Origin of the sequence: Dyadobacter psychrotolerans (assembly GCF_004349265.1) — a bacterium.
Classification (GTDB): domain Bacteria; phylum Bacteroidota; class Bacteroidia; order Cytophagales; family Spirosomataceae; genus Dyadobacter; species Dyadobacter psychrotolerans.
Genome location: NZ_SMFL01000018.1, coordinates 57672 through 111977, shown reverse-complemented (window position 1 = coordinate 111977; position 54306 = coordinate 57672). Strand labels below are relative to the sequence as shown.

Genomic DNA, 54306 nt, shown 5'->3' with positions numbered 1-54306 from the left:
AGGCTTGGCCTTTCCACATAAACCAAAAAAATGGAAAATCACCACGGGCACCATCACATGCCAAAAGAGGTTCCAATGCCTGAAGATCATCATCCAACGAAGCAAATGGATGAGCACCAGGGCCACGACAAACATGCCGGGCATCACACAGAAGATTTTCTAAAACGCTTCTGGATATGCATGGTACTTACTATTCCTGTGCTGCTGCTCTCGCATATGATCCAGCAAATGGCCGGATTTGACCTGACATTTGCCGGCGACAAATATGTACTCTTAATCCTTAGCAGCATTATCTATTTTTATGGTGGCTGGCCTTTTCTGACAGGCTTTGTCAGTGAAATCAGGAGTAAAAACCTGGGGATGATGACACTTGTGGCCGTAGCGATTACAACTGCCTATGTCTACAGTGTGGCGGTTGTCTTCGGGCTGGAAGGCATGGATTTCTTTTGGGAGCTTGCAACGCTGATCGATATCATGCTGGTGGGGCATTGGCTGGAAATGAAATCCCAGATGGCTGCATCACGGGCGTTGGAATCACTGGTGGCTTTGCTGCCGGCTGTAGTGCATGTTCAAAGAGGTAACCAAATCACTGATACCCCACTAAAAGAGCTGCGCTCCGGTGATGTATTGCTTGTAAAACCAGGCGAAAAAATACCGGCTGACGGTATGATCCTGGAAGGCAGCTCCTATGTGAATGAAAGTATGCTGACTGGTGAAAGTGTACCAGTGCAGAAAAAGAAGGATGATAAAGTCATAGCAGGTGCTATTAACAGTGACGGGGTGCTTAAGATCCATGTTACCAGCGCAGGAAATGATACTTACCTGCAAAAGGTAATTGACATGGTCAAAACGGCACAGAGTGCCAAATCCAATACCCAGAATCTGGCTGATAATGTTGCCAAATGGCTGACACTGGTTTCTATTTCTGTCGGCGTAGTAACATTTATTGTCTGGTTTTCCAGTGGACAGAGTTTGTCTTTTGCTTTGGAAAGAATGGTGACCGTGATGGTAACTTCCTGTCCCCATGCTTTGGGCGTGGCCATTCCGCTGGTGATTGCCATTTCAACTACGCTTTCGGCAACACACGGACTTTTGATCCGTAACCGCACCGCATTCGAGAATGCACGTAATCTGACTACGATTATCTTCGATAAAACAGGTACACTTACCACAGGTTCCCATGAAATCCAGCAGATTATCATTGAAGACAAACAGTTTTCAGCCGATCAGATCCTTCAATATGCGGCCGCTGTTCAGCAGAACTCTGAACACCATATCGCGCATGGGGTTATCCGGAAATTAAAAGAGAAAAAATTGGAGCTATGGGCATCTGCTGATTTTAACTACATGCCTGGTATTGGCGTGAGGGGAACTGTGGACGGTAAAAAAGTGGTTGCCGCCGGCCCCAATTACTTTAAACAGGAAAACATTCCCCTGCCTGCAATTCCCGCTCAGGTTGACCAGGCTACCGATACGGTAAATTTTATACTGATAGATGGAAAGCTTGCCGGCATGATCACCTTTGCGGATTCAATAAGAGAAAACGCATCTGAGGCGATTGCGGCATTAAAAAAGATGAATATCAAAACCTTTCTTCTGACCGGCGACAACGAAAGAATTGCAGAAGCTGTAAGCAAAAAGCTGAACATGGATGGCTATCTGGCAAATGTACTTCCCCACCAGAAGCAGGATAAGGTCAAAGAATTTCAAAGTAAAGGAGAAATCGTTGCCATGACCGGCGATGGTGTCAATGATGCACCGGCTTTGGCACAGGCCGATGTAGGCATTGCCATTGGTTCGGGTACTGATGTTGCAGCAGAAACGGCTGATATTATCCTGGTCAACAGCGATCCGATGGACGTCGTGCAGATGATCACTTTCGGAAGGGCCACGTACCGGAAAATGGTTCAAAATCTGGTATGGGCAGTTGGCTATAATGTGATAGCGATCCCATTGGCAGCCGGGGTATTATATCCGGGTTTTATGCTTAGTCCGGCCATGGGCGCAGTTTTAATGAGTGCATCCACTGTTGTTGTTGCGGTAAATGCGAAGCTGCTCAGGGTGAAATAGAATTTGCCGAATACCCAAGTTTATTATTTTTAACATACTAAAATCAAACACAATGAAGACTACTTTCAAAACATTAGCGCTTATTGCCTTACTTGGTTTTACAACTGCATGCTCTGATGAAGATGATGATGATGCGGTTAAAATTCAGGCCCATGACCAGAATCAGATGATGACTGTCATGCATGAAATGATGGCTGAAATGCAGACAATGAAAATGACCCAGGATCCCGACATTGACTACGCTGAAATGATGAAAATGCACCATATGGGTGCGATTGAAATGGCCGAACTGGAACTCAGGTCCGGCAATAACAGTGAAATGAAAGCAATGGCACAGGCTATTGTGGATGCACAGAAAAAAGAAATTACCCAGCTTGATTCCTTTTTGGCCAGCAGTACCCCAACAACGATGAATATGGAGTTTCACATGCAAATGATGGAAGGAATGGAACGGATGGGAAAACAGGCAGACTTACAGATCATCAACGGTAAGATTGATCAGGATTTTGCGACGCTTATGATTGGCCACCATCAGAGCGCTACCGAAATGGCGCAGATGCAGCTGCTGATGGGGAAAAATACGCAGCTTAAATCACTGTCATCGATGATCATTGAAGAGCAGAACAAAGAAATAACCCAATTTCAGACTTGGCTACTGGCAAACAGAAGTAAATAAATTCATCTTTTAATACTTAACTCATGGAAAATCAAAAATTTAAAGACTGTATTGATGCCTGTGTAGCCTGTGCGCTTGCCTGCAGCCAATGTGCTACCGCATGCTTAAGTGAAGAAAACGTAGGCCATTTGGCCAAATGTATCCAGCTTGACCTGGAATGTGCTGCGATCTGCCGTAGTGCGTCCGAAGTAATGAGTTTGGGAAGCAGTTTTAGTGCTCACTTGTGCCGGGTTTGTGCGGATGCTTGTAACGCCTGTGCTGACGAATGCGAAAAACATGCAGCCATGGGAATGGATCACTGCCGCCAGTGTGCAGAAGCATGCCGGACGTGTGCCAAAGCCTGTGAGCAAATGGCTACACCGGTGTGATAGAAAAGGGCCAGAGTAAATAGTGAAGACGTACCGATATGGAGTTACTTAAGTTTTCGGTATGTCTTCACAAGCAGGCCCAGGTCATTTAAGATGCTGATCAAAGTCACATTTTGCTGATTATCAAAAACTTAAATTTGACTAATTATTTAATTAACAAAAATTCACCAATGAAAAAGATAATATTTTTATTCGTCCTGGCTATTGTATCTTTAACAGTTGCCCAAAACGGCTACGCCCAAAATTACAAACAGCCGGTTCCTTCAATTGATGCAAAAGGAAAAATTACTGATGCTAAAGGAAAACACATTGGCTGGATCACAAGTGAGGGGATCATCAAAGATGCTACCGGGGTAAAAGTCGCCCACATTGACAATTCCGGAAATGCAGTTGATGCTGCAACCGGGAAAAATCTAGGCAAAGCTTCAAAAAACGGCACCTATTTATATCATGTTAAAAGCGGGGAGAATGACAGTTTAACAGTATCTGTCCCTATGAACGGGGTCTGTGAAGTCAAAGACAAAAATGGTAAAACGGTTCTTTTAGTCCATGAAAATTACAAGCAGTACGGAGCCTGTGCGATGCACTGTCTACAGATGAAAAACGAGCATAAGGATATGAAGATGAAGTAACTTTAAATGTAAGCCATTTAAAAATGGCTTACATTATTAAGATCCATGCTGCCTGAAAACACTTTATTTTTGCCTGCGCAATAATTAAATTACTTCAAATACTGCTATGGCTTTAATTGTACTGTAAGATTATACCACGGTCCAGTCCCGGCACGTCGTATTGCATGTGATTAACTAAAAATTTAACAACCTTGAACATTAGCCGCGTCTGGAAAATATCCGAGCCATATTTTCTACAACGGTTAGGGATAACAAAAAGCCTTCCTGTAGCAAGCAAGGGTACTGTCTAAACTTTTTTCAATCGGCATATGTGCCATCGCTCGCTAATTTTAGGTGAATGTGAATTGATTTTACAAACAACCTTTTATCCCTACTCATTCTGGTCAATATTGCGTTCTATAGCAGGCTCCTGTTCTATGGTTTGTAGTAACATAAAAGGGTATCGGGCCCCTTGCAAGTACTGTTATATTACAGCAGGTTAGATTTTTTTCCGTTGGATACGGAAAGCATTTAAGATTGCCAGTAGCGCTACGCCAACATCGGCGAAAACGGCTTCCCACAAAGTGGCGATCCCGCCTGCACCTAAAAGCAGTACGATTGCCTTTACAGACATGGCAAGGATAATGTTTTGCCAAACAATGGAGCGCGTGATCTTACCAGCCCGGATGGCAGAAACAATCCTGGACGGCTGGTCATTCTGGATAACCACATCCGCTGTTTCAATGGTCGCATCAGATCCCAGCCCCCCCATCGCAATGCCTGCATCAGCAAGCGCGACAACCGGGGCGTCATTGACACCATCCCCGACAAAGGCCAACCGTTTACCAGCATCCTTGAAGGCCTGTACTTTCTCCACTTTACCTTCCGGCAACAAATCCCCATAGGCTTCATCGATGCCCAGCTCTTTTGCCACTTTCTGGGCAACAGCATTCTTGTCCCCCGAAAGCATCACCGTCTTGATGCCCAGCGCATGCAAATCCTTGATGGCCTGGGTTGCATCTTCTTTAATTTCATCGGCAATGGTAATATAACCTGAATATTGACCGTCAACAGCCACAACGACAATTGTTTCCTGGATTTGCTTGATTTCCTGGGGGTATGAAACCGAAAACTTATCCAGTAATTTCAAATTACCGGCAAGTAGCTCCTTACCTGCAACCTTGCCCTTTAAGCCATGCCCTGATATTTCTTCTACATCCGTGGGATCTTCCAATTTTTTACCTTGCTGGTATTCGATTACCGCCCTTGCCACCGGGTGCGTGGATACATTCTCCAAGGATGCGGTCAATCTTAGGAATTCTTCCTTGTCCATATCGCTGACAACCTGCTGCACTTTAAAAACCCCTTTGGTAAGCGTACCCGTCTTGTCCATGACAATGGTATCCACCTTGGTCATCACATCCAGGAAGTTAGACCCTTTGAACAAGATCCCGTTACGGGAAGCCAGTCCGATACCGCCAAAGTAGCCCAGGGGAATAGAAATCGTCAGTGCGCACGGACAGGAAATTACCAGGAAAACCATCCCGCGGTAAAGCCATTGATTGAATACATAATCATCTACAAAAAAGTAGGGCAGCACTGTAATGGCCAGGGCTAAAAAGAAAACGATAGGTGTATAAATTTTGGCAAACTTGCTGATAAAAAGCTGCGTCGGAGCTTTTCTGGCCGTTGCATCCTGCACCATTTCCAGAATCCTGGAAAGCTTTGAATCTTTAAAAGCAGTCGTCACTTTTAGCTCGATCGGCCTTTCCAGGTTGATCATGCCGGCCAGTACCGCGCTTCCCTTTTCTTTGGTATCCGGCTTGGACTCACCCGTTAAAGCGGCGGTATTAAAACTGGCGGATTCTGTTAGTAATTCACTGTCCAGGGCGACTTTCTCACCAGGCTTGACCATGATGATATCGCCTATCGCAGCATCAGATGGGTTAATGACCTTATTACCATCACTTCTCTTGACTGTCACCTTATCGGGACGCACGTCCAGCAGCGCTTTAATAGAACGTTTAGAGCGGTTAACAGCCAGCTCCTGAAAGAGCTCGCCAAGCTCGTAAAAGATCATTACAGCAACACCTTCGGCAAACTCGCCAATATAGAACGCCCCGAGCGTGGCAGTTGTCATTAAGGTGAACTCGTTAAAAAAATCTCCCCGGATGACCCTTCTGAATGCAATTTGTATTGTCTTATGACCAGCTAGCACATAGGCAATGACCATTAGCCAAATCTCGATTGGTTTTGCCACCGGGATTTCAAAGACTTTGCTCACCAGCAAAAATCCAAGCAATATTATAAGGCTAAGCCATAATGCCCACCGGCTTTTAATCAGGCTTTCGCTTCCAGCTTGAGCTCCATGATCGTGCCCGTCGCCTTCACTATGGCCGTGATCATCATCTTCTTCTTCATCATGATCCTGCCCTTCCGCATGGTCATGGCCCTGGTGACGCTGTTTGTTTGCCAATTCTGTATCAATTGGTTCCTGCTTTTCAGGCTCGTTATTCTGATCTTTTTCCATGATATAGTCCCTTTTAGATTTCTACAATAAAGTTTAATATGGCAAGGCCAATAAGCGTAAGCCCGGTAATGAGCTGCTCATAGTGCTCGAGCCAATGGATATTTATGCTTTTAATACCTTTGCTTCCCAGGCTTACCATCAGCATCATGCCTGACAGGGTCAAAACATTATAAATCACTACAATTGTCAAAACCGCATACCACCCGATGGCCCCCGCGTTTAAGAAATAGGCATTGATTTCAAAACAAGGTGACAAGAACATCATCAGCATCAGTGATAACAGGATCCTTCGGTGGCTGCCATATTTCAATAATTTTTCATCGATATGGCTATGTGCCTGATGCCGGTAATGCTGCATGACAAACCAGGTCCCCAAAAGCAGTAAAAACAAGGGTACAATCTTGCTTGCAATAATGCTTTGGTTCTCTGAAAGCTGAAAGCCTGCAAAGCTGACCATCAAACCAAAGACGGTGGTACTTAATGTATGCGCAGCACCGGCCAAAAAGGTGGTATTCAGGACTTGCCGTCTGTTCCACCTCATAGACCTGCCGATCGTGACAAAAGGAAGCCAGTGGCTGGGGATCAGCGCATGGATCAGGCTGAGTGCTATACTGCCAAGGATAATCTGGTTCATAATTATTCGCCTTCTTCTTCCTCAGAATTTTTAAGTTTTGACAGCAGCGCATAAGCCCCTTTGAGCACGATCTTTTGCTTGTCAAAGCACTGCGGGGATTTGATCTGTGTATACCCGTTTTCTGATATGCCCTTGGTTACCTGGACCATCTCAAAAGTCATTCCCTCAGGCTCAGACTCCTTTGAAGTACCCTCACTGCCAGCAGCTTCCGGGCGCTGTATGAAAACATAGGATGCGCCTTCAAAATCAACAATGGCCTGGTCGGCAAGCGCAAGCACAGGATTTGCACCTATCTCGATCACTGCCTTCACAAAGTTCTGTGGCAGCAGGCCTGGTTCGTCTTTCACAAGGTGGCAATGCACGCGCACGGTCCGGTCTTCATTGATTTTCTGGTTGATCAGGTAAACTTTTGCCAGGTATTCTTTGCCAGCATTGTTGCTGACCGTAAAGCGCACCAGCTGGCCCAACTTGATTTTAGGGATATCCTGCTCAAAAATGGAAAGCTCTACATGCAAGTGGTCAGTATCAACAATTTCAAACATGACATCAGTTGGGTTGACATATTTACCCAGGTTCACATTCACCGTCGTGACAGATCCGCTAATGGGCGAATGTATCGGAGCGCTATTGACAATGGTGCCTTTTTGTAAAGTATTCAGGTTTATACCCGCCAAAACAAGCCTTTCTTTTAACCCTGCCAGTCGTGCTTTCTGGGTCTTTACCTCCGAGGCTGCTTGCTGCAACACTTTCTGTGCATTGATATTTTCCTTGCTCAATTCCAGCTGACGGCTGTACTCCTGCTGCGCGTATTCAAGTTTACTTTCCGTTTCCAGAAAGTCTTGTTGGATCTGAATAAAGTCAGCGTTTTCGATTGTGGCCAGCACCTGGCCTTTCCTGACATGCATACCCTGTAACAATTCGGTTTTTCTGACAAATCCGCCCAAAGGCGCCGATATGCTTACCAGGTTTTGTGGCGGGATATCGATCACACCATTGGCCAAGACAACATCACTTAAATTACGGATACTGGCCGGCCCCAGCTCGACGGCTGCCGATTCATACTGCGCTTTTGTTAGCTCAACTACATTACCTTTTTCTTCTTCATGCTGCTCTTTATCCTCATGGGCTGGCTGCTGTTTTTCTTCCTGTTTTTTATCACAGGCCCAAATCCCTGTAAGCAAAAACATGACAATAAATATATTTTTCATCGTATGGATCATTAGAATGATTGATAATTTAAAGTGGGTCATTGCTGCCTGGCGAGCAGAAATTCAATTTCAATGACTGATTGGTTATAGCTGTCAAGTAAGTCCAGGTAAGTAGACCTGATGTTCAAAGCCCTGGTGAGTGCCTGTGAAAATTCAACATAACTAATCTCGCCTGCTTCATAAGCCTTTGTGGCATTTCCTGCAATGACACCCGCTAAAACCAATGTTTTTTGTTCATATAAAACCAGGCTTTGACTGGCGCTCTGGTAAGCGTGCACAGCCTGATGAAAACTGCCCATTAGCTGCGCGCGGGCAAGTTCTACCTGATTCTGCGCCACCTTTTCATTGAGCTCGGATGCTTTGATGCGTGCCTTGGAAGCGCCGTTAAAAACCGGTATGGACAGGCCCATCTGAAACCCCTGGAAACGTTTTCCGGCACCATAAAAAATTTCCGTCCCATTGATATTTTCTCCTCCAATCAACGACTGGTTGAAATATCCTATGCTGAAATCAGGTAGCAAGCTGGTGCGCGCAACGGCGGTTGCCTGTTTTTCGATGGAAATCTGCTGGCTTAGGTACTGCAAATAGGGATTTGAACCAATACCCGAAGTATCTGTCAGTATTTGACTAAATTCACGTCTTACCAGCGTGTCAGTTTGGGCTTCCACCGGCGTTGCACCGTTGATCAGTGTCTGAAGCTGCCGCTGTAAGACCAGCAGATTACCCCGGTTTTGAATAATCTGTGCCTGGATTTCACCCTGCTCACTTTCGGCTACCGAATATTCAAGCTGACTTGTTTCGCCGGTCTTAAAGCGCAGGGCAGCTGCCCTGACAAACCGTTCTGCCCGCACTCCTTCGGCAATCAATAGCTGCTGCTGCTGCTTAAAGCGTACCTGCTGATAATAGTTGCTTTTAATTTGCCGGATCAACTCGGCCCTGGTTACTTCAAGCCTTGCTTGTGCGCCGTTAACCTGAGCGGACAATAGCGCTCTTCTTTTCTTGCCGACCTTTGGGTGGGGCAAACTCTGGGAAATGTTGAACTGATTATCAAACTTGTTGCTGTTGTATTGCCCGCCCATCCAGGAAATATCCGTTTTTGCGATCTCGACAGAAGTACCAATCAATGAACGCTGGTAATCGATCTGGTAAATACCCGCTTTCACTTCCAGGTTTTTGCCGGTCGCTTCATTAATGGCTGTTTCGAGTGAAATTTTCCGGCTTGCATGTGTAGAATCCTGCGCCTTGGCAGCGGGGGCGAAAAAGGTAATTGCGGCAAAAACAAGCAGAAGGGCCCCGGCCTGTTTCATTGCAGCACCACCAAAACGCTTCTCAACAATCAGGTATAGTACCGGTAGCACCAGCAGCGTCAAAAGTGTCGCAGACACAAGGCCCCCGATTACCACGGTCGCCAGCGGCCGCTGGACTTCCGCGCCCGCGCTGTTGGATAGGGCCATTGGTAAAAATCCAAGTGATGCCACAAGGGCTGTCATCAATACCGGCCGCAGACGAGTTTCTGTACCTTGAAAAATGACCTGCTTTAAATCGGTCATCCCCTCTTTGCGCAGCGAGTTAAACTCTGCGATCAGCACAATGCCATTTAATACGGCCACGCCAAAAAGGGCAATAAAGCCAATGCCCGCTGAAATACTGAAAGGCATTCCCCGAAGTGAAAGGGCAATAATACCACCAATTGCTGAGAGTGGGATCGCCGAAAGGATCAATAGGCTTTGACGCAGCGAGTTGAATGTAAAATAAAGCAGCACAAAGATCAAAAGCAGTGCGATCGGCACTGCTATGCCCAAACGTGTGTTGGCTTCCTGCAAGTTTTGGAACTGGCCCCCATAAGTTGTATAGTAACCTGTAGGCAGCTTTACCTGACTATCGATTTTGGTTTGGAGCTCCTTGACAATGCTCTCCACGTCCCTGCCACGGACATTGAATGCCACTGTGATCCGGCGTTTTGCATCCTCCCTTTGAATCTGATTAGCGCCTGTTTTCATCTGTACGGTAGCGATCTGGTTCAGCGGGACCTGCTCCCCATGTGGCGTAGTCACAAACAATCCCTGCACATCTTCAAGGGCTTGCCGGTTCTCGCTTTTAAGCCTGACTACCAGATCATATCTTTTTTCACCTTCATAAACCAGGCCTGCACTACTTCCTGCGAAGCCCGTATTGATGGTGCGGTTGGCATCCTCAATACTGATGCCAAACTGCGACATGCGGGCACGGTCAAAAGTAACAACGATTTGTGGCAGGCCGCTTACTTCTTCCACATACAAATCCTCGGCCCCTTCAACAGAGGCGACCAGCTTGCCTATCTTTTTTGCCTGCTGGGCCAGTACATCCAGGTCTTCGCCAAAAATCTTGATGGCAACATCCTGTTTTACACCTGAAATCAGCTCATTGAACCGCATCTGGATAGGCTGTTGAAAACCAAAAGTAACGCCGGGGATGATTTCGTTAAGGGTAACCTGCATCTTTTCTGCAAGCTCTTCCCTTCCCTGGGCTTTTGTCCACATGGATTTTTCGTTTAATATAATCATCACATCTGCGGCTTCGACGGGCATGGGGTCTGTGGGTATCTCGGAAGCGCCGACTTTTCCTACCACTTCCACGACCTCATCCGGAAAGTTTTTTCGCAGCACGCCTGCCGCTTTCTGCACGGCATCCACGGTCTCGGAAAGCGAACTACCCGTCAGCACGCGCATTTCAACGGCGAAATTTCCTTCGTCGAGCTGTGGGATAAACTCGCCCCCCATATTCAAAAACATCCAAAGGCTGATACCAAAAAGTGCCAAAGCACTCACGACCACAATCACTCTTCTGCGGAGTGCAAAGCCCAATGCAGGCTGGTAAAGCCGATGGAAAAAGGAAATGATGCGGTCTGAAACGTTGGGTTTATGCTCATTTTGCTTACTTAAAAACAAAGCCGACACCATCGGCACGTAAGTCAGTGAAAGGATAAAAGCGCCCAATATGGCAAAGCTGACCGTTTGGGCCATGGGCCGGAACATCTTTCCTTCAATGCCTACCAGGGCAAGGATCGGCAGGTAAACGATCAGGATAATGATTTCACCAAAGGCAGCCGAGTTCCGGATCTTGGATGCGGATTCATAGACCTCATTATCCATTTCCTGCTGGGAAAGCCGGTGGGTATATTTTTTGCCCATGATGTGGTGCAGCGTGGCTTCAACAATGATAACGGCACCATCTACAATCAATCCAAAATCAATTGCACCCAGACTCATCAGGTTGCCTGAAACACCAAAAAGGTTCATCATACTGACGGCAAACAGCATCGCCAGCGGGATCACCGAAGCAACCACAAGCCCGGCGCGCAGGTTGCCCAACAGCAGGATCAGCACGAAAATGACAATGAGCGCCCCTTCGATCAGGTTTCTGGAAACGGTGCCAATCGCATTATTGACCAGTTTGGTACGGTCCAGGAAAGGCTCGATGACCACACCTTCCGGCAGCGTTTTACTAATCTGCTGGATCCTTTCCTTTACATTACCGATCACCTTGGCAGCATTCGCGCCTTTGAGCATCAGTACCATCCCACCTACTACTTCCCCTTCATCGTTACGTGTCATCGCACCATACCGTACAGCGGTGCCATACTGTACCGTTGCAATATCACGGATCAGTATGGGAAGACCGCTTGAAGTTTCTTTGACCTGGATACTTTCAATGTCTTTCAGGTTTGTGATCAGCCCTTCGCTCCTGATAAAATAGGCATTGGGCTTTTTGTCAATGTAAGCCCCGCCTGTATTCTGATTGTTGCGTTCAAGTGCCGAGAATATCTCTGCCATCGAGATCTGGGCACTTCTTAATTTGAAAGGGTCGATTGCAATTTCGTACTGTTTTAAAAACCCGCCAAAGCTGCTTACGTCAGCAATGCCTTCGGTGCCCAAAAGCTGCCTTCTTACAATCCAGTCCTGGATGCTTCGCAGCTCCATGGGCGGGTACTTCTTCTCATACCCTTTTTTGGTATGCAGCACATACTGGTATATTTCCCCAAGTCCAGTCGTTACTGGCGCAAGTTCGGGCGAGCCTGCGCCGGCCGGTATCTGCTCCACGGCACTTTGCAGGCGCTCTGAGACCTGCTGCCGTGCCCAGTAAATATCAATATTATCTTTAAAAACAATGGTTACCACTGACAAACCAAACCTTGAAATGGAACGGATTTCCTCTGTGCTCGGGATGGTTGCCATGGCTGTTTCAACAGGAAACGTAACCAGGCGCTCTACTTCCTGTGCCGCCAGCGAAGGGCTGCTTGTAATGATTTGTACCTGGTTGTTGGTAATATCCGGCACGGCATCAATCGGCAGCTGTGTTAGCGAATAAATGCCCCAGGCGACAAGCGCAAGGGTAAATATGCCGATAACAAGCTTATTATGAATTGAAAAATGAATGACTTTATCTAACATCTGGACTTAGAATTTGTGTAGAATGAGCCTATAACCGTGACTTTTAAAGTCACAGCAATAAGCAAACCATAAAGGAATGGGTTACACTAAATCCTGGGGGGTTGCCAGATAGATGTCAGCTCGCCGCCATCATTGCGGGCGGTATAGGTAAAAGCCTGATCACTAAAAAAAGCAGTAGATGCTACTTCCGGCAAAGATATTACGGGCTCTTGGAGCGTTGTGCCAGTGCAACATGCACAAATACAAAAAGGGGAGCAAAGATCGGCAATACCCTGTTGCTGATCGGCATTGGTATTGAGGATAGTTGTAGTTTGCTCATATGAGACACGCAATACTTCCTCCTGGCATGGAATGCAGGAAAGTACCACCGTGTAAAAAGATAATATGTAAAAAGCTAATCTCATAATACTGCAAAGGTAGCTCAATTAAAGTGCAACAGGTAGGCAAAAACAAAATTAGTTCTCAACCTTATTTGCAGGCCTAACATTTGACCACCCAAGCCGCAGAATGAATTTCTGTTATATGTCAAATGAAAAGCAAAAAGACTTATCCCAACCCATCTGACCATAGCAAACCAGCAAAGCTTCTGTACCGCTCATTCATGAAGGTTTCAAAGCGTTCCAGGCCATCTGTTTTAATCATAATTTTTACTGCATAATTGGATCTTTGGTGTTAGATGCAATAATTTTGAAACTAAGACACTATTTTATTGCCAATAAGATAGTGTGTAGTCAGTGGCTCAAAGCGTACATTCACTTTTACTTAAAATTAGGCCCTTCATCAGTCTTGGTTTTTCTCCTCTGAGCCTGAATATTAAAGTACAGTTTATCCTACCATTTCCTGAAATTACCACGACACAAGGTGTTGTAATTTAGTTAATTAAAAGATATTTATTTAAAAACCAAATTTCATTTTAACCACCGTTTCCGCGTACTCCATAACATCCGATTTCTGCACGATGGCAAAGAACAATTGGGAAGAAATAAATCCACATGCGAATGTCGATCAGCTGCTACCGCAGCAAATCGGTTAACTTTCCAAAAACCTTACATGTAGTATTCTCGACAACCCAAAGTGCTTATCAAGCCTAGGTATTCAATTAATCACACATAGAAGACAATTTTTGAATAAAAAGTATCTAAACAGGCGAAGATTATTAATCATTGGGAGTCAAATTAGAAAGTCACCATCACGTAAGCAAAACAGATTATCAAATAGTTACATTTTAACTGATTTTAAGTACATTAGGAAAAATGTACTACCATTCAAACAAATTGATGTTATGCATGCACCTATGTTGCTTCGTCTAAGATTTTAATTATCAAACACTTATAAGAATAAATGCAAAAAGAACTACATAAATGGCTAATAGATGTTGGAGAAAAAGATTCTGCTCGAATTATCTCTGACTGTAGCATTGATTTGTTATATGTTGACACACTTTTTGAAATGAGTAGTGATAGAACGACGGACTTGATGGATGCTCAAATTGGAGTTCCTGGAAAATATTACCCTAAGCTTTCAACTCATTTTCAAAAAGAAACAGAAGTAATTGAAAGTCAGCTGATGGAAGTTGCAACTGCATTAGGTATGCATATTCGCGGCATTTCATGGAACCCAAAAATTGACAATGAAAATGACTCTAAATTAAAAATATCTATTGTTGCTCGACAAGCAATATTTGATGAGATTACCTTGAATAAAATTTCATGGTCTGGTAGACTGGAAGAACCCAACTTCTTAAATCGCATATTTGATCTTTCAAAAATGCCTTCGAATGATTCAAGATATGACAATGCTTTTGATGACATTCATAAACATCGAATTATGAATTATGATTGGGAAGATGATTGGGTGTTTACAGATAGACGATTCAATTTACTTCATTGTGAAGAAGAAATCTTCCTTAAATTTTTATCCTTGATAGTAAATCCAGTTGCACGAACGGATGATGAAAGTGTAAATCAATTGATAGAGATATATAATAGAAACCTTGAAGCAAGTGACATTGAATATTACGAAAAGTCAAAAATAGCTGGGAAAACAATTTATGGATATAGAGAAACCCATATTGAAGAAGCTTCTTCCATAAATAATGAGGTCAAGCAACGAAAACTTGCATTAGTTGTGGGGTGTAATCAATATGAATTTGGAGGGAGCTTGCAAAATCCACTGAATGATGCAATAGCAGTTAAACAAAATCTTGAATCATTAGGATTTGATGTGATGTCAGCAGAAAATGCGACTCTTAAAGAGCTAAAAATAATAATTGATGACTTCGGAGTTGAACTTGAAAAATATGATGTGGGATTATTCTATTTTGCCGGGCACGGAGTTCAAGTTAAAGGTTTGAATTATTTGATACCCGTTGACGCAAATCTAAAAAACGAAAGAACCGTTGAATACGACTGTGTACAAGTAGATCGAATATTAAGCCATATGGAGAATGCTAAAACTTCAGTGAATGTGCTAATTCTGGATGCATGTCGTGATAATCCTTTTGAACGGAATTGGGGACGAAGTTTAACACAAAGAGGATTTGCCGTTATGGATGCTCCGAAAGGTTCATTAATTGCATATTCAACATCTCCCGGGAAAACCGCATCGGACGGCGAGGGCCAAAATGGACTCTACACCGGAGAGCTTATTTCAGAAATTAAAACAGCCAATCTGACGGTAACCCAGCTATTTCAAAAAGTGAGAAAAGCGGTCATGGAGAAATCGAATGAGGCACAAATACCTTGGGAATCGACATCATTGACAGCGGACTTTTACTTTAACCATACGGCTCGAAGTATTTTTTAAGTATTGACGACGACATATATGCATAAAAATTGTTATTAAAGAAATTATTGAAGCTAACATATATCTGAATACAACACATTAAGTTGGTATAATCCTTTATAAAAATGAAAAGAATAAAGCCATTTATTTTAAATTTTGGGACAGAAGTTTTAAGTGAGGGTCTGGATTATTCCACGATCGAATATTCCTATACTAAAAATCTAAATGTTATTAAGGCTACTGGCATGCCCGCTATTGGTATGGCTGGCTTGGATACTGAGACTTTGACTAAAACTGGTTTCGAGTCTTCTGACTCTGACAAAGATTTTAACGTGAAACAATTATTGGATACTTCAACAGGGACTCGATCCTTTGGGGAGGTGTCTGATTCTGATCAAGATAGAAATACCCGAGTTGATATTTTGTCTTTATTAGATACAGCAACTCTAACAGAAAGTGGTACAGAGGTTACGGATACGGATCAAGATCTATGATCCTTGTCGTTACCCATAAATTTGACTTTACGGCCGACTTTCTTATCCAGAAGCTCAACGAAAGAGATATTCCTTATTATAGACTTAACTGTGAAGATATCAGCATACATACTGAGATTAGTTTATCAAGTAAGTCAAACTTTGCACCAGTAATTGATGGGCAAGATAAGTTCTCCGTTGTCTGGTTTAGACGAACCAAGCTTCCTGAACTCGAACGTATCGACCCGTATGTACAAGCTTATTATTTATCTGAGTTGAAATGGTTTCAGAGAAACTTATGGAATACCATAGATGCCCGGTGGATAAGTGAGCCAGATTCCGTTTATCGTGCTGAAAACAAATTCCTACAACTAAAAACCGCTCGACAAATAGGTTTTATTATCCCTCCAACACTGATTTCGACTAATGTTAATGAGATAAATAACTTTTTTGAGGAATGTGAAGGGCAGCTTATCATAAAGCCGATCTACAATAACCGATTTGAGTTTAAAAATGGCAGCCAACTAATCTACACAACAAAAATTTCAAAAGTAGAACTAGAAGAGTTGTTGGAATCAATGCCGCTGCCAAGTATATATCAGAAATACGTAGAAAAAAAATGCGAGATCAGAGTAACAGTGATAAATGATGCGGTCTTTGCGGCAAGTGTTGATTCCCAACAAAGTGAGACGACCAAGGTTGATTGGAGAAGAGAAAGACTCCCTTTTACTTCATATAATTTACCTCAAATGCTTCAAAATAAATGTATTGAGATTGTAAAAGCCCTAAACCTTTCATTTGGAGCCATTGACTTAATCGAAACTCCCGAAGGGGAATATGTATTTCTTGAAATCAACCCAAACGGTCAATGGGCTTGGATCGAGATGGATACGGGATTACCAATTTCTGATTCAATTATTGACTTTTTCAAAAAATGCGAAGATTAATGAATAAGCTAGAGAAAGTCGCCAATTTTTATGGTTTCTATGGAATATTTATAAAGCAAACAAGTCCAGCTCCGCCTAGCTTTCAGCCACTCCCCGGCAGCAGAGAATCAGACTTGGAAGATTTAAGATTGCAATATATATATCAAAAGGATATCTCCGAGCAACATCTTATAACAATCAAAGAGCTTGTTAGTGATGAAGAGACAAGGCATAGCTCTATTGAGACAAAAATAGGTAATGTAATTACTCAGGCAGGATTAGTGTTTTCCATAACAGCTGTTATTGCTCCATTTTTTAATGATACATTAAATTCACAAAGCTTAGGTATAAAGATAATTGTCTTGATCATTTTTGTTCTAGCATTCTCAGCCTATGTTGCTTCTATTTTATTTGCAACCCAGATATTTGGAATCAATAAATTTAGATATAAGAAAACAAGTGTTGCATCGGTGATCGATTCAGGTGTAACAAGTGAAGATATATTGGCAAAACGAGTGAAGGATTTGATTTATCAACATCGAGAGAACCAAAAGGTTAACAACAAAAAGGCTGATATTCTTATTTATGCAAATCGATGGTTTGTTTCAGGATTTATGCTTTCTGGTTTATTGACAGGATTAATCACTGTATCGTTGATGTTTGTTGAAAAACCTGATGAAAAGGAAAAAGAATATGATAGATTCATCAATAGTTTAAATATTAGACTTTTAAATGCGGAATCTAGGTTAACCCAACAACAATCCATCATATTTATACATAATGATTCATTGAATGATCAACGTATTCGGGAGACATTTGAACAGAACAAAGATGAGTTTGACAGTATTCGTTTTGAATTAAAAAGTTTTAAGGCTCTGCTTCATAAGTAGTCATCCTTATAAAAAAATATAAACCTAGTATACAATCAATTACATTTTTAATTCATTTAATCATTAATGGAACTTAAAGTTTTAATCAATAGCGGTAGACAAACATCAATGACTGAAAATCTCAATTACTTTGCCCATACTGACAACATATACATTATGGACAACCATTTAGCCGCTATTTGGTGTTGGGATAAATTGCCGAAAGATAATAATATAACCGTTGTTCACATAGATGCCCATTATGACCTAGGGTACTCGCCACCAGGGAATTTTATATATGGTGATATTGATTTAACGAATATTTCAATAAATGAAATTTCAAATTTCGAGCATGAGTCAGGTTATAAGTACTTTAGTTGGGACAACTATATTCATTTATTTTGCGATAAATATCCCAATCTAATAAATGAATTTATATCAATTACTCAGGGAAAGGGTGATTTATCACTACCTGATGGCCTAAAATTTAAGGAAATTAATATATGGGATTTAGATTCGACGCCTTGGGCTAAATATGAAAATAGCAAAATTTTGAATCTAGATATTGACTACTTTTTTAAACAAGATTATCGTTCAGATTTTGAATTGTTTAGCGCAGAATTGGTGGAATATTTTTCGGGATGGCTTTTGAAAAACAAAGATAAATTTGACATAATTACTATTGCACTAAGTCCCGAATGTTGTGGCTCGTGGGATAAATCAGTAAACATGGCAAACAGAATATTAAAACCATTGAATCTTAAAATCGATATTTAATATATTGATCAAGTTGGTCGAGATGTAGAGATGAATTCATGGAAATCCTAGTGAAAAATAGGTTTCACAAAAAATCAATGACCTAGTAATGAATTAGAGGATATTAAAAGTGCGAGGATCGAAGATAAAGTTTTCAACTCTAACTATTGATACCTGATTTATAAGTGAATGGGCCGGATTAATGATGATGTTATATTCGTATGGGATAATTGCAGACGGTACTTTTAAGCAGAGATATTTTCCTTCGTCAATCCACTCTTCACCGATTTCTCTTGTAATTTGTCCATCAATCTTCCAATTGTCATTAGAAAATACAACTTCTTTTATACTATCAATCGGTATAGATATGAAAGCAATAGAATAAAAATCATCTCTGGGTAAGAAGGTATTATCTAAGTATACTCGAACTTCCCAGGCACTTAATGCAACACTGCTACCAGTATAGAGAGCATGTGTCCCTACATCGTTCCACCTCCCACCACGTAGAGAAGCACCATAACCAGATAAATCGTTAATGAATTGACTTTCAGAGATTCTAAAAACGTGCATTTACTTTATGCCAATATGCCATGAATAAGCCTAATAATTAAGGCACCTACTGCATCCCTATCAGTTTTAAGGACATTTAAAGGTATCTGACCTTGAAGAGCAACATGTGGCCGCTTCAGCCAGCTTATGAAATCATCTTTACTTCTAAATATTCTATTAGCACCCTCACTATCCCACAAGTAATCGACCTCTTTATCAACTTTTGCACTAACAGTTATTTTTCTACTTCCCAAAGGTATTTCACGGATTTGAACCGAGCGTTTAGGATCTAGATGCGCTGTAAGACTTACACCAATACCCTTTGTTTGTACTTCTATCACATATTTCGAGTTAGCTTTCTCCATTTGCCGAAGAGCACCTATCAGCGCTTTTCTGTTCCGGACAGGCGTGATCAATCTGAAGTGGCTTACTTCAATCCCATTGGCTTTAACTTCAAGTTCGATAGCCGTATCATCATCCAAGCCTTCAACCGTAACTTTTGTTTTCGTTCCCATCTTACTGACACATATGTGACACAATCTACAAGAAAAACACTGAAAATGCAAAGAAAGTGCAACTTCCACCATTTGAATATATATGGCAGCAGGCAAGCCGTGTAACATTCTAGCAAAAACCACCGTTTCTGCGCACTACAAAACGTCAGATTTCTGCACGATGGAAAAGAACAATTGGGAAGAAATAATATCCACTTTGCAAACGTCGATCAGCTGCTACCGGGGCAAGTCGGTTAACTTCCAAAAACCTTACATGTAGTATTCCCGACAACCCAAATTGTCCACTAGTATTTTTCGAAAACAACAATCATTTCTAATTTCCACATTGTCATAGCCTTCATGATCCATCCCTGCGCAAGTTGTGATTCGATTTCCTTCTCAACGCATGCCCTGCATTATAGGAAACCACCAAAGTTTTTGCCGGGGTTGCTGGCTTGAAAATCGTTACGTCATTCGTTTGAGCAAAACCGCCGCCGACATGGTAAGTGTAACTCTGAGTAGGAAGCTAAATATCTGTTTCATGAACATATTGCTTAAATTTTGTGATTGTTTTCCAGATGATTTAATCTTCTGTTATAATGTCCTCTCCTACTTCATAGGTCTAACATCTAAATAGGTAATATATCCGTTCCTTCTATTTTCGTTGGAGAAGTATACCCATACGGAATCATTTTTTTCTCCTGCCCCCCAAAAAGGTAGCGAGTTTTCTATCTTCCAAACTTCACCGTTAACATTTTTATAAACCAATAGAAATTGCTCATCACTAAATTTTGTTTTAGGAATGTGGACTTTTTCTAAAATAGCCGCTTTTACACTATCTGATTTAACAGTAGAAGACGGCAATTTGTTAATCAATTGCCCAACGGGTTTAGGTTTAATCGATGTCTTAAAATTTAACAGCTCAGTGACTAATACAAAGGCTAGGGCCAACAGCATAAGTGTATACGTAATGGTTTTCATATTTAATTTCCGTTTAAGTCGCGCTCAAATTCTTCAAGTGTGTAATAATTCTTAACATTCAATCTTGCATTTTCTTTTATAGTATTTAGAATCCTGATCATGGATTTTTCAGCCCTCTCAATACATTCACTAAGATTAGATTCTGCACCAGAAACCAGTTGGGCAATGCTTCTTTCATGAGAATTGGTTATGCATTGCAAGTTTTCTCTTGTTAAATCCATATTCTTCAATAGGCTACTTAATGTTGCAATGTCAGTTTGTATCTGTTCGCTAACTTGTTGTATTTTAGCAGATTCTTTATAATATGTATCCAAATGCTTCAAGAATCGCTTGTATTCTTCATTAAAATCTTCTAGATGCATAGTGCTGTAGGCAAAATCCTTACGCAGTAAGTCCACAGTCTTGTCAACCTCTTGAATCTGAATACTGTTTCTATTCGCAATCCGAAGCAAGTCTTGAATGTTAGGTCTCATCTCATCAGGAAAATCCTTCTTTCTCATTTCAATAATGATGAAAAGCATGACGACCACTAGTAAAATAATCTTAGACGATAGTAACATGGCTATTTAATTTTAGTATCTCGTTGTAAAATATTTGAATTTGGCTAACTATGGACATTATACGTTTAGCAAAAAAATAGCTGGTTTTAGGATAAGTGTTGTCTATTAAGATGGAAGTAATTTGGCACAAATCTTCTCCCCATCCGCGTAATTTCGCAATATATCTTATCCCGAAACAATTTGGCATTTCACAAGATGTAAGCATGAAAAAGTAAGTTAAATTATAAAATATAAATTTAATATATTATAATTTAACTTACAAATTATCTGATGTATTTAGAGGATATAGATGGTTCGCCTAAAAGTAAATATTACATTTCGGCTTTGTGATGTATAGTGGAAATTAAAACATGTGAATACAAACCAAGTTGCTTCAATACTTGGTTGAGCGTTTAAAGGTTGTCATAAAAAGCTTTCATAATAAATAGTCGATAGCTAAAATCTAATCCAAACCATTCTTTGGTCGTAAAATGAAGTCTCATTTTAGGAACAAGCTCGGAGCCAGATCCCCTAATATCTAGAATAATTGGCTCAAAAGCATCGCTACCAAATTTTAATAAGGTGCTTTCAACAGAATGAGAAGGGATAGAAGTTCGATTATTATCAACTGTATTTACACAGTTCAAAGACCGAAAATGTTTCGTTGCAGTTTGAATTGCAGTTTCCATAAGTATAAAGTAGAAAATATTAGTGGCTGAAATACTTTATCAAAATTGGTAGAAAACATTTTCTATGACAATACGAAAAAAGTCTAATTTGATATATTTTTCGAAATATTTTTAAATAAAAATGGTACGTCTTAAGACGTACCATATAAAATAAATACATGATTGGATTAAAAAAGTACAGTTTTGATTTAATTTTCTAGTTTGTGAATCAATTCAAGTCTGTTTTTAACAAGTACCTTTTTGAAGGTGTTTTCCAAATGTTTTTTAACCGTACCTACTTGAATATTCAGTGAATTCCCTATCTCTTCGTTAGTATAGCCTAATTTTAGGAGCCTGACTACTTCTTTCTCCTTTGTAGTAAGACCAAATTCATTCATATTCATTTCTAATCTCATACCTGGATCATAAGAATCATTTACTAAGACTGGTTCTTCTTTGTATGCAAACTCCAAGGGCATAAGTGTAGCTTTATTTTCTTCCAATGAAACATCAGGCAAAGCTTTGTCAATTTCTTTTAATCTTTCAAGATCGCTTCGTACATCACGAATTGATTGCCTCACAAATAAAAGTGTAATGATTGCAAATCCACCATTGGTTAATAATGCTTCGTTCACCTGCTCAATTCGAAAGTATGCAAAAAAGGCAAGGGTTGCATAAGGTATTACTGCAAAATAGACTCCGACAATTTGTAGATAGTCCTTTCTTTCTACATATCTGTACTTCTCCCGGATAGCGTTAAATAGAACATAACCTAATACGATCCCATAAATTGCAGGTATGATCAGGCCATTATCAATAGCCTGATCAATATCCTTTTTTAACAAGTATGTTATCCCAGTTATCAAAAAAAAAGGAAGATGCAAAAAAAAGTAAATACCTCTTGTTGCATGCCATTTTAACTGGCTTATATCATAGGCTTTATAAAAATAAAACGGGAAATATGAAGCCATGATGAAGCCAGCGCCGTACGTTAATCCGTATTGAACGCCAATGGGAATAAAACTTATTCTTGGGTCTGGAAATAACCCCATCGCAATATTTTTAATTATCAATAGAATGAGAAGTATTAAATAATACTTCCGGATCTTTTCTCTTTTTGCCAAATATATAGGCAACTGGAACAATAGCATTATAATTTCGAAAACTATAAAGGTCGCAGTTACCACATTCATATCTGTATTAGATACTGTCATTTGTTTTATTACTGATTAAATATAGAGTATATCCAAAATCTAGCTCTTTGTAGATTTTCAATCCGTACCTTTCATACCAAGGAATATTCTTTAAAGTAGATGTTTCCAAGAAAATTGGGCGATGTTCAACTTTCGCATCTTCAATAATCTCCGTTAATAGCTTTCCTCCTACACCTTTGGACTGCGCTTGTGGTTTTACACCTATAAACCACAAGTAGTAAATTGGGCTGTCTGGGTAATTAGCAGAAATTGCTTTTTCTCGTTTCATAGCTTTGAGAGCATTATTTAATCCGATCCCAAGAAGGACCAGCCGAACTTCGTGGAATAGTCCGGAGAGTGTCGTTTTCTTTTTTTCAGGAGCTGAAACTAATGCGCATGCTTGTTCATCATCGGAGAGAAATACCTTACCACTTGCCATACAAACTTCGAATGAGTACGCCATTAGTTCTGAAATTCTATTTATACGTTTTGAATCATTTGGAATAAGGTAATTGATACTCTTATTGTCTTGAAATGAATCAGTTAGTATTTTTACAATGAGGTTTTTGTCACAACGCTTAGCTAATTTCATAATTTTATAAATGTTTAATTCTGAAATAATGACATACGTCTTGAGACGTATTTTAACATAAAAACGAAAAAAAAGTCACAATTTAGTCCATTTTCATTGCCTAATAGGCATATAAAAAATCGTAAGCTGCCAACTTAAAAAAAGTGAACCATTAAAAAACTTACATTGTGATCTGCCGGTTACCTAACAAATGAGGGAAGCTAAAATCTTTCCTCATTTGTTAATTTGTGGTTAAAGTGACAGCCTGTCACTTATTTAATAGCTCTGAAGCGCTGTGAAAACTATCAGGATCCTGGCTATCAAGGCTTGAAACAAACGCAATCACCTCTTTGAATTTTCGTGCATTTCGCCGAAAAGTTTCTAGCTCTGCTTTTGTCTGTTCCAGTGAAGATTTGAGACTTGCTATAATCTGAGTGTTACGTGGATACTGGCGAACTGCATACATAAAAGCTTTACTCCCACTGCCAACTATTCCATGACTAATGATCTGATTCAAGATATTGACAACATCTTCGTTTTCTTCCTTATCAAGATGCTCGACGACGATGGTTTTAAATACTTTTGACATAAATAAATTTTAAGAGGTTTATATTAACGGCCTGTCAACCGATTTGATAGAATAAAGATATAAAAAAAATTCAGCTATTACAATATATTGTAATAGCTGAATAGTGTTGAGTTTTTTCCCAATTGTGCCAATTATCAGGATGATGAAAATTTTAAGTTACAGCCCCCTGCGGATGACGGATCTATTTTTGTTTTGTGCTTCATCACCAGGTGGAGTATCTGCTTTGCCAATCAAAGCTATAATTTTTTCTGTCTCCATCTCTTTCATTCCATTGTCCTTACTGGTATATTGCTCCTTTTCCTTATTAGGATTAAGGCTTTCAGTCAGTCGCTTTTCAATAATTACCAGACTATCCTTTAATTCCATCAATTTTCCTTCTTTTGGCCACGTTTTCGACAAAACATCTTTTGTCATTTCCATATCTTTGATATAACCGGCTTGTCGTTCTTCCATTCCCTTAATTAGCTTTTCAAAGACTTCTGGGGCAACTGATTTATTTACCCACTCCCCTGCTGTTTTCACCTTATCACTTTGCAGATATCCCGAGTTGTGTTTGTAGCCAATGTCGTTAGACGATCTCAGTTCCCATCGATGCGATATTTTTTGAGTGCTTGTATCCGTATCTACAATAGAAGTTTGAAAAGTATCTAAGGTAAGATCAAAACCTTTTATATGGCTAATCAACTTTGTGCCGTGCTTCTTGTTTGTCATTTCAGCTTGTAACATTAGCTGGCCTAAATCTTCCACTTTGTCCATATCGACAAGAGGTATTAGTTTACCATCCTTATCATATCGAATAACGGCTTTTTGGTCGGCTTTAACTTTGGAAATATTTTCTTCTGTTTTCTCCATTGATACACCCATTTGTAAGTAAACTGCTCTTTGATATGATATATCTTTTCCAAAGATTTTTTTCTCTGCCTCCAAACCTGTTATTTGTTTCTCAATTTTGGTTTTTTCAAGTAAATCCTTGTTTCCAGACAGTAGGGCTACGTATTCAGCATAATTCATACCATTGCTTTCGTCGGCACTACCTTCATCAATTCGCCGGATATTAATGTTCTGGTTCTTAATTTGGGATATGAATAATGACTTATTTTGAACCAAATTAAACATGAAGTTATCTAGTGTTTTTTCGACCGCATAGACATAATTCTGAACTTCATTACCAAAATGATTTTTAGCAACTTCATTTCCAGCCCTTGATCCACGTCCAACACGCTGTTCTAAGTCACTTGGTTTCCAAGGCACATCTAAATGATGAAGAGCAACAACGCGTTGCTGTGCATTTACACCAGTTCCCAACTTCTCAGTTGAGCCGATTAACACACGAATTGAGCCTTCATTAGTTTCTTTAATTATTTGTTGCCTTTGCTTATCATTGTTCGCATCGTGAATAAATCGAATCTGCTTTTCAGGGATACCATATTCAGTAATGAGCTTAATTTTCAGCGCATCGTATACATTAAAATTCGAGTTGGCCGAAGGAGTACCTAAATCGCAAAATACCATTTGTGTTCCCTTATAAGAATTTGACTCCTTGTAATGTTTTGAAATGATGTCAGCACATACACTTACCTTGGAGTTGGGTTGGTCAGGAAAATCCGGATTAATAAGGCGCATATCTAATGCTGCCTTTTTTGAATAGTTGGTAGCAATCAGCATTTTAGCCGTTTCCTCGGATTTGCTCAATGGCGCTCTGCCCAACAACATACCATTTCCTGTCTGGGCAAATTCGATTAGCTTATCTGTAAAAGCTGCTTGATCCTCTGTTGGTTTCATATTCACCAATTTATGAGCCGCTTTCGGTCTGTCAACACCTACCATTTCCGCGGTACGATAGTCGGTGATCTGACTATACATTAAAGCAAGTTCCGGTACTTTTATAAAGTTCTTAAACCTTGATTTTTCAATAAGCTGGTTGGTAACGGAAAATTCGTAGTCAGTCGTTTTCTTAGCAAAAACAGATAGCCATGAATCAAAATTTTCAATTTTTCTTCGTTCTAATTCTTTTGGACGTAAGTATTTAAAGAGAAGGTACAACTCAGTCAGAGAATTAGAAATTGGTGTTCCTGAGAAAAATGTAACGCCACTATCGCTTCCCCTTTTCTCTTGAATTGTGCGTACTGCGAAGAGCATGTTTAACGCCCTTTGTGATCCAATAGGATTTCCCAAGCCTGCAACGCGATCATGTCTTGTCGTAAACATCAGATTCTTGAATTTATGGCTTTCATCAACCATTAGGGAATCAATTCCCATTTTCTCAAAATCAATTACATTGTCCTTTTTCTCCTTAATTTGGGTTACAACTTCGTTCAAGTTATTCGAAAGGGAAATTTTTCTTTTTTCTAGCCCTTTCATCATTGAAGTGCCGACAGACAAACCCGACTTTTCCAATTCACCCAAGTCCTTTTCAAGATTATCAACTTCTTTATCTAAAATCCTTCTCTGAACATTCAAACTTTGTGGGATTTTAGAAAATTGATCATGAGTCAAAATGATTGCGTCCCAATTTTCATTTGCGATAGAGCTGAACAATTTCTCCCTGTTAGGCTTTGAAAAATCGTTTTCATTGGGTGATAGTATTTTAGCATCAGGATACACTGCTCTAAATGTATCTGCAATTGCCCCTACGTTAGCTTTTAAGCCAATTAACATTGGTTTAGCCGCTAAACCTAGACGCTTCATTTCGTAGGCAGTTACGATCATGGTCAAGGTCTTCCCTGTTCCAACCTCATGATCAACTATACCTCCTGCATTCTGTAATAACATCCAAGATGTGTCTTTTTGAGAATCGTATAATTTTTCAAGACCAACATTTTGAAGTTTTAAGCCAGGGAAGGTCATATGGGACCCATCATACTTAGGCTTAGTTTCAGCGTTAAAAAGATTGTTATACGTACTTTCAATACCCTGCTTGTCTTTTTCAGGAAGATTTTGAATCCAATCAGAGAAACCATTTCGGATCAAATCGATTTTTTGAGAAGCCAGCCTTACATTTTCAGCATCTCTTACTTTTACATCTTTTCCATCTGGACCTTCAACAGTTTTAGTAATGTCCGGAACATTATCCAATAGCGCGTATCTGAACAAATCAATCCCGGTGTAAGTACGACGATCCGTTTGAACGGCATACTCTGTGCCTATTTTAGAATTGTATCCAAAAGACTTGATCGCATAATCGTCTATTGACGGAGAGTAGTTTACTTCAACATCAGAAGAAAAAAAGTTGGTAGCAAAACGAGAATAGATATTTGGATCAATCCACCTTTCTCCCAAATTAAACTCTAACAAATCAAATGGAACTGGCTCAGGTTTAACAGTATCCAAAAATGCCAAAGTCCTTTGAATTTCCGGATCATTGTGATTCACTAGACCTTTTATGCTCTCTATTTTCTGCAAAATATTTCCTGAGCCTAAAACATCTTTAACCTGGTATTCATCGTCTATCGGCGAAAAATAGAGTTTATCACTTAATTCTTTTTTGAGATGGTCGATGTCCAGTCCTGAGACACTACCCATGTAATCAAAATTCACCCTACCAAACAGATTCAGGGATGCAGCTAACGATTCATTAGGAGTAAAAACATCAATTTTGGCCGAAGCAATGTGTACCGGTTCAAAGAAGATATCTGTTTTTACATAATCGTTTCTTTCCTTATCAAATTTCTCCAATGAGAGCAACTCTCTACCGGCAGGGTCGAGAAGGATCGTGTCCATGTTGCTCTTATGCTTTAAAGGTCCATAAAAGCTAGTAAATAGGTCATACGACTCATTTAATCGCTGACGCGACTCTTTATCTTCAATTTGATTATCCCTCTCACTCCTGAGAAGCCCAAAATAAGCATCACGAATATCAATTAATGCTTCCCATTGCTTGGTTTGCTTTGATGACAATTGAAAATCTTCAACCAGGGGATTGCCGTTATCGTCTTTACTTACTTTACCTATCCTACCGCCCTGCGATACAATACTATCATCACTTATATGGTCGAACAACTTGCCGGTAAATGGCAAAGGGTCAGCTTTTCTTACTTCGATCTCTGGTAACGGAGCGAACAGATCAAGTTGTGGAGCAAACAGATCAAGTTGGCCAGTCGAGACTGAGTTTTTGCGTGGGAGCTTGCTAACCTTGCTATATGCCTCACTATCAAAGTTGATTTGAATATCATTTGTAAGAATACCTTTCAAGGTGCTACCAATCTCCTCAATTCTCCCTCCATGCTTGTAAATAAAGGCAGGTTTTCCATATTGATTAGTATCAACAACCTTACTTGTATGAATTATCTTTTGGGGATTACTATCAAAATAATCATTGGATAAAACATCATTGCCATTACTAAGATCGGACAGATTAAAAACATGTGAAGTTGTTTCCAAAAAAGCTTTTTCCGTTCTACTGTACGCAATAGTTGGCCTATTTCGCTTTTGGACAACAATTAGATCGGAGCCTACTTGCGTACCAGCTGATTCAAATAAATTATGTGGGAGCCTAATTGCTGAAACAAGCTTTCCCTGCTGCAATAAACTTTCCCTAAATTCTCTGTTGGATCCCGAATCAGCAAAATTACTAGTCGTTATAAAGGCAACTAATCCACCTGGCTTAGCTTGTTCAAGTGATTTCAAAAAGAAATAATTATGAATTTGATTTACTGCTCGTGCTTCAACCGGCCCTTTCTTCTGAAAAGCAGGATCATACACAGATATCGCTCCAAAAGGGATATTGGAAGTAACTAAGTCAAAATGATTTTGATACCTTCCACCAATATTCTCAAAACCTTCAACCCTAGTTCTGTCATTAGATTTTACAGAAAGTACAAGACCAGTAAGCAAATCCTTCTCAAACATGACAACATCATTGGGAGAATGGCTTTTTCTCAAACGATCAACAAACAATCCGTTCCCTGCGGATGGGTCGAGAACAGATTTAATGTTGACCTGATTGTCTTTAAGTGCGCTTGAAATGGCATCTACAATGGGAACCGGCGTATAAAAACTTGTTAAGACGCTGTTCTTAACAGAATCAACATATCGTTTCTTTTCGTTGGGTTTGTATTGCTCAATTAAATCGTGAATTTCCTGAACGTATGGTTGTACACGATGCTTTTTCCCAGTCCATAACTGGTCAATTTTCGGATCTAATAAAATCTCTGTTATTGAGCCAAAACCAGAATAACCAGATAGAACTTCGCGTTCTTCTGAGTTTGCTTTGCGTCCCTCCTTTGATAATTCAAAAGCAGTCGATAAAGCCGCTATATTATTAGTTAATACGTCGAACTTATTCATTAAACAAATGAGAAATGGAAACTGATTAATTTCGTTGGAGAAGTGTCAAAGAAATTTTCCGAAGTAAATGAGCCTTAGCATCGCTTATGTCACTTGGACTTGTGGAAAATTCAACCGTTTCAATTTCCGTATGAACAAGTGGAAGTAACTTCAATAGAAGCTCTCTATCAGATACATCTGATATTCCTGTTAGTTGTTGAATGGTATCCTCATTCTCGATGATAAAATCACGAAGAGTTCCTATTGGTGATGATATGCTTTCAAGTGTCCTGGCTAAGGATTGTTCAATAGCCTCTGTGCTTTGAAAGCCTTCCTTTTCAAGAGTTAGAACATGATCTATTGTATCTTCAGACCAAGCTTTAATCTTTCCTTCAAAATCATCTCCTTTATCAAGCAGGTCGGGATGATACTGCTGAATATAATTTCTTATACGATTTTGAAAATAGCCGTTTCCGGCTTCACTGAAGTTATTTCCATTTATACTAGTCATACAACAAAGTTTTAAATTATAATATATCAAATATATAATTTAAAACTTTATCAAAATACTAAAACTTAGGAAATTAAAAATTCAAAAGTGCTTGTAGCTCATATTACGTGAATTATACTAATGAAAAACCTAACCTGAAAGTTCTTAAATAGAGAAATCTGATACAATCATTGCCCAAACCCGAAGCCAAAGGCTCCGGGCGGCAAAACAATTATTATAGTAAGTGGCTGCAGCCACTTACTATATGAACATTAACAGCTTAAAACTTGCCTTGCTACACTCTTGCAATAGTTGTAGCCTTCGAGATTCAAAATTTTAGCGCTACCAAACATGCCACTCTCATCAGCGCCTTTCAATACATGTGTGGTGTAATGAGTAACTCCGCCGAAAAGTCCGTAAAGATTGAAGCCAATGTCTTCCATTTCACTACTTAGACTCTCATCAATTGAAGTCATAATATTTCTTTTGCGCGTGCTGATCTCTTTGTCTCCTAGAGTTTCTTCATTGCTCAGATTTGCTAGACGCGCAATCAGACTTCGTTTGATTTCATCTGAAACCTTGACTTTTGAGAATTCATCTAAAGTTTTGTAATAACCTGACAATTCTCTTTTATAACTTTCAAACCCCGATAAAATCTGGTTTACTCCGTTATGTAAACTGCTGCAATGTCTAACTTTTAACATTCTGAATTGCTGTGCAAAACGATTATTGCATCGAACCATAATGTTAGAATTCCCGACAAAAAAGCCTGTGCTGCCATCATGGGAATTACCTAACATGAGATAGTCTTTAAACTCAAAGCCACCAACTTCAAAGGTTTCAGTACATCTAAGATACCCTAGCATTTTTTTACCTCCATCTACTTCATAAATAGCTTCGACCGGGAAGTTGGTAACACTTGAAAATCTTTCTACTGCATCAATAAATTGTGCGTTCGTTTGCGGGGTGTAACTGTTTTTGCAAACATTCAATAAGTCTCCATTGTCACCACGAAGAATGGTTTTGTAGTCAGACAAACCAACTACTGAATCTTGGAATTTCGTATCCAAAGTTGATGTAACAATGTCCCAATCAGATAATGTTGTAAGAACCGAAGAACTAATTAAATTTTCCATAAAATGTTTATTTTAAGAGGTTTATAATGACGGTCTGTCAACCGTTTCAACATTATAAAGATACGAAAAAGGGCTAACTAATACAATATATTGTAATACTAAATCTTTCTTCCCATCTGTTCTTTTCAATTTTTCCACGAATTACAAATAACTAGCTTTTTGCTCCTTGGCCGGCCAGCTGCTGCGGGTCAATCACTAAGGTTTTTGTTAAAGATCTTCAACCAGGATAAGGATTTTCTTAGGTAAGTAGTCAGTGATCAGACCAGGTGCTTACAAATGCGATTGTCAAAAAGCTTAGTGTTTTCAGGAAAGCAGTTACATGTAGTATTTGCGACAACCAAAATACAAGGGATGCCTTCAATGACTTCTTGCATATCAGTCGATAACTGACTAATCTTAACTTTCCATTACAGGAAATATTAGTATCTCCTTAAATTAATTTCAAATATGTCGATACTTACAGGCCAAACACTTTTCAATCAAAAAGATTTAAATAATAGAGCCGACTTGCTGAGTCTTGCAAATACATTTTTAAGTGACGCAGAACAATTATTTGGTCCAAGAACGAGTGGGCATACACTGGTGGAGTGCTGGTATCACGATGATGGACCTGAAATTTTTTATCCTGAATCTGGCGGTATTGCAATTCGGCTAAGTTCTGATTCCAAAGGTGATCCTCGCCAAATCATATATCAATTAGCACATGAGGTTGTACATTGCATTTCTCCATTAGGTGGGGGACTACACGCCAATGTATTAGAAGAAGGGCTGGCTGTATACTTTTCAGTAATAACTGTGAGGAAATATGGTTTGTCAATAAAGCCAAAAATGAAAAGCTATATACAAGCTTTAAGCATCGTAGAACCTTATCTGACTAAGCATTCTTCATTTATCAAAATTGTCCGGCAACAGGAGCCATACATATGTAAAATAACAAAAGATCTGCTACTTAATCTTGGCATTGATATATGCGAACAAGATGCAATTTCATTATCTGAAAAGTTTGATAGATTTGAATGATCCACTTCCCAAAAGCTTACATGTAGTATTTCGGACAACCAACTTGTTAAATAATTATTGATCATTCACACATAATGCATTCCTAATCGATTATGATTTGGAATGGAATTACAGAGCCGATTCTCATTCAACGTGAATTGAGAATCATTCTCATTTACTTTGCAAATGCATTACAAGTTGAAACGATCTGGAATTATGAGCATGCAAACTCTTACATGTAGTATTTCGGACAACCTAAAACGCTGTAAAAGTGACAGCGTGTCACTTTTACAGCATCGTATTATCTATACCATGAAGAAGGAATTCGAGGGCTTCTAGGTCTAACCGAAACGGGTCTGGCCAGTTTTGGATTATTAAGCTGAATCATCCTTTTTATTACAATGTCCAGAACACCTTGATCTTTTAAATCAATCAGATCGTCCGGAGTAGTTGTAAAGCATCGACAACAATTATTGTTTATTGATGATAGAATAACATCCGTACTTACCTTATTCCGGCTCATGAACATAACATCGGTATTTGACAAACACTTGGAGACAGTATGCGGGATAACGCTTACGCTGCATGACATTAGGCAAGCTAACGTCATGCTGTATACGATAGTCTTCATATCAGATTAAATCAATTCGATCAACTGAAATATTTACAGAAACTTTCGCTTCTCCATCTTTATCCGTGAATGTAGAGAAATCCGGTCTTCCCGATATGTGAAGCTTTTTTCCTTTTGTCAAGTGCTCTAATAGTGCAAGATTTGAAGTTCGACAGTTGTACCATTGCGTCAAGGATTCGCCAGCTTTATTTTTTCGAGTGCAAGCAACTGAAAAAGCAAGGAACGGTTTCCAATCTTTCAAATCCACCTGTTTGGCATCATCTCCTAGATTTCCAATAATTGTTAAATTTTGCATGATTTTTGAAGTTAAATAGTTAAAAATTAGAGGTTTATGTTGCGGTCTGTCAACCGTTTCAACACAATAAAGATATAAAATAAAATTTAGTATTACAATATATTGTAATACAATAACGGAGATACACCTTTTTTCCCAAATGTTCGATTAAAAAGGCATTATGCCTTGACTGGAAACTTCTTTTCAAACTCTATTTGTAATTTTCCTTCTTTAAGTACGATAAAGGCTTCGTAGGGCTTACCCTCTTTCGAATGAAAAGCCAGCTTTTTCGTTTTTCCTTTTAAAACCAAGTCTTTCACATTTGTATAAGTTAGAGTGCGGCCTCTGAATTCCTTCCAGATTACATATTTGCAAGCTCCACTCTTAAATTCAGTACAGCCAAAACCTTTTAGATTTTCTGTTAACGATCCCTTTTTGCAAGCAGGGCATAAAACTTTCTCCTTGTCGGTCTGAGAAGTCATAGAAATTGTATTAGGATCCACTTCATTCGTATAGACAGATAAAACAGAAGTTGCAGCTAATGAAGAAATTTCATTGATGAATGTAGAATAGCTATACTCTCCAGACGAAATCAATTTTAACTTTTCTTCAAACTTTGCTGTTAGTTGGATCTTTCCAATTAACTCATTATGTGTGAGCTTATAAACACTTAAACCGGCCTGAGTAGGTATGAGCTTTTTCCCTTCCCTTTTTATAAAAAACCGTTTAAGAATTGTTTCAATAATGTTAGCTCTGGTTGCCGGTGTGCCAATACCAAATTTTTCTTCGGTATCATCCAATGTGTCACTTGCATTTTCCATTTGCTTTAACAAGCTGGCCTCAGTAAATAATTGTGGCGGTGTAGTAAATCCTTTATGAACTTCCTTCTTCTCTACGAAACAAGTATCACCTTCTTTCACGTCAGGTAAAGACGTGTTTTCATCGTCCGGGCTTAAATCATCATCATCCACTGCGAATTCACTGAAAAGATTTATTGCTTTCCAGCCATTTTGGATAATGACTTTTCCTCCAACTCTAAATAACCCATCTAAGCCAATCTTAAAGGATAGTACTGTCTTACTTTCAACACATTCGTCTGAAAAAGTTTGAATAAAGCGCTCAACAACAGACAGGAATATGAGTTGCTGCTCCTTCGTCATTTTGCCGAGATCAGGCTTTACCCCGGTTGGAATTATTGCATGGTGATCAGTAACCTTGCTATTATCGAAAGGCGCTCTACTGAGTTTCTTTGAAAGAATTGATGTTACTGGGCCAGAAAGAGAACCGAGTGTTTTCAGAAACTGAAAAGATTTAATAACATCATCTTCCATGTCGTCCGACAAATAATTGCTATCAGTACGTGGGTAAGTTACATATTTAGCCTCGTATAAGCTTTGAAGTGTATCAAGAGTAGTCTGGGCAGAAATAGAAAATTTCTTATTTGCATGCTGCTGCAAATGTGTTAAGCTAAAAAGCTTAGGAGGTGCTGTTTTTACAATCGACTTATCAACTCCTGTACATACAATTGATCCACCAATAGAACTTAAAACAGCTTCTGCTTCTTCGTTAGTTGCGAATTGTTTGTGATACTTTACTGGAAACATTCCATGCTGGTGTTTTAGCAACAAGGTGGGAGTGAAAAAAGCAGTCTTTTTGAAATTGACATTGTCTAAATATCGCTGACAAATCAAATTTAATGTTGGCGTTTGAACCCGGCCTATGGAAACCACTTTAATGTCGCTATTGGCGTATTTTACGGTGTAGACGCGAGTCAGATTAATACCTAGAATCCAATCACTTTCACTTCTTCCTTTCGCGGCATAATAAAGATTATTATAGTCTCGTCCTGGCTTCAAGTTGCTGAATCCTTTTTGAAATGCTTCATTAGTCAAGGAAGAAATCCAAAGTCGCTTAAATGGCTTCCGAGATCCCGTTAAGGCGTATATGTAGCGAAATATTAATTCTCCCTCCTGCCCTGCGTCTGTTGCAACTATAATCTCATTGGCAGACTCAAAAAGAGATTTGATTTTGAAATACTGGCTTCTTAAGCCAGGATCTTTCGAACAATCAAGTTTGAATGGCGTAGGAATATATGGAAGACGCTGTATGGAAGATGCCCAAGTTTGCTTTTGTCCATTTACTTCTCCAAAACTGGGATATGTATCTAATTCGGCAAGAGATACAAGGTGACCGATTGCCCAGGTTACTCGATACCCGTTTCCCTCGAAATATCCATCCATTTTATTTGTTGCTCCTAAAAACTCAGCAATAGAGCGAGCAACAGAAGGTTTTTCTGCAATTACAGTTTTCATGACTATTAAATAAGATAAGAATTGGATTAAATTCTGTGCTTCTTGATTGGGGTTGGTGCTTCGGGAGTAGCTGCTTTCATAGCTGGCTCATTGAATGAAGCTTTCGGAGAAACCGATGGTGATGGAGCTATACTGTTATTCTGACTTTGCTCTTTCTTTTGAGCAAAGTCACTTAACAAAGGGATACGAGATAGAGATAAATTACTTGACTCAGGCAGTGGTTGACCCTTGCGCTCTTTTAAAACATCATTGAAATCATTTTGAACAGATGATGGTCTAAGAATAGCAACTAACGGTTTTCCATCTTTCAAAGTGATCTCGTTTGCTAAATAATCCAACGCAGTACTTAGCATTTTGGAGATGTTAGGAAATTTAATCTCGTATGAACTGGTAAATGCCGAAGGCTTTTCAACAATACTTCTACTTTCAGATGATTCCTTAGCTTTTTTTGAATCGTCCACTGAATGTATGTTAATAGCAGCCAACAAACGATCAATGATTGAATCGTTTGATTTTTTAGCATTATCTTGACCATCCCCTTTTGGATGATTGATTTCAACCTTTAAAATATTATATCCGACCTCTTTCTCAGCTTTGTCTTCGGCTTTTGGCTTTGTCGGATTTACGTAGGTAATATTGGGTACAATACTATTATTAACATCTCTCAATGGATGAGCCATGCCTAAATAGTTTATTGCAAATCTGTTACCAGGTGCATTTCCGTCCATCCCAATTACAAACTGAGCTTGCGGATTAGTTGATATCAGATTTGAAATGTGCATTTTTTGTTCCCTTGAAGGGTTTCCCGCCGGCGATATGTACTGTCGGTATTCACCTTCTTTTGGAGGGGATAGTTGATGGTAAGACAGTGAGTCTATGGGAGATTCAGAAATAATGATCCTATTTGCTGAGATTTTCTGAAACTCGTGCTTGTCTTTATCAACTGGAAGAGATATTGGACCATGTACTGGATGATCAATATGAAAAGATGCTATTCCCGCAGATTTGCTTAAAGTACCAACAGTGCCCTTTTCAAGTTGAACAGTCTTATCTTTAAAAGTGAAATCTGAATCTTTTAACAATATATTATGATCGTTTGTTTTCCAAATTCCATCCCATTTACCTCCGACCGGCAAGGCTTTATAATCCTTGTTTCGGATGTCGAATGAAAGAATATTTCCTTTTTGAGACGTTAAAGGAAAAGCTGTATTTTCAAAGTCGCTGTTTTTCTTTACACTTAAAATTTGATGTTTAAATTCAGGAGCTAAAACAGTTTTGGTAGCTAGTAGCCTCTCATTTACTAAATATCCAACCTTCTTTTCTCCAATATGAGTTGCATTATATTCTCTTAGAATATCTGCTTGACGTAATTTCTCGTCATTTAAAAATTGACCTGGAGTGGCCGGTTTCATTGGCAATATTTGAGATACATTTTGCTTGTAAGTTGGATTACCAAGAATTGAATCCATAACTGGAAAAGCTTCCTTGTAACTACCTTCTTTGAATTTCACAAACTCAATTGAGTCTCCCCTAAAATTTGTATTGTTCAAATCAACGTACATTTTATAATCTCCTTTTGGATTATTCATTACGGCTAGGCGCTGGCTATCTCCCTCAATTCCTGACTTATATACACGGTAAACGTCATTAGGTTTAGATTTATCACTTAAAGAATACCCATAGTGATTTAGTACAAGCTCTAAATCTAGATCCTTTCTTAGTTGCGAGAAATCACGCTTTTCGTATTTAGGAACAAACTCCTTTGGCTTATCTTCATGCCCAGGGTAAGAAATATAAGATTTTTTAATTTCCATATTTGTTCGATTAGAATCTAAATATAGTAAAGGATCAATGATATCAAGCTTCTGGCCTTGTTTATTAAGGTCGACCATCGTTTTGTGTAGAACATTTAAATTGTATTCCTTAGCTTGGCTTTGGGTACTTCCAACATTATGGAACAGATCTTGCGGGGACATGTGGTTAATAGAAAGTTGCTCCTTTTTAGAATCATGATATAGTGGAATACGATTTTGTTTCACTCCTTGAACAAGTACACTCCGATCATGAATCTTTTGAAATTCGTCTGATTTGAAGCCATTAATGGAAGGGTAAAAATCAATTCCAAAAGATTGGGAGGTACTTTTGTCAAACTCGTTTTTAATTGGACGTTTTACATCCGGATCAAATTTTGTCGCAATTCTATCCTTTCCAGATTCTTTAAGTGCTTCATTAAGCTTGCTAATATTTTCGATTGAAGGTTCAATCCAAATTTTAATCGATCCTTCAATTCTTGCTTGCTCATAAGCATCAACGGCAAAGCTACCGAAGGCAACATACTTGACTCCTTTTGCATTCATGTTATTAAACACTTCAACCTGCTCGTCGTTGATTAGATTAACAGGCTTTATAGGTGGCCGTACGACTGAATTTGCCTTGACAATCTCGCTATCATAAACAACACCATTATCATGGATGTGGGCATTTGCACCAAGTGCTGCACCTGTACCAATAGATGTTTTTGATCCTGTTATAACTCTTGAACCAATGGTAGCATTTGCTTCAATAATGTTATCCATGCCTATACTTGCTTTGGTATCAATTATTGAATTAGAACCAATAGAAGACCTTGCACCAATATCAGAATCTTGCTTAATCAAGACCCTATCCCCTATTTTTGCTGATTCAAAAACAGTTGAATTATCACCAATCCGACACTCGGACCCGATCTTAACGTTCTTCTCGACTACAATATCGTCTCCGAATGTAGTATTTGAACCTATACTTGATCCGGATCGAATCTTTGCTCTCTCTCCAATAGTTATATTGTTACCAAGTCGAACATCTGTCCCGACACTTGCATTGGGAGCTATGCTGATTTGTCTTTTTTCAAATTCGCCTTTTAAGTCCGTTAGGCTTTCATAGCTATAAGCAACCTCCTGGTTGTTTTCAGACTGTAAATAGATAGTTTTTGACATCTGATTATATTTTATTGAAATTTCATAATGAAGATTTGTGTGACAAACAATCTAAACTCTTGTGGGAGAAGGAGCCAATCCTCAAAAGACATGTCTCCTCGGATCTTCGGAATAAATATGTCTTCTCCATCGTCTTCCCTTGAAGGAATAAATTGGGGTTCAAGCGCATCAGGCCCGTATGTTTCCAAAATATAATCCAGTGTTAAAATGTTTTTGGCTTTCATAAGTGTTGTGGATTAGTTCAAATTCTTTGTTTGACACCAGGCCTTTCCGGCGCGTCAATAGTTTTTTTGGCTTGCTCAGGAGTTTTATAGCCTTCCGAAGCAGTACTGTTTAGAAGTGATTTTTTGGCATCAATATTATTGCCTTTTGGAAGCTCAATTCCATTTGCTTTATCAGCTTCTCCAACTTTTCCACTTAGTAAATTAAGGTTCACAGTAGCGGAGTATGGCTTGTCGAGCTTTGGGTCTTTTAAACCAGACAATTCAATAGGATTGCCTATTAATAAATTATGAACCTGTTTTTCTGTTAACTGAACCCCTTTATATTTGATTGGAAGATCGGTTACGGGAATCTCGTGTTTTCGTTTGTGAATTCCCCCAGGCAAGCCATTCTCTCCTATTAGCGAAACCTTCTGTTTTTGTTCAAGCACGAAAAGTTTTCCGGACTCATCCAAAAATTGTTTCTTTCCTTTGGGATCATTGGATAGGTAGAAATCACCAACATTATTTAGCTGTTGACTAAGCTTGTGGGCTTTCTGCGTAGAAGTCGCATTAGATGTTAATGTTTCCTTAATTTCTCTGACCAGCTCCTTAGTCTGTGTGTCATTAGTGTGTGTCTTTTCTTTTAACAAACTTGATAACCTAATTTCAAACCGAGGATCAACTGTCAATGAGTGACTTAACCCCTTTTTGCTTTCTGGTAGTTTTACAGAATCAAAAGTGGAAAATCCCAGCTTTAAAACAGGAATATTCGAATTGACTTGCTTATCCAGTTGGTAAAGCTTAACACCAAAAAAATGACGCGGTTTACCTTCTCCGTCTCTGGAAACATTCCTCACTTGTACAACCTCTCCTTGCATCAAATTCTGATATACATTTTTCTGTGAAAGTATTTGAAGAGACTGTTTGTCCTGAGCAAGATCATTCATCGCCTGGGAAAGGTCTACACCTTTATACATTTGTGCTATCCTTGCGATATCACTCTGAGTTTTGCTGATTTCAGCCTTTACAGTACCCGCAGACTGAATGTCTCTGCCATGTTCTATGCGATCGTTGATAATCACACCATCATTTGCTGCCATTCCTTTTGAAGGAGCCAAAGTTTCAGCTTCTTCCCTAGTAATAGGCTTTTTTGAGTCGAATTTCTGACTAATATTTTTTTGAATAGCCATAAAAGTTATAAATTATAAATTAGTAAATATTAAATTGTAAATTTATAAATTTGTTTAGAAATAAAAAATTAGCCTTGAATAAGATTATTCTATTTTGTAGCTTTTTGATAGCGATGTGCCATGCATTGTCCGGCAAGGGACAAGAAAGGTTTTACTTTGACCAGGAAGAAGGAGATTATGCAAATCAGCAGAAAGACTCCATAGACTATAAAAGGGCTGTTATAAATCTTTTAAGAGACGAACTTAATTTGAAGGAGATACTAAACTTATATATTTATCTAGGTATTGTGGATAGTACATATTTAACTGCAATACCATGCATAAATCCGATTGAAATAAACGAAAGGCCGTTTATTACAAGCCTTTATGGATTTAGGATTCACCCGATCAAAAAAAGATACATAAAACACGAAGGAATTGACCTGGCCTGTCGAAAAGGCTTCCAATTTATATATGCTACGGCAGATGGGATTGTAAGTAAGTCTGGTTACAATGGCGGCCTTGGATTAAGCGTGTCAATAAAGCATCCAAGTGGTTTTGAAACGATCTACGGCCACTTAAGCGGAGTATATGTTTATAGTGGCTCAGAAGTTAGAATCGGAATAGTAATCGGCGTAATGGGAGAAACTGGCCTCGCAAAGGGCATCCATTTACATTACGCAGTAAAAAAAAACGGAATACTAATTAACCCCCTACCCTATCTAACACTTTATCAAGAATTTAAACAAAAAAAAGACGCTTTAAAGGCGTCTCTTTCGAAATCTGGAAGTAGGTAGTATTACTTTTTCGACTTTAAGTCTAAACCCAAACCATTCATTACACGATTCTTATTTTTAATTTTTTCGAGTTCATCGGTTACAACCTTTATCACTTTCTCCGAGTAAAGGATCTTGTCAAAGCTATATCCTAATCTATCCACTGTCCTTTTTAAAGTAAGCATATGAGGACCTGTTCCTTTTGCTTCCTTTAAAGCTCTATATTGTAAATACGACAATCCATAAGGCTCCATCAAGCTCTTCTCGCTTGGTTTTTCAGACTGGCGTTCAAATTCTTCCTGTGTCAGTTCACCATTTTCATACTTATGCAACACTATCAATTTGAGGCACATAGAAAATACTATCTTATAGTAAAATTTTAGCGCCTCTGGTTCCTCATAGATAGCGTCGAGTTTTTCGAAAATTTCTGGGTTCATATTGTCGTTTCGGTAATCGAGTGTTATAAAAGAGAAATATCCTTCTAAAACACCATTTTGATCAGTTATCGGTGAACTTAAATAATTATTTGTCATAAAATTATATAATTTATGGTGAATGCTACAGTTATAGATTTAAATTTTATAAAATAGCTATGGGAATACGGCAAAAAAACTATCATACGGGAGGCTAAACCCTATAAAAATCCAAGTGAGGAGTCAATATTTTGGAATGCACCTCTTAAAAGCCTAGGAAAAAAAACAAGTATGTGATTTATCAGGCTGGTGTAGCTGCTCGTTCCTTGGGAAATTCCATACTTTCAATTCTTACGAGTTCTCGGACTTCATTTTTGATATTCATGTAGTTATCCTCTAAAAGCTTTTTCTTCCAATCCTGCTTAGACATTGTGGAATAGTCAGCACCTGGATAATAACTAGCAACTAACTTTTCGATGTCTTTAATAACTGGCGGCTTTTTATGGATATTTTTCATCCCATTCTGATCGACTGTAATTAGCGCGTTGAATGTTTTAAGCTCAGTCTCTTCACCAAAATTGTCAGCAAATTGTCCTACAAATGTGCCTTGGGATAAGGTTGAAATTTTTGATGGTGGTATCGTATCATTGAGTTGCGTAGACAGGGTTACAGTTGTATCCTCTCTCCCAAAAGCAATGCTCTCCTGTTCTTGCTGAGTTTTTCCAAAACGTTCTGAAAGTTTTTTAGCAGATTCAAAAACAAGTTGGCCAGAAAATACATTACCGGGCATGTTCATTACAACTTTTGCAGCCTTTTCGCCATACGCACTGGTAAGCTGCTCAAAATCCTGAAAACCAAGCCAAGTAGCTACTTTATTTGAACGAGCTGTCGCTATAAGCGTATCTATTCCTTTTAGGAACATGGTTGGTAATTCATCCCAAAACAGGGCTGATTTAAGTTTCCCTTGCTTATTGACCATTTTAATCATTTTAGAAGTATACAATGAGAATACTGCCCCATAGACTTCTTGCCTCTCTGGATTATTTCCTGTGCACAAAATTTTGGGATCGTCCGGATTATTAATGTCCAATCCAAAGTCATTACCTGACATAATCCAATATAACGTTTCAGACGAAAGCCTTGCAAGAGGTATTCTAACTGAAGCAATTTGCCCTTCAAGCTGTTCAGCTGCTCCGTTTAGCGCAGCACTAGCAAAAGGCCGAACATAAGCTTCTAGCGCAGGATAGGAAGCCATAATCCGAAACATCTCTTCGTAATCTTTTTGGCAGGCAAACTCCAAAATATGAGGAAAGGTGCAAACGTTTCGAAAGCGCCTATACAGGGCTAGGTTCTCAGCATTTTGAGACGCAGGTGATTTTGCTAGCTCGATGTTATACAATTTTGTGTATTTGTCACTTACCATTTTCATGTACCAAATGACGGATGCAAGAAAATTGATTGCCGATTCAACGAAGAAGTCCCCTTGTTTATCCACCCAAGTTCTGTTAAGATTGAGCATAATAGTAGAAGCACTCTGATAACCATCTAATATCTCTGTCATTGTAGATGGAAGCAAAGGATTACATCTGTGAGAATACTCAATATCATCAAAATTGATCACACAGAATTTTGGAATCAGTAACTCTCCATTCGGCTTCCTTCCCCAGGCCGTGGGATTTTCGTTTAAGGTTTTTTGATAGGCATTATAGGCTTCAATAGTTAATGTAGGATACTTGAAGTCATAAACGTATAAACAATATCCCTTCCAGGTTGATTGCCAGATAGCAGGGTTAAGTATAGTAAAAGACTTACCAGATCCGGGAGTACCCAGGATCATGTTGGCTCTAAATGGATTTATGATATTGATCCAGCCAGTTCTCCATTTTTTATTAAAGTAATAAGTGGTTTTGTAATGAATGGAATAGTCGTTCTCCATATATTCTTCATTCTGGGGAAACGTTTCATTCTCATTGTTAAAAATGTCATTGTTATTTTTAAAGAACATTATGCGCGAAGCATACTGGCCTGCCTTTATAATCCAGAAGATACCCAAAGATGTACTGAACAGGTATAAAAAATCGCCTATGTATCCCGGAAATACGCTTTTCGTATACAAGATTAATATATTTCCGAAAAAAATGATGGTTCCTAGTGCCCCATATTTATACACATCTTTTACCGTTATACTTGGATCAATTCGGCCTTTTGACCCAATTGAATATATTATTAGAAGAAAATAGATAGTTATTTTAGTAATGAGGGGATGGAAAAATATGCTGTACCTATCATTTAGCCTCAGTAATATTTTTGAGAAAAACTCAGTTGGGTTGATTCCTCCAATAGAAGGAATTTTTGAGAAGAATGAAAAATTGTACCAATAATGGTGTAAAAAAACTAGAAAGAGTGCAAGAGTGAGTACGAGTTCAACACCTTTAGCACGCCCTTCCTTTTCAGAATTTGTAGCGCTCATAGCTATAAAAATTATAGATTATAAATTATATATTTTCAAATCTATAATATTTATTTTACATTTAAAATGTGAAACATTTTAAAAATTTAAACAGCTTGATTTACAGCTATGAAAGAAACACGAAAACGAGTGAGTATTTTTCTTTTACTCGCGGCAACAATTCCTTTTGCAGCACATGCACAACAGGAGAAACTTACTGAGAAGGAGATTGAAAGCAACATCGTTCGAAACTACTTTGCTGATAACAGACAAGAAGTGGAAAGCGGTCGCCTCGATTATCTAATTCCAGAATCTTACAAGAAATCTTATCCGGCCAGCTTAGGGTATAATCTTGATATTTTCGAGAAAGTGAAGACATTAAGAAGGTATTTCCTTCAAGAGTACATACCAGATCCGTCTCCGGAAGTTCCAGAACAATTTCAGTACCAAAAAACTATCAGTGGTGCAGAACAGGAAAGGACGATTGAAGAAGAATCTGCTGAAAAATTGTATAAAGAGCAGTCTGATCCACTGTATTTCGAGAAATCCAGAGAATCCTTTAAGGAAGAGTTTAACAAGAGAATGCAAGAAAGGAATTTCAAAAAATAAAAAAGGGCGGCTTACTTCAGCCGCCCTTTTTTATTGATAAACCCACTCTATTTAATTACAAGCCTATCTTTTTTGATATTTAGTACCGTTAATCTCTAATACATTGTTTTCAATTAGTAAAGGAGTCGCTCCAAATCCTGTTACAGCGGAATAATAATTACCTTCTTTCTCAAATTTAAGCGGATACTTGTCACCTTTACTATATTTGAGAAATAGCCCATCATTTTCCTCGTAGATAGTAAGTGTGCTTGCTTTCCCTTTAACCTTATCCCACTCCCCTACGTATTTATTTTTTACGCTGTCACCCTGAGAGTTTCCTGAACAGGAAATTATAAAAAATCCTAACAGTATGATCAATATTTGTTTCATCGTTAAATCCTTTAAAGTTTAAATCAAAACATTAAATAAATAAAAATATTGATTTACACCAAAAAATCTAAAAGTGACAGCGTGTCACTTTAATCCCTTAGATTTAAAAGCTCTCCTGCTTTATTAATAATTTGAATTAAAACATCTTTAGATAGATGCTGCTCAAAGAGTTGTTTCAAATCTCCTTCGACTTCTTCTACTGTCAATACAGGTTCAGTTTCATAAATTTCAGTAGATTCAGAATCAGCACTATTTTCGATTGCCGGAGATTCCTGTAAGTCGCCTTTAAATTCATCTAAATTAAAAGCATCAAGTTGATTCAGATCGGTTTGAGCCGTATTAACGCTGCCTTCTGATTCATCATTATTTAAGTCATAACCAGAGAAAGCACGATCAACTAATTCATCCACTTTTTGTTCAGATTGATGATCTTTCTCAATCTCTTGCTCTTTCAGAAGTTCTAACACACCTGCCATTGAATCTATTGGCGCAGAAGGCTTTGCTGATTTTAAAGCTTGAACATCTTTTTTTGCCAACTTTGATTTTCCAGATAGAACATCTTTCTTGAATTCAGGTGTCAATTTGTCCATTCCTTCGGCAAATTCACCATCTCTTTTTATAGTTCTGTCCGTTACTCCAAACTCCTGAGCAAGTTCTTCTGCGACATTAATTTTTTCTTTAACAGACTTGCCAGATGCCTTACCTGCCTTTTTAAGCTCGTTGTATTTCAACCCTCGTAAATATGAAACTTGTTCCGGTGTAAGATTTCGTCGGCCAAGTTGATAATCTATCATATAATCTTTCACTTCCGAAAGACCATTGAAGGTCATTTTGTTTACTTTAAAATCTAAATTTCTATCCTTTGCTATACCATACCTATTGTGGCCATCAAATAGAATATATACTGTTGTATCATTATCTAAGTCTGCAAATAGATCATGGGATGGACTATTGGCCTCTAATCCATTAAGAACCGTTATTGCATCAGTTTCCCAAACAGAAAGCGGATCTTTGATCCCATACTTAATTAAGTTTTCCTCCAATTGCCTGGATTCATCTTCTGCCAGGGCCGGAATCAAATCTTTTAACTCAGGGAGAATAATTATTTCAGATTTAATAAGAGATTCTGTAACAAACGAAGATGGTTTAACATCGCTTGTCTTTTCCTTGAATTTATCCATTGGATTAGCTTTGACCTTTGCCATAATATTTTTGATTACAAGTTAACTAATTCTTTTGCTAGGCTTACATACTGGTTCCAAGGAGCGCTATGAGGGCTATACCGAAATAGATCTTCTTTTGCTGCCTGACTTTCCTTGATTGCCACTGACTGATGAATAACAGTTTCAAATGTATGGATACCCTTAAATGACTCCTTAATGTAGTCCATCATATTGGAATGTATCTTAATTCTTTTGTCCACCATAGTGAAGACAAAGCCTTTCAGAGATAAATTGGTGTTTGAATGCTCTCTTATTTCTGAAATCAATGTTATTAAGTTATTTACTCCATGATAAGCCGATGCTTCAGGTTGAATCGGTACTATACAAGATGCAGATGCGATAAGCGAACTCGTTGTTAAGATGTTCAAGGATGGGGGACAATCAATTAAAATATAATCATATTCACCTTTTATAGCATCCAGCTTTCTTGAAAGTCGTGTCTCTGCTCCGATTGCACTAACTAAATCTTTCTCCTTTTCAGCCAACCGTATATCCGAAGGCGTTAAGAATAAGTTTTCGTCGATTTTTAATATAGGTAGGGGAGTCTTGCCTAACAAGCTATCAATAACTTGCTCTTTAGGTTCTCCAATATTAAAGCACTGTGATAGATTTCCTTGTCCATCCATATCAACCATTAAAACCTTAAATCCTTCCAAACTTAATGCTTTGGCTAAATTAATTACGGTTGTTGTCTTACCAACTCCTCCTTTATGGTTAACAACTGAAATGATGTTTGCATTCTTTTTCTTAGGTTCATCGCTATAACCGTAATTTGCTAATGCAGCTTCAATTGCTTCTAAGTGTTTTGAAGGAATTTCTATTGGGTCAGCAATCATTGCTTTTGCTATAGTCTTACCAGGTACTTTGGCTTCCTTTTCGATTTTTGATACATTAAGACCGTCCCTAGACCGAATGAAGGCAACTATTTTTTCTGAGGTTACCATAAAAGATATATTTGGTTCTAAATATTATAAACAAATGTACAAAAGGAACCACATAGTACCAAATTATAAATGTGATATATTATATTTTTTTGTTTAAAGATTTTTTTTCCATTTGTCAATGGCATAAAGTGACAGCGTGTCACTTTTAAAGTTTGTTTTTTTTCTTGGGTTTTGCTCGAAGATTCTTTCTCTTCTCTTCTTTCATTTCTTCCAGACCACGGGTTCCAAATGCATTATCGTAACCGGCTGCGTTTCGTTTTACTTCTGCTGCAATCTTTGCTCTTGATTTAGCTGAATCCGCTTCGATTTGCCCCGCGTTATTTGTGGTTAGTAGCCTTTCTACTGTAAAGTCCAACCCGACGTTACCTGCATTGCTGGAATTAACTGTCAAAGACGCCTTCGATTTGTCCGTCAGCGGTTTTTCAGTTTCAAATTTATTTTTCGATATATTAATCGGAGAACGGTGTCCAAGATCGTCCCATGTTCCTTTATTAATATTACCTCTGATAACAGCATATTTAAACTCAGGCCCAAGCTGCGAACCTGTGATCATCTTCGCATTTCTGGTTGGTAGCTCAGCATTATTTTCATCAGTGATACGGAAATCCTTTGTGAAAAGAATACTCGTAAAAGGCTTTCCTGATTTTTTATTATTCATTTCCTTCGCTTGAACTCCATAACCTTCCCTGTTTAAAGCAACAACAAAATCAGAGAATGTTTTAGAAACTGGCGCTGTACTTTTTATCAACTGTTTCAATTTGTCCTTTTCAGTTGTCTTGGGATTATTAATCCCGAACTTTTCATCTGTTTGATAATTTCCAAATATCCGCTTTTCAAGATTCAGTTTTGAATACTCTCTTCCTAGATCAGAGCCTTTGATAACAACACCAGACGATTTTTGAATAAACGTAATGCCGTTGCCTACTTTTGTCTTAAAGCCCTTTTGTAAAAGCTTCACACGTAAAGATTCCAAGTCTTCTACTTCGGGAATCATCTTATCAATATGGTTTCTCAGCTGGGCATGAATTGGATTGCTTTTCCTTTCTGTTTTACCATCAATCAATAAACTGTCCATTTGTTTAGTGGACTGAAGGACATATCTATTCTCCATTTTTCTGGAGAAATGACCCATATCCAAAAAATCATAACTTGTTGAAACAGTATTCTTGCCCAGTTCATTTATCTTGTTTGCTATAATATGTATATGCTCATGTTCTTTGTCAACATGTTTATAAGCAACAAGTCCGTTCTCTTTTAAGCCAAATTCCTTGGCATAATCTTTCACGATATTTTGCAGAACTTCATTTGTTGGGCTTTCACCTGGCGGGAAGGAAAAGCTAACGTGCGCAACAGGACTTTTTGTTCTTGTGTTCTGGTCCGCCACAGAATGTAATTCATCAGCGATATAACTAAGGTCTATGTCTGGACCATACAATTCCAATGCATTAATGTTTTGAAAATAAACCAGCTCTCCTCTGATTTTCAAATCCCCGTTTTCATCAACGCTTGTTCGATCATACTTACAATAAATCATAGCGTTCAAAAAATCACCACCAGATTTACCAATATTTCCAATCATTTTAAATCACTACTAATATTATACATATCGGTAAAAGGAAGCAGCTTTTCCCTAATTTTTTGCAACAAGAGATCAATCTCGACCACCGGCTCTGAGTCTCTATCTAGCTTATTGACCAATTTTTCAATTTTGATAAATAAGGAAACAATTGCGGCAATTAGACTTTGGCTTAGTACCATTTCATTGATCGAAAAGTCAGCCCGTTGAACCATCCGTTTTAGACCTGCCGCCATATCTCGAAATTCATCCGAGATTACAGTGTCCGAAGATGTATTTTTTGCAAGCAAAAGTACACTTCCAGCCATACGGAGAATGTTTGTCATTTGAACTTTGACATCTTCCGGTATTGGCCGCCTTAGTATTTTTGATTCCCGGTTAAGCAGCTTCTCTCTGCAAAAAACAGTAAATTCAATAGAGTATCCTTCCTGTTCAGCTTTCAACTTAGCGATCTCATCAGGAGTTAGCATCAGGGTGACTTTTACTCTTACTTGGTTCTCGGCAAGCTTAGGTCTACCCGCCTTTTTTACTCTTTCTTTCTTTTCCATTTTTCTACAATGAGCCGTAGGGCGAATTGACTCCCAGGGGGCAAGCGGTTTTCAGACGGGTAAAATAGAACAAAGTGAATTTTAACCGGGTGAAAACATAGCTTGCTAATACAACTTTAAATTATTTTACCAAAAATACCTTTAGATTCTCTATATCCAAAGCATGTTTAATAATTATTCTGGATATTAATCATAGACAGAAAGGTCATATTGTACTATTCAAATAAAGTTGCCAAAAAACTGTCTTGTATTGGGCTAATCCAGACAAGGTAACCTAAAATCAGGCAGATAACTGGCAAATAACTAGCGGATAACTGGCAGATAAAAAAAATCATCTTCAATAAATATCGGAACTGGCAGATAACTGGCAGATAATTGGCAAATAATTGGCAGATAATTGAAAAGTAGGATTTTTATAAAAAATTATTTTGTAATTATAAATTATAAATTTAATATTTGATAAATATTAAAAAGCGATAAACGTTTATAAATGGACAAGTCTAAGCTCATAGAATTGATAAAGTTCAGCAAAAGAAAAGGCATTTACGAACTGCTTTATCTTCATTACTCAGGATACATTGACAATCTGGCCTATGAAACTGCCGCAACAATTATTTCAGAAGAGCTTGGAATAAAGGTTAGTCACCATACTATAAGAAGAATAAGAAAATTTAAGCAAAGCCAAAATTCAACCAATGGGAAGGCTAAAAAAGTGGAATCTGAGATAACCATTTTCCAGGGTTCGTCAACGATTCAAGAACCCGATCCAATAGCAAAAAAATTAGAGTATCTGAAAACATTTAAACCAATTGACGTATTCGCTGAGAAAGAAGTGCTGCAAGAATCAGGCTTTAAACCTTTGGACTAAACAAATTAATTATTAACCATTAATATCTATTACAATGACCAAACCAAAAATCACAAAGAAGTTCAACTTCATTATTCAATCAAAGGGTGGCGTAGGAAAGTCGTTTTTAACCTATATACTCGGGGTTAAGCATGAGGATAATAAGGATACCTACCTGCTTGATGTTGACGGATCTACTAAAACGAGTACTAAGCAATTAAAATTTTTGCACGATCAAAAACGAATCGGAAAGATTGACCTTCTGGATAAGCAGGAAAGAATTGCCAGAGATAAACTATTCGGAAGTATCGAGGAAATTGCCGAGCTATCGTACACCAATTATATACTTGACTTTGGAGCTCCGGAATGTGAACAACTTCCTGCATTGTTTTCAAGAGATGTAAATCAGGAAGACCTAAAAGCTTTTGCCGATTACCTCAATATTGAGTTAGTATTCCACGTCATTATAGCAGGAGGAACCGCTTATACGGCTTGTGTTGAGTATTTAAACTCCATAGTACGAGTGGTTGGTAAAGAATTTAAAATCGTCGTTTGGATGAATGAGAATACTTTGTTGAATTATCCGCAGCAAATCGAAGAAATACATGAACATGCCAAAATCCTAGAATTACAAATTGAAAAATTTGGAGATGTTTTAACTGGAAGCGTATTTGATATTCGGATCAGTCAAATAATGCAACGAGGTCTTGGTCTTGAAGGTATAGATAAGTCAGGGCAAATGATTCGGGTTCAAATGAATAAACTCACGAGAGATCTTATCATTTAATGGGACACGTATCAAAAGATGAGCTTAAAAGAATTCAAGGATCTTATCAGCTAAAATATGGTGAAATAATTGATCCATTGACTGCTATGCTTTTATATGAGGTGGAAGAAATAAAAAGATCTGACAGCGCAGAAAAAAATGAGATCCTTGAATCTATCCACAGAGAGATCAATGAAATGAAGAAGGTGTACAGGCCATTTACTACTTCAAACTTCAAAGTTGCCTTTTTTTATGGTGTGGGTAAATATACCTGGGCTTGGTTATCAGTAATCGTTATTGGCCTTGGTGTTATTTTAAATCATGTCAGAGAAACGACTATGACAGAATACCGGACTGCAAAACAAGTATTAGAGCGCTATCCGAATATTGTTACACTAGAAGCATTAATAAAAACTGCGAAGGTAGTCGAGAAAAAGCAAGGAATCTTCTTAGAAGTGGAACCAGCAAAGAAGACTTTGCTTCTAGGGAATACATATGTTATAGATCCAGAAAGAGCTATGAACAAAGAAGCATCAAAAATCCTGATCCCTCTCTCTTTTAAATAATTATAAAAGAAAAAAATTTAACAAAAAATATAAATTATAAATTTTATATTTTATACCTTTGATAATATCAATTTAATATTTTTATCTAACGAACTATGTTAGCTATCGTTATCAGTAATTCAATTTATATTATCCTTTGCTTCGTATTGTTCATCGGATATGTGTTTGCCTATACTTCTTTAAATGGTCTGCTATCAAACAATCAGAACAAATTAAGCGAAAAACCAAAGGCTGAGTCATTCAATTCACTCAAAGGCGGTAGGGGAGGCTCTATTTCAGAAGCTGATCGTAGAAACATCGAATTGGCTATGAAAGGAGGCCAAGAAGAAAACAATGAGGGTTTCATGTTTGATGAAAATGCAAGAATAGGAGGGAACCTACCTGCCGAACCAGTTGAACAACAAATCCCTGAGACGGTTGAAGATCCAGAAAAAAAAAAGGTCTTAACGAATCAGCCACATCCTAATAATTCTGAAAATCACTTAGAAGTAGGTAAGGAACAAGGTGGGCAAGAAAATGTTGGCATGACTGATAATTCAGAGGAAGATGAAGATCAAATTTTTTATGCTGTGATACATGACGAAGACGATGAAGATGAATCTTACCCTAGTGGCCTTGAAGAAAGATTCGTTGGAGACATGTCAACAGAAGATTTGATTCTTCACAATTCACTAAAAATGCAAATGTATGAAAGTGATGAAGCTAGAACCGCTCTGACGCAAGAATGCATTCAAGTTAATAATATGGTCAACAAACTTGAAGTCACAACCGGCAACCGTATAGAGATAATCGTTAGCAAGCTGCTAACATCTCGTGAGAGAGTTATTTTTAATTTATTTCCACAATTTCAATATGAACAAGCTGCATAAACTAAACTTCGAATTAGTCTTTGGTGTACTCATTGGAGCGCTATTGATCTTTTATGTTGGATTCAAAGGCTCCTTATCTCTTGTCACAATTGAAGAAACATTTTTCTATTGTGTCTTTTCCACCATCGGAATTTTAATAGGATGTTGGGGATATAAACAATTCAAAAAAACGGTGTCCTAACATCCAGACGAGCATTCAACAGTTCTTTTAAATATTTTTAAACAATTCAAAAACAGTTCTATGAAACAGATTTTTAAAAAGGTGACTGCTGCATCAGCAATGATTTTAGTAGGAATGGGTAGTGTTTTGGCTCAGGGTAATAAAGGTATACAGGCTGGAGCTGCTGCCATATCGCAAGCAACAGCTGATCTGCAATTGTACTTTGAACCAGTAACAGCTCTAATTTATGTGATTGCTGCCTTAGTAGGTATATTTGGAGGTTTTCGTGTTTATTCCAAGATACAAAACGGAGATCAGGATGCACAAAAACATGCAATTGGCTGGGTAGGTGCCTTTTTATTCCTATTGGCAATTGCAGCAGTATTGGAGTCAGTATTCTTCACCTAAGAAAATAAAGTTTTAAGATGTATTAAATGCCAAATGGTTAGTAACCATTTGGCATTCTTAAACCCAAAATTATAAACCATCGAAGTAATGAAGATTATATTTGGCCAAATTCTAGTTCAAATGCAACATTATGTTGGAACAGGAGAAGGTGCTATTGATGGATCAATAATTGATAGATATGTGACTAATCCTATATCAGATAACTTACAATTGTTTACAACATTTGTTTACGCTATCTGTGGTTTTATGGGTCTGCTTGGTGGCTTAAAAATCTATTTTAAATCGATGAATGGTGACGACGATATTGAAGGGTATGGATTTAGATGGGTTGCTGCGATCATAGCAGTACTGCTTGTAGGAACATTGTTGCAAAGAATTGCTTCGCAGCAAAAACCATTTTCGGGTGATTCCAATGTTGAAAATTTTATCAATGAATAGCTATGTCAATGAGTGGTGCATGGGTAATGGCAAAAATTATAGCACTAACTATTATTGCTGTTGCCGGATTAATAGCAGGTCTGCGCATTTTCCAAAATATGCAAAAGGGAGAAGAGTTTGAAGGGCCAGTTATTAGATGGGGCGCTGGATTAGTGGGAGCATCGGCACTTGTATATGCTGTAGAAGCTTTTATATATACGGATAGTGCTGGCTGGGCAAGTTCGGGTACTGCTCCACATCTCGTAGCTATTAGTTACGGAGCGGAAGCTCATCAGGCTGCACTATACCTGGGAATATTATTTTCGATTATTGGTCTTGTTCGTATATACAAAAAGGTAAGGGATGGTGACGACGATGTTTATGACTATGGTCTAAAATGGTTTGGCTCTTTAATGTTCCTATTTATGATGGGATGGATCATTGACAGCATACTTAACTAATTAACAACCTTTCACTAACTCAACAATTGAATCAAAATAAGGAAGTATTAAGTGACAGCGTATCACTTAAACATAACCATTTATTAGCCATGAAAAAATATACCATTTATAGAGGGATCGACAACGAGATTGAGTTTAAAGGTCTTAAAGGCCAATTCTTTTATTATGCAGCAATTGGGGGAGTTATAACAATCATGTTGACTCTGTTCTTTCATATTGTCGGCATGCCGATTATTATCAGTATTGTCTTTCTCGTTGGCGGTTTAGCTGCCTCTTTTTTTGTGCCACAACACTATAATAAATCACATGGCAAATGGGGGTTTAGCAAATTGCCAGTTGTTAGCATGCAACCAAAATTTATAGTTAGACGAAAAGCCTCCCGTAATGTCGTAAAACTTAGAGCAGTTAAAAGAAATTAATTATGTCGATGAAAATCAAGGAGGAAGAAAGCATCTTCCCAATTCTTGCAATAGATTCACTTACCGATGTTATGGTGTCAGCTAATGCTGATATTACCCTTGCATTTGAGCTAATACATCCGGAAGTTTTTACAGCTTCCGATGGTGAAATTGATATTCTTTCAGATGCATATGTTAACGCGATAAAAACACTTCCTGTCGGCTATATTGTACATAAGCAAGACTGGTATGTAGAAGCTGAATATACTGCTGACTTTAACAATCCAACCATTAAGAATGGAAACTATCTTGCACATGCTAACGAAAAACACTTTGGTGAAAGGCCTCATGTAGTACATAAATGCTACATATATGTAACACGGCCTTCAATGGATGCAAAAACAAGGTCGAGCAAGAATTCGTCTTTGTTAAAAAGGCATCTTGTTCCAAAAGAAATGTTACAGCAAAGCACTTGGGATGCTTTCATGGATTCCTGTGCACAATTTGAGTATCTTCTGAATGGATCTGGTAAAATTAAGGCCAGGAGATTATCACCATCAGAAATTTTAGGTTCTGAAAAAGAAACTGGGTTGCTTGATAACTACCGAAGTCTAAGCTATAATGATAGAAGTTTATTGGAAACGGAAACATCAAAAGATGGCTCCTTAAAAATTGGTAATAAATGGGTATACATGTACGTAATATCCGAATTGAATGACTTTCCACCAGCGGTAACCAATTCGATAACCTACGAACCATATTCCTCTGACAGATACCAAATACCAGTAAGCACGGGTGCAGTATTGGGTATTGGAATGCCCTTCAATCATATCTTCAATCAAGTAATAATGATTGAAGATCGTGGGACGATCAACAAAAACCTCGTTAAAGAGATTAAAAGGCACCACTCCTTTTCTGAGTGGGAAAAAGGGAATCAGGTATCAATGGCCTACAAAGATGATTTCCTTCTAGAAATGGAAAAAAATGGCAGGGTTCCTGTAAAGGCGCATTTTAATGTTATGATTTGGGCAAACGACAGAGAAACTGCGGAAGCTTATAAATCAACCACAGCTTCTTCTATTGCAAATTTGGGATTCACCCCACGACAAGCTAGACACGACATTTCTACGATAT

49 protein-coding genes (1 of these 49 cut by a window edge) are annotated in these 54306 nt (G+C 38.5%); 21 read left to right on the top strand and 28 right to left on the bottom strand.

Annotated elements, in window-relative coordinates; translation table 11 throughout:
- Positions 1-30: 30 nt before the first annotated feature.
- The 4 genes from E0F88_RS30100 (at position 31) to E0F88_RS30085 (ending at position 3746) form a co-directional block, all read left to right on the top strand.
- Entirely contained in the window at positions 31-2070 is a 2040-nt protein-coding gene (locus E0F88_RS30100) for a copper-translocating P-type ATPase (RefSeq protein ID WP_131962050.1), read from the top strand.
- 52 nt (positions 2071-2122) lie between these two features.
- Complete coding sequence (locus E0F88_RS30095; RefSeq protein ID WP_131962049.1) at positions 2123-2746, top strand: DUF305 domain-containing protein; 624 nt, start codon at positions 2123-2125, stop codon at positions 2744-2746.
- A gap of 23 nt (positions 2747-2769) precedes the next feature.
- Positions 2770-3114: a four-helix bundle copper-binding protein gene (locus E0F88_RS30090; protein WP_131962048.1), complete on the top strand. Its 345-nt coding sequence runs from the start codon at positions 2770-2772 to the stop codon at positions 3112-3114.
- Positions 3115-3284: 170 nt separating this feature from the next.
- Complete coding sequence (locus tag E0F88_RS30085; protein ID WP_131962047.1) at positions 3285-3746, top strand: hypothetical protein; 462 nt, start codon at positions 3285-3287, stop codon at positions 3744-3746.
- Positions 3747-4224: 478 nt separating this feature from the next.
- Here the strand turns inward: E0F88_RS30085 and E0F88_RS30080 are convergent, their stop codons facing one another.
- The 5 genes from E0F88_RS30080 to E0F88_RS34905 all read right to left on the bottom strand — a co-directional run bounded on the left by E0F88_RS30080 (position 4225) and on the right by E0F88_RS34905 (position 12931).
- Positions 4225-6255 (bottom strand): heavy metal translocating P-type ATPase, encoded by a 2031-nt coding sequence (locus E0F88_RS30080; protein ID WP_131962046.1) that lies wholly within the window; start codon positions 6253-6255, stop codon positions 4225-4227.
- 13 nt (positions 6256-6268) lie between these two features.
- Complete coding sequence (locus E0F88_RS30075; RefSeq protein ID WP_131962045.1) at positions 6269-6889, bottom strand: hypothetical protein; 621 nt, start codon at positions 6887-6889, stop codon at positions 6269-6271.
- A 2-nt stretch (positions 6890-6891) separates the two neighbouring features.
- Entirely contained in the window at positions 6892-8097 is a 1206-nt protein-coding gene (locus E0F88_RS30070; RefSeq protein WP_229213956.1) for an efflux RND transporter periplasmic adaptor subunit, read from the bottom strand.
- 38 nt (positions 8098-8135) lie between these two features.
- The gene (locus tag E0F88_RS30065; RefSeq protein WP_131962043.1) at positions 8136-12527 is read right to left on the bottom strand and encodes a CusA/CzcA family heavy metal efflux RND transporter; all 4392 of its coding nucleotides are present in this window, start codon (positions 12525-12527) and stop codon (positions 8136-8138) included.
- Positions 12528-12613: 86 nt separating this feature from the next.
- On the bottom strand, positions 12614-12931 hold the full coding sequence (locus E0F88_RS34905) for a DUF6660 family protein (RefSeq protein ID WP_374756333.1): 318 nt from the start codon (positions 12929-12931) through the stop codon (positions 12614-12616).
- Positions 12932-13868: 937 nt separating this feature from the next.
- On the opposite strand from E0F88_RS34905, the gene E0F88_RS30060 reads away from it, so the two are divergent.
- From E0F88_RS30060 to E0F88_RS30040, 5 genes are all read left to right on the top strand, one after another.
- Positions 13869-15332, top strand: a complete 1464-nt coding sequence (locus tag E0F88_RS30060; protein ID WP_131962042.1) for a caspase family protein — start codon at positions 13869-13871, stop codon at positions 15330-15332.
- 104 nt (positions 15333-15436) lie between these two features.
- Positions 15437-15805: a hypothetical protein gene (locus tag E0F88_RS30055; RefSeq protein ID WP_131962041.1), complete on the top strand. Its 369-nt coding sequence runs from the start codon at positions 15437-15439 to the stop codon at positions 15803-15805.
- Positions 15802-16731: an MvdC/MvdD family ATP grasp protein gene (locus E0F88_RS30050; RefSeq protein WP_131962040.1), complete on the top strand. Its 930-nt coding sequence runs from the start codon at positions 15802-15804 to the stop codon at positions 16729-16731. The genes E0F88_RS30055 and E0F88_RS30050 overlap by 4 nt, the downstream gene beginning before the upstream one ends.
- Positions 16731-17600: a hypothetical protein gene (locus tag E0F88_RS30045; protein ID WP_131962039.1), complete on the top strand. Its 870-nt coding sequence runs from the start codon at positions 16731-16733 to the stop codon at positions 17598-17600. Before E0F88_RS30050 ends, E0F88_RS30045 begins: the two co-directional genes overlap by 1 nt.
- Before the next feature lie 66 nt (positions 17601-17666).
- Positions 17667-18356, top strand: coding sequence for a peptide arginase family protein (locus E0F88_RS30040; RefSeq protein WP_131962038.1), 690 nt, complete (start codon positions 17667-17669; stop codon positions 18354-18356).
- 93 nt (positions 18357-18449) lie between these two features.
- Here the strand turns inward: E0F88_RS30040 and E0F88_RS30035 are convergent, their stop codons facing one another.
- The 11 genes from E0F88_RS30035 to E0F88_RS29985 form a co-directional block, all read right to left on the bottom strand.
- Positions 18450-18905, bottom strand: coding sequence for an RES family NAD+ phosphorylase (locus tag E0F88_RS30035; protein WP_131962037.1), 456 nt, complete (start codon positions 18903-18905; stop codon positions 18450-18452).
- A 5-nt stretch (positions 18906-18910) separates the two neighbouring features.
- The gene (locus E0F88_RS30030; RefSeq protein WP_165940185.1) at positions 18911-19399 is read right to left on the bottom strand and encodes an MbcA/ParS/Xre antitoxin family protein; all 489 of its coding nucleotides are present in this window, start codon (positions 19397-19399) and stop codon (positions 18911-18913) included.
- Positions 19400-19987: 588 nt separating this feature from the next.
- Positions 19988-20359 (bottom strand): hypothetical protein, encoded by a 372-nt coding sequence (locus E0F88_RS30025; protein WP_131962035.1) that lies wholly within the window; start codon positions 20357-20359, stop codon positions 19988-19990.
- Positions 20360-20361: 2 nt separating this feature from the next.
- Entirely contained in the window at positions 20362-20919 is a 558-nt protein-coding gene (locus E0F88_RS30020) for a hypothetical protein (RefSeq protein ID WP_131962034.1), read from the bottom strand.
- A gap of 392 nt (positions 20920-21311) precedes the next feature.
- Entirely contained in the window at positions 21312-21587 is a 276-nt protein-coding gene (locus tag E0F88_RS30015) for a hypothetical protein (protein ID WP_131962033.1), read from the bottom strand.
- A gap of 188 nt (positions 21588-21775) precedes the next feature.
- On the bottom strand, positions 21776-22780 hold the full coding sequence (locus E0F88_RS30010; RefSeq protein ID WP_131962032.1) for a helix-turn-helix transcriptional regulator: 1005 nt from the start codon (positions 22778-22780) through the stop codon (positions 21776-21778).
- On the bottom strand, positions 22767-23351 hold the full coding sequence (locus tag E0F88_RS30005) for a GNAT family N-acetyltransferase (RefSeq protein ID WP_131962031.1): 585 nt from the start codon (positions 23349-23351) through the stop codon (positions 22767-22769). The genes E0F88_RS30010 and E0F88_RS30005 overlap by 14 nt, the downstream gene beginning before the upstream one ends.
- A gap of 247 nt (positions 23352-23598) precedes the next feature.
- Positions 23599-23919 (bottom strand): hypothetical protein, encoded by a 321-nt coding sequence (locus E0F88_RS30000; protein ID WP_131962030.1) that lies wholly within the window; start codon positions 23917-23919, stop codon positions 23599-23601.
- A 156-nt stretch (positions 23920-24075) separates the two neighbouring features.
- Entirely contained in the window at positions 24076-29205 is a 5130-nt protein-coding gene (locus tag E0F88_RS29995) for a helicase-like domain-containing protein (RefSeq protein WP_131962029.1), read from the bottom strand.
- A 25-nt stretch (positions 29206-29230) separates the two neighbouring features.
- A complete protein-coding gene (locus E0F88_RS29990; RefSeq protein ID WP_131962028.1) occupies positions 29231-29695 on the bottom strand; it encodes a hypothetical protein in 465 nt (154 codons plus the stop codon).
- Between the two features lie 251 nt (positions 29696-29946).
- A complete protein-coding gene (locus E0F88_RS29985) occupies positions 29947-30810 on the bottom strand; it encodes a DUF932 domain-containing protein (protein ID WP_131962027.1) in 864 nt (287 codons plus the stop codon).
- A gap of 447 nt (positions 30811-31257) precedes the next feature.
- Here E0F88_RS29985 and E0F88_RS29980 point away from each other — a divergent pair, with 447 nt between their 5' ends.
- Positions 31258-31830, top strand: a complete 573-nt coding sequence (locus E0F88_RS29980) for a hypothetical protein (protein ID WP_131962026.1) — start codon at positions 31258-31260, stop codon at positions 31828-31830.
- A 611-nt stretch (positions 31831-32441) separates the two neighbouring features.
- On the opposite strand, the gene E0F88_RS29975 is transcribed toward E0F88_RS29980, so the two are convergent.
- The 5 genes from E0F88_RS29975 to E0F88_RS29955 all read right to left on the bottom strand — a co-directional run bounded on the left by E0F88_RS29975 (position 32442) and on the right by E0F88_RS29955 (position 39394).
- Positions 32442-32735 (bottom strand): single-stranded DNA-binding protein, encoded by a 294-nt coding sequence (locus tag E0F88_RS29975; RefSeq protein WP_131962025.1) that lies wholly within the window; start codon positions 32733-32735, stop codon positions 32442-32444.
- Positions 32736-32893: 158 nt separating this feature from the next.
- Positions 32894-35026 (bottom strand): type IA DNA topoisomerase, encoded by a 2133-nt coding sequence (locus E0F88_RS29970; protein WP_131962024.1) that lies wholly within the window; start codon positions 35024-35026, stop codon positions 32894-32896.
- A gap of 26 nt (positions 35027-35052) precedes the next feature.
- Complete coding sequence (locus E0F88_RS29965) at positions 35053-38001, bottom strand: toprim domain-containing protein (protein WP_131962023.1); 2949 nt, start codon at positions 37999-38001, stop codon at positions 35053-35055.
- Between the two features lie 11 nt (positions 38002-38012).
- On the bottom strand, positions 38013-38225 hold the full coding sequence (locus E0F88_RS29960; protein WP_131962022.1) for a hypothetical protein: 213 nt from the start codon (positions 38223-38225) through the stop codon (positions 38013-38015).
- A gap of 17 nt (positions 38226-38242) precedes the next feature.
- Positions 38243-39394, bottom strand: a complete 1152-nt coding sequence (locus tag E0F88_RS29955; protein ID WP_131962021.1) for a hypothetical protein — start codon at positions 39392-39394, stop codon at positions 38243-38245.
- 74 nt (positions 39395-39468) lie between these two features.
- Here E0F88_RS29955 and E0F88_RS29950 point away from each other — a divergent pair, with 74 nt between their 5' ends.
- Positions 39469-40170 (top strand): M23 family metallopeptidase, encoded by a 702-nt coding sequence (locus tag E0F88_RS29950; RefSeq protein ID WP_131962020.1) that lies wholly within the window; start codon positions 39469-39471, stop codon positions 40168-40170.
- Positions 40171-40172: 2 nt separating this feature from the next.
- On the opposite strand, the gene E0F88_RS29945 is transcribed toward E0F88_RS29950, so the two are convergent.
- Both E0F88_RS29945 and E0F88_RS29940 read right to left on the bottom strand, forming a co-directional pair.
- A complete protein-coding gene (locus tag E0F88_RS29945; protein WP_131962019.1) occupies positions 40173-40682 on the bottom strand; it encodes a hypothetical protein in 510 nt (169 codons plus the stop codon).
- A 181-nt stretch (positions 40683-40863) separates the two neighbouring features.
- Entirely contained in the window at positions 40864-43032 is a 2169-nt protein-coding gene (locus E0F88_RS29940) for a YWFCY domain-containing protein (RefSeq protein WP_131962018.1), read from the bottom strand.
- A gap of 108 nt (positions 43033-43140) precedes the next feature.
- Between E0F88_RS29940 and E0F88_RS29935 the strand changes: the two genes are divergently transcribed.
- Positions 43141-43620, top strand: coding sequence for a hypothetical protein (locus E0F88_RS29935; protein WP_131962017.1), 480 nt, complete (start codon positions 43141-43143; stop codon positions 43618-43620).
- 63 nt (positions 43621-43683) lie between these two features.
- On the opposite strand, the gene E0F88_RS29930 is transcribed toward E0F88_RS29935, so the two are convergent.
- From E0F88_RS29930 to E0F88_RS29910, 5 genes are all read right to left on the bottom strand, one after another.
- Entirely contained in the window at positions 43684-43989 is a 306-nt protein-coding gene (locus tag E0F88_RS29930; protein ID WP_131962016.1) for a hypothetical protein, read from the bottom strand.
- 89 nt (positions 43990-44078) lie between these two features.
- Positions 44079-45194, bottom strand: coding sequence for a hypothetical protein (locus tag E0F88_RS29925; RefSeq protein WP_131962015.1), 1116 nt, complete (start codon positions 45192-45194; stop codon positions 44079-44081).
- A gap of 11 nt (positions 45195-45205) precedes the next feature.
- The gene (locus E0F88_RS29920; protein ID WP_131962014.1) at positions 45206-46156 is read right to left on the bottom strand and encodes an AAA family ATPase; all 951 of its coding nucleotides are present in this window, start codon (positions 46154-46156) and stop codon (positions 45206-45208) included.
- A 145-nt stretch (positions 46157-46301) separates the two neighbouring features.
- Positions 46302-47735, bottom strand: a complete 1434-nt coding sequence (locus E0F88_RS29915) for a relaxase/mobilization nuclease domain-containing protein (RefSeq protein WP_131962013.1) — start codon at positions 47733-47735, stop codon at positions 46302-46304.
- Positions 47732-48280, bottom strand: coding sequence for a hypothetical protein (locus E0F88_RS29910; RefSeq protein WP_131962012.1), 549 nt, complete (start codon positions 48278-48280; stop codon positions 47732-47734). Before E0F88_RS29910 ends, E0F88_RS29915 begins: the two co-directional genes overlap by 4 nt.
- A gap of 490 nt (positions 48281-48770) precedes the next feature.
- On the opposite strand from E0F88_RS29910, the gene E0F88_RS29905 reads away from it, so the two are divergent.
- The 9 genes from E0F88_RS29905 to E0F88_RS29865 form a co-directional block, all read left to right on the top strand.
- Positions 48771-49148 (top strand): hypothetical protein, encoded by a 378-nt coding sequence (locus E0F88_RS29905; protein ID WP_131962011.1) that lies wholly within the window; start codon positions 48771-48773, stop codon positions 49146-49148.
- A 34-nt stretch (positions 49149-49182) separates the two neighbouring features.
- Positions 49183-49914 (top strand): P-loop NTPase family protein, encoded by a 732-nt coding sequence (locus E0F88_RS29900; protein WP_131962010.1) that lies wholly within the window; start codon positions 49183-49185, stop codon positions 49912-49914.
- The gene (locus tag E0F88_RS29895) at positions 49914-50459 is read left to right on the top strand and encodes a hypothetical protein (RefSeq protein ID WP_131962009.1); all 546 of its coding nucleotides are present in this window, start codon (positions 49914-49916) and stop codon (positions 50457-50459) included. Before E0F88_RS29900 ends, E0F88_RS29895 begins: the two co-directional genes overlap by 1 nt.
- Before the next feature lie 95 nt (positions 50460-50554).
- Positions 50555-51328 (top strand): hypothetical protein, encoded by a 774-nt coding sequence (locus E0F88_RS29890; RefSeq protein ID WP_131962008.1) that lies wholly within the window; start codon positions 50555-50557, stop codon positions 51326-51328.
- Between the two features lie 241 nt (positions 51329-51569).
- The gene (locus E0F88_RS29885; RefSeq protein WP_229213955.1) at positions 51570-51896 is read left to right on the top strand and encodes a DUF4134 domain-containing protein; all 327 of its coding nucleotides are present in this window, start codon (positions 51570-51572) and stop codon (positions 51894-51896) included.
- Positions 51897-51983: 87 nt separating this feature from the next.
- The gene (locus E0F88_RS29880) at positions 51984-52334 is read left to right on the top strand and encodes a DUF4134 family protein (RefSeq protein ID WP_131962007.1); all 351 of its coding nucleotides are present in this window, start codon (positions 51984-51986) and stop codon (positions 52332-52334) included.
- Positions 52335-52342: 8 nt separating this feature from the next.
- Positions 52343-52774 carry a DUF4134 family protein gene (locus E0F88_RS29875; RefSeq protein WP_165940183.1) on the top strand — a complete coding sequence of 144 codons (432 nt, stop codon included), beginning with the start codon at positions 52343-52345 and terminating at the stop codon, positions 52772-52774.
- 89 nt (positions 52775-52863) lie between these two features.
- Complete coding sequence (locus tag E0F88_RS29870; protein ID WP_131962005.1) at positions 52864-53193, top strand: DUF4133 domain-containing protein; 330 nt, start codon at positions 52864-52866, stop codon at positions 53191-53193.
- 2 nt (positions 53194-53195) lie between these two features.
- Positions 53196-54306: the start of a TraG family conjugative transposon ATPase gene (locus tag E0F88_RS29865; RefSeq protein ID WP_131962004.1), read on the top strand. Its footprint extends 1421 nt past the window's final position; 1111 of the gene's 2532 nt are visible here — the first part of the coding sequence; it begins with the start codon at positions 53196-53198; the stop codon falls past the right edge of the window.

What these genes read in the sequence shown, in the direction of transcription:
- E0F88_RS29995 (WP_131962029.1), bottom strand. Translation starts at nt 29,205, where the DNA reads ATGAATAAGTTCGACGTATTAACTAATAATATAGCGGCTTTATCGACT.
- E0F88_RS29990 (WP_131962028.1), bottom strand. Translation starts at nt 29,695, where the DNA reads ATGACTAGTATAAATGGAAATAACTTCAGTGAAGCCGGAAACGGCTAT.
- E0F88_RS29890 (WP_131962008.1), top strand. Translation starts at nt 50,555, where the DNA reads ATGTTAGCTATCGTTATCAGTAATTCAATTTATATTATCCTTTGCTTC.
- E0F88_RS34905 (WP_374756333.1), bottom strand. Translation starts at nt 12,931, where the DNA reads ATGAGATTAGCTTTTTACATATTATCTTTTTACACGGTGGTACTTTCC.
- E0F88_RS29895 (WP_131962009.1), top strand. Translation starts at nt 49,914, where the DNA reads ATGGGACACGTATCAAAAGATGAGCTTAAAAGAATTCAAGGATCTTAT.
- E0F88_RS29900 (WP_131962010.1), top strand. Translation starts at nt 49,183, where the DNA reads ATGACCAAACCAAAAATCACAAAGAAGTTCAACTTCATTATTCAATCA.
- E0F88_RS30005 (WP_131962031.1), bottom strand. Translation starts at nt 23,351, where the DNA reads ATGAAATTAGCTAAGCGTTGTGACAAAAACCTCATTGTAAAAATACTA.
- E0F88_RS29960 (WP_131962022.1), bottom strand. Translation starts at nt 38,225, where the DNA reads ATGAAAGCCAAAAACATTTTAACACTGGATTATATTTTGGAAACATAC.
- E0F88_RS29955 (WP_131962021.1), bottom strand. Translation starts at nt 39,394, where the DNA reads ATGGCTATTCAAAAAAATATTAGTCAGAAATTCGACTCAAAAAAGCCT.
- E0F88_RS30015 (WP_131962033.1), bottom strand. Translation starts at nt 21,587, where the DNA reads ATGGAAACTGCAATTCAAACTGCAACGAAACATTTTCGGTCTTTGAAC.
- E0F88_RS29905 (WP_131962011.1), top strand. Translation starts at nt 48,771, where the DNA reads ATGGACAAGTCTAAGCTCATAGAATTGATAAAGTTCAGCAAAAGAAAA.
- E0F88_RS30080 (WP_131962046.1), bottom strand. Translation starts at nt 6,255, where the DNA reads ATGGAAAAAGATCAGAATAACGAGCCTGAAAAGCAGGAACCAATTGAT.
- E0F88_RS29970 (WP_131962024.1), bottom strand. Translation starts at nt 35,026, where the DNA reads ATGAAAACTGTAATTGCAGAAAAACCTTCTGTTGCTCGCTCTATTGCT.
- E0F88_RS30040 (WP_131962038.1), top strand. Translation starts at nt 17,667, where the DNA reads ATGGAACTTAAAGTTTTAATCAATAGCGGTAGACAAACATCAATGACT.
- E0F88_RS30045 (WP_131962039.1), top strand. Translation starts at nt 16,731, where the DNA reads ATGAATAAGCTAGAGAAAGTCGCCAATTTTTATGGTTTCTATGGAATA.
- E0F88_RS30055 (WP_131962041.1), top strand. Translation starts at nt 15,437, where the DNA reads ATGAAAAGAATAAAGCCATTTATTTTAAATTTTGGGACAGAAGTTTTA.
- E0F88_RS29965 (WP_131962023.1), bottom strand. Translation starts at nt 38,001, where the DNA reads ATGTCAAAAACTATCTATTTACAGTCTGAAAACAACCAGGAGGTTGCT.
- E0F88_RS29910 (WP_131962012.1), bottom strand. Translation starts at nt 48,280, where the DNA reads ATGGAAAAGAAAGAAAGAGTAAAAAAGGCGGGTAGACCTAAGCTTGCC.
- E0F88_RS29880 (WP_131962007.1), top strand. Translation starts at nt 51,984, where the DNA reads ATGAAGATTATATTTGGCCAAATTCTAGTTCAAATGCAACATTATGTT.
- E0F88_RS29915 (WP_131962013.1), bottom strand. Translation starts at nt 47,735, where the DNA reads ATGATTGGAAATATTGGTAAATCTGGTGGTGATTTTTTGAACGCTATG.
- E0F88_RS30090 (WP_131962048.1), top strand. Translation starts at nt 2,770, where the DNA reads ATGGAAAATCAAAAATTTAAAGACTGTATTGATGCCTGTGTAGCCTGT.
- E0F88_RS30085 (WP_131962047.1), top strand. Translation starts at nt 3,285, where the DNA reads ATGAAAAAGATAATATTTTTATTCGTCCTGGCTATTGTATCTTTAACA.
- E0F88_RS30095 (WP_131962049.1), top strand. Translation starts at nt 2,123, where the DNA reads ATGAAGACTACTTTCAAAACATTAGCGCTTATTGCCTTACTTGGTTTT.
- E0F88_RS29985 (WP_131962027.1), bottom strand. Translation starts at nt 30,810, where the DNA reads ATGGAAAATTTAATTAGTTCTTCGGTTCTTACAACATTATCTGATTGG.
- E0F88_RS30100 (WP_131962050.1), top strand. Translation starts at nt 31, where the DNA reads ATGGAAAATCACCACGGGCACCATCACATGCCAAAAGAGGTTCCAATG.
- E0F88_RS30060 (WP_131962042.1), top strand. Translation starts at nt 13,869, where the DNA reads ATGCAAAAAGAACTACATAAATGGCTAATAGATGTTGGAGAAAAAGAT.
- E0F88_RS29945 (WP_131962019.1), bottom strand. Translation starts at nt 40,682, where the DNA reads ATGACAAATAATTATTTAAGTTCACCGATAACTGATCAAAATGGTGTT.
- E0F88_RS29940 (WP_131962018.1), bottom strand. Translation starts at nt 43,032, where the DNA reads ATGAGCGCTACAAATTCTGAAAAGGAAGGGCGTGCTAAAGGTGTTGAA.
- E0F88_RS30065 (WP_131962043.1), bottom strand. Translation starts at nt 12,527, where the DNA reads ATGTTAGATAAAGTCATTCATTTTTCAATTCATAATAAGCTTGTTATC.
- E0F88_RS30070 (WP_229213956.1), bottom strand. Translation starts at nt 8,097, where the DNA reads ATGAAAAATATATTTATTGTCATGTTTTTGCTTACAGGGATTTGGGCC.
- E0F88_RS29885 (WP_229213955.1), top strand. Translation starts at nt 51,570, where the DNA reads ATGAAACAGATTTTTAAAAAGGTGACTGCTGCATCAGCAATGATTTTA.
- E0F88_RS29925 (WP_131962015.1), bottom strand. Translation starts at nt 45,194, where the DNA reads ATGGCAAAGGTCAAAGCTAATCCAATGGATAAATTCAAGGAAAAGACA.
- E0F88_RS30035 (WP_131962037.1), bottom strand. Translation starts at nt 18,905, where the DNA reads ATGCACGTTTTTAGAATCTCTGAAAGTCAATTCATTAACGATTTATCT.
- E0F88_RS29975 (WP_131962025.1), bottom strand. Translation starts at nt 32,735, where the DNA reads ATGCAAAATTTAACAATTATTGGAAATCTAGGAGATGATGCCAAACAG.
- E0F88_RS30030 (WP_165940185.1), bottom strand. Translation starts at nt 19,399, where the DNA reads ATGGGAACGAAAACAAAAGTTACGGTTGAAGGCTTGGATGATGATACG.
- E0F88_RS29930 (WP_131962016.1), bottom strand. Translation starts at nt 43,989, where the DNA reads ATGAAACAAATATTGATCATACTGTTAGGATTTTTTATAATTTCCTGT.
- E0F88_RS29875 (WP_165940183.1), top strand. Translation starts at nt 52,343, where the DNA reads ATGAGTGGTGCATGGGTAATGGCAAAAATTATAGCACTAACTATTATT.
- E0F88_RS29920 (WP_131962014.1), bottom strand. Translation starts at nt 46,156, where the DNA reads ATGGTAACCTCAGAAAAAATAGTTGCCTTCATTCGGTCTAGGGACGGT.
- E0F88_RS29980 (WP_131962026.1), top strand. Translation starts at nt 31,258, where the DNA reads ATGTCGATACTTACAGGCCAAACACTTTTCAATCAAAAAGATTTAAAT.
- E0F88_RS30075 (WP_131962045.1), bottom strand. Translation starts at nt 6,889, where the DNA reads ATGAACCAGATTATCCTTGGCAGTATAGCACTCAGCCTGATCCATGCG.
- E0F88_RS29935 (WP_131962017.1), top strand. Translation starts at nt 43,141, where the DNA reads ATGAAAGAAACACGAAAACGAGTGAGTATTTTTCTTTTACTCGCGGCA.
- E0F88_RS30050 (WP_131962040.1), top strand. Translation starts at nt 15,802, where the DNA reads ATGATCCTTGTCGTTACCCATAAATTTGACTTTACGGCCGACTTTCTT.
- E0F88_RS30010 (WP_131962032.1), bottom strand. Translation starts at nt 22,780, where the DNA reads ATGACAGTATCTAATACAGATATGAATGTGGTAACTGCGACCTTTATA.
- E0F88_RS30020 (WP_131962034.1), bottom strand. Translation starts at nt 20,919, where the DNA reads ATGTTACTATCGTCTAAGATTATTTTACTAGTGGTCGTCATGCTTTTC.
- E0F88_RS30025 (WP_131962035.1), bottom strand. Translation starts at nt 20,359, where the DNA reads ATGAAAACCATTACGTATACACTTATGCTGTTGGCCCTAGCCTTTGTA.
- E0F88_RS30000 (WP_131962030.1), bottom strand. Translation starts at nt 23,919, where the DNA reads ATGTCAAAAGTATTTAAAACCATCGTCGTCGAGCATCTTGATAAGGAA.
- E0F88_RS29870 (WP_131962005.1), top strand. Translation starts at nt 52,864, where the DNA reads ATGAAAAAATATACCATTTATAGAGGGATCGACAACGAGATTGAGTTT.